This is a genomic window from Sporosarcina sp. NCCP-2716 (assembly GCF_023707985.1).
Lineage (GTDB): Bacteria > Bacillota > Bacilli > Bacillales_A > Planococcaceae > Sporosarcina.
Genome location: NZ_BRCF01000001.1, coordinates 179,638 through 236,009, shown reverse-complemented (window position 1 = coordinate 236,009; position 56,372 = coordinate 179,638). Strand labels below are relative to the sequence as shown.

60 protein-coding genes and 1 other annotated feature (2 of these 61 only partly in view) are annotated in these 56,372 nt (G+C 56.2%); of the genes, 5 read left to right on the top strand and 55 right to left on the bottom strand.

All coding sequences use genetic code 11. The features are described 5' to 3' along the window. From NFU03_RS01220 to gmk, 8 genes are all read right to left on the bottom strand, one after another. Positions 1–372, bottom strand: partial view of a Stp1/IreP family PP2C-type Ser/Thr phosphatase gene (locus NFU03_RS01220; protein ID WP_251635398.1) — the start only. Its footprint begins 387 nt before the window's first position; the window shows 372 of its 759 coding nt (coding positions 1–372); its start codon is at positions 370–372; the stop codon falls past the left edge of the window. A gap of 17 nt (positions 373–389) precedes the next feature. Beyond that, complete coding sequence (gene rsmB / locus NFU03_RS01215) at positions 390–1,757, bottom strand: 16S rRNA (cytosine(967)-C(5))-methyltransferase RsmB (protein WP_251635396.1); 1,368 nt, start codon at positions 1,755–1,757, stop codon at positions 390–392. Further along, complete coding sequence (gene fmt / locus NFU03_RS01210; protein ID WP_251635395.1) at positions 1,754–2,695, bottom strand: methionyl-tRNA formyltransferase; 942 nt, start codon at positions 2,693–2,695, stop codon at positions 1,754–1,756. Before fmt ends, rsmB begins: the two co-directional genes overlap by 4 nt. Beyond that, entirely contained in the window at positions 2,688–3,209 is a 522-nt protein-coding gene (gene def, locus NFU03_RS01205; protein ID WP_251635394.1) for a peptide deformylase, read from the bottom strand. The genes fmt and def overlap by 8 nt, the downstream gene beginning before the upstream one ends. A gap of 25 nt (positions 3,210–3,234) precedes the next feature. Then, complete coding sequence (gene priA, locus NFU03_RS01200; RefSeq protein ID WP_251635393.1) at positions 3,235–5,646, bottom strand: primosomal protein N'; 2,412 nt, start codon at positions 5,644–5,646, stop codon at positions 3,235–3,237. After that, the gene (gene coaBC, locus NFU03_RS01195; RefSeq protein ID WP_251635392.1) at positions 5,643–6,851 is read right to left on the bottom strand and encodes a bifunctional phosphopantothenoylcysteine decarboxylase/phosphopantothenate--cysteine ligase CoaBC; all 1,209 of its coding nucleotides are present in this window, start codon (positions 6,849–6,851) and stop codon (positions 5,643–5,645) included. The genes priA and coaBC overlap by 4 nt, the downstream gene beginning before the upstream one ends. Before the next feature lie 87 nt (positions 6,852–6,938). After that, on the bottom strand, positions 6,939–7,163 hold the full coding sequence (gene rpoZ / locus NFU03_RS01190; RefSeq protein ID WP_251635391.1) for a DNA-directed RNA polymerase subunit omega: 225 nt from the start codon (positions 7,161–7,163) through the stop codon (positions 6,939–6,941). Positions 7,164–7,167: 4 nt separating this feature from the next. After that, positions 7,168–7,785: a guanylate kinase gene (gmk, locus tag NFU03_RS01185; RefSeq protein WP_251635390.1), complete on the bottom strand. Its 618-nt coding sequence runs from the start codon at positions 7,783–7,785 to the stop codon at positions 7,168–7,170. 137 nt (positions 7,786–7,922) lie between these two features. Here gmk and NFU03_RS01180 point away from each other — a divergent pair, with 137 nt between their 5' ends. Next, positions 7,923–9,614: an Rqc2 family fibronectin-binding protein gene (locus NFU03_RS01180; protein WP_251635388.1), complete on the top strand. Its 1,692-nt coding sequence runs from the start codon at positions 7,923–7,925 to the stop codon at positions 9,612–9,614. A 427-nt stretch (positions 9,615–10,041) separates the two neighbouring features. On the opposite strand, the gene pyrE is transcribed toward NFU03_RS01180, so the two are convergent. The 42 genes from pyrE to NFU03_RS00970 all read right to left on the bottom strand — a co-directional run bounded on the left by pyrE (position 10,042) and on the right by NFU03_RS00970 (position 49,589). Continuing rightward, on the bottom strand, positions 10,042–10,668 hold the full coding sequence (gene pyrE, locus NFU03_RS01175; protein ID WP_251635386.1) for an orotate phosphoribosyltransferase: 627 nt from the start codon (positions 10,666–10,668) through the stop codon (positions 10,042–10,044). After that, entirely contained in the window at positions 10,665–11,381 is a 717-nt protein-coding gene (pyrF, locus tag NFU03_RS01170) for an orotidine-5'-phosphate decarboxylase (RefSeq protein WP_251635384.1), read from the bottom strand. Before pyrF ends, pyrE begins: the two co-directional genes overlap by 4 nt. Continuing rightward, positions 11,378–12,292: a dihydroorotate dehydrogenase gene (locus NFU03_RS01165; RefSeq protein ID WP_251635383.1), complete on the bottom strand. Its 915-nt coding sequence runs from the start codon at positions 12,290–12,292 to the stop codon at positions 11,378–11,380. Before NFU03_RS01165 ends, pyrF begins: the two co-directional genes overlap by 4 nt. Further along, positions 12,289–13,065 (bottom strand): dihydroorotate dehydrogenase electron transfer subunit, encoded by a 777-nt coding sequence (locus tag NFU03_RS01160; protein WP_251635382.1) that lies wholly within the window; start codon positions 13,063–13,065, stop codon positions 12,289–12,291. The genes NFU03_RS01165 and NFU03_RS01160 overlap by 4 nt, the downstream gene beginning before the upstream one ends. 42 nt (positions 13,066–13,107) lie before the next feature. After that, positions 13,108–14,382 carry a dihydroorotase gene (locus NFU03_RS01155; protein WP_251635381.1) on the bottom strand — a complete coding sequence of 425 codons (1,275 nt, stop codon included), beginning with the start codon at positions 14,380–14,382 and terminating at the stop codon, positions 13,108–13,110. Continuing rightward, entirely contained in the window at positions 14,348–15,259 is a 912-nt protein-coding gene (locus tag NFU03_RS01150) for an aspartate carbamoyltransferase catalytic subunit (RefSeq protein ID WP_251635380.1), read from the bottom strand. The genes NFU03_RS01155 and NFU03_RS01150 overlap by 35 nt, the downstream gene beginning before the upstream one ends. A gap of 154 nt (positions 15,260–15,413) precedes the next feature. After that, positions 15,414–16,727 (bottom strand): solute carrier family 23 protein, encoded by a 1,314-nt coding sequence (locus NFU03_RS01145; protein ID WP_251635379.1) that lies wholly within the window; start codon positions 16,725–16,727, stop codon positions 15,414–15,416. Between the two features lie 30 nt (positions 16,728–16,757). Continuing rightward, positions 16,758–17,300, bottom strand: a complete 543-nt coding sequence (pyrR, locus tag NFU03_RS01140) for a bifunctional pyr operon transcriptional regulator/uracil phosphoribosyltransferase PyrR (RefSeq protein ID WP_251635378.1) — start codon at positions 17,298–17,300, stop codon at positions 16,758–16,760. A 266-nt stretch (positions 17,301–17,566) separates the two neighbouring features. Beyond that, entirely contained in the window at positions 17,567–18,475 is a 909-nt protein-coding gene (locus NFU03_RS01135) for an RluA family pseudouridine synthase (protein WP_251635376.1), read from the bottom strand. Beyond that, complete coding sequence (gene lspA, locus NFU03_RS01130; protein WP_285835397.1) at positions 18,475–18,954, bottom strand: signal peptidase II; 480 nt, start codon at positions 18,952–18,954, stop codon at positions 18,475–18,477. Before lspA ends, NFU03_RS01135 begins: the two co-directional genes overlap by 1 nt. A 137-nt stretch (positions 18,955–19,091) precedes the next feature. Further along, complete coding sequence (gene ileS / locus NFU03_RS01125) at positions 19,092–21,848, bottom strand: isoleucine--tRNA ligase (protein WP_251635375.1); 2,757 nt, start codon at positions 21,846–21,848, stop codon at positions 19,092–19,094. A 77-nt stretch (positions 21,849–21,925) separates the two neighbouring features. Further along, positions 21,926–22,140: a binding site (T-box leader), on the bottom strand. Between the two features lie 52 nt (positions 22,141–22,192). After that, entirely contained in the window at positions 22,193–22,699 is a 507-nt protein-coding gene (locus NFU03_RS01120) for a DivIVA domain-containing protein (RefSeq protein WP_251635373.1), read from the bottom strand. An 88-nt stretch (positions 22,700–22,787) separates the two neighbouring features. Further along, positions 22,788–23,564, bottom strand: coding sequence for a YlmH family RNA-binding protein (locus NFU03_RS01115; protein WP_251635371.1), 777 nt, complete (start codon positions 23,562–23,564; stop codon positions 22,788–22,790). A gap of 74 nt (positions 23,565–23,638) precedes the next feature. Further along, positions 23,639–23,923, bottom strand: coding sequence for a YggT family protein (locus NFU03_RS01110; RefSeq protein WP_251635369.1), 285 nt, complete (start codon positions 23,921–23,923; stop codon positions 23,639–23,641). Between the two features lie 19 nt (positions 23,924–23,942). Beyond that, positions 23,943–24,413 carry a cell division protein SepF gene (locus NFU03_RS01105; RefSeq protein WP_251635367.1) on the bottom strand — a complete coding sequence of 157 codons (471 nt, stop codon included), beginning with the start codon at positions 24,411–24,413 and terminating at the stop codon, positions 23,943–23,945. Beyond that, entirely contained in the window at positions 24,410–25,102 is a 693-nt protein-coding gene (locus NFU03_RS01100) for a YggS family pyridoxal phosphate-dependent enzyme (RefSeq protein ID WP_251635365.1), read from the bottom strand. The genes NFU03_RS01105 and NFU03_RS01100 overlap by 4 nt, the downstream gene beginning before the upstream one ends. Positions 25,103–25,170: 68 nt before the next feature. Continuing rightward, positions 25,171–25,416 (bottom strand): PRC-barrel domain-containing protein, encoded by a 246-nt coding sequence (locus NFU03_RS01095; protein ID WP_251635363.1) that lies wholly within the window; start codon positions 25,414–25,416, stop codon positions 25,171–25,173. A gap of 76 nt (positions 25,417–25,492) precedes the next feature. Next, entirely contained in the window at positions 25,493–26,278 is a 786-nt protein-coding gene (gene sigG / locus NFU03_RS01090) for an RNA polymerase sporulation sigma factor SigG (protein ID WP_251635362.1), read from the bottom strand. A 93-nt stretch (positions 26,279–26,371) separates the two neighbouring features. Beyond that, positions 26,372–27,082, bottom strand: a complete 711-nt coding sequence (sigE, locus tag NFU03_RS01085; RefSeq protein ID WP_251635361.1) for an RNA polymerase sporulation sigma factor SigE — start codon at positions 27,080–27,082, stop codon at positions 26,372–26,374. Then, on the bottom strand, positions 27,072–27,923 hold the full coding sequence (locus NFU03_RS01080; protein ID WP_251635360.1) for a sigma-E processing peptidase SpoIIGA: 852 nt from the start codon (positions 27,921–27,923) through the stop codon (positions 27,072–27,074). The genes sigE and NFU03_RS01080 overlap by 11 nt, the downstream gene beginning before the upstream one ends. A 151-nt stretch (positions 27,924–28,074) precedes the next feature. Next, positions 28,075–29,262, bottom strand: coding sequence for a cell division protein FtsZ (gene ftsZ / locus NFU03_RS01075; RefSeq protein ID WP_251635359.1), 1,188 nt, complete (start codon positions 29,260–29,262; stop codon positions 28,075–28,077). A gap of 48 nt (positions 29,263–29,310) precedes the next feature. Further along, complete coding sequence (ftsA, locus tag NFU03_RS01070; RefSeq protein ID WP_251635358.1) at positions 29,311–30,588, bottom strand: cell division protein FtsA; 1,278 nt, start codon at positions 30,586–30,588, stop codon at positions 29,311–29,313. 94 nt (positions 30,589–30,682) lie between these two features. Beyond that, positions 30,683–31,051 carry a small basic family protein gene (locus NFU03_RS01065; RefSeq protein ID WP_251635355.1) on the bottom strand — a complete coding sequence of 123 codons (369 nt, stop codon included), beginning with the start codon at positions 31,049–31,051 and terminating at the stop codon, positions 30,683–30,685. A gap of 2 nt (positions 31,052–31,053) precedes the next feature. Beyond that, positions 31,054–31,767 carry a DUF881 domain-containing protein gene (locus NFU03_RS01060; protein ID WP_251635353.1) on the bottom strand — a complete coding sequence of 238 codons (714 nt, stop codon included), beginning with the start codon at positions 31,765–31,767 and terminating at the stop codon, positions 31,054–31,056. Positions 31,768–31,792: 25 nt separating this feature from the next. After that, positions 31,793–32,542, bottom strand: a complete 750-nt coding sequence (locus tag NFU03_RS01055) for a DUF881 domain-containing protein (protein ID WP_251635351.1) — start codon at positions 32,540–32,542, stop codon at positions 31,793–31,795. Continuing rightward, positions 32,493–33,305: a cell division protein FtsQ/DivIB gene (locus NFU03_RS01050; RefSeq protein WP_251635349.1), complete on the bottom strand. Its 813-nt coding sequence runs from the start codon at positions 33,303–33,305 to the stop codon at positions 32,493–32,495. The genes NFU03_RS01055 and NFU03_RS01050 overlap by 50 nt, the downstream gene beginning before the upstream one ends. 20 nt (positions 33,306–33,325) lie before the next feature. After that, positions 33,326–34,414, bottom strand: coding sequence for a putative lipid II flippase FtsW (gene ftsW, locus NFU03_RS01045; protein WP_251635347.1), 1,089 nt, complete (start codon positions 34,412–34,414; stop codon positions 33,326–33,328). 43 nt (positions 34,415–34,457) lie between these two features. After that, entirely contained in the window at positions 34,458–35,813 is a 1,356-nt protein-coding gene (murD, locus tag NFU03_RS01040; protein WP_251635345.1) for a UDP-N-acetylmuramoyl-L-alanine--D-glutamate ligase, read from the bottom strand. Beyond that, positions 35,814–36,785 carry a phospho-N-acetylmuramoyl-pentapeptide-transferase gene (mraY, locus tag NFU03_RS01035; RefSeq protein WP_251635343.1) on the bottom strand — a complete coding sequence of 324 codons (972 nt, stop codon included), beginning with the start codon at positions 36,783–36,785 and terminating at the stop codon, positions 35,814–35,816. Between the two features lie 57 nt (positions 36,786–36,842). After that, entirely contained in the window at positions 36,843–38,756 is a 1,914-nt protein-coding gene (locus NFU03_RS01030) for a penicillin-binding transpeptidase domain-containing protein (RefSeq protein WP_483882472.1), read from the bottom strand. A gap of 55 nt (positions 38,757–38,811) precedes the next feature. Further along, the gene (locus tag NFU03_RS01025; RefSeq protein WP_251635341.1) at positions 38,812–41,007 is read right to left on the bottom strand and encodes a penicillin-binding transpeptidase domain-containing protein; all 2,196 of its coding nucleotides are present in this window, start codon (positions 41,005–41,007) and stop codon (positions 38,812–38,814) included. A 38-nt stretch (positions 41,008–41,045) separates the two neighbouring features. Further along, complete coding sequence (gene ftsL / locus NFU03_RS01020) at positions 41,046–41,414, bottom strand: cell division protein FtsL (RefSeq protein ID WP_251635338.1); 369 nt, start codon at positions 41,412–41,414, stop codon at positions 41,046–41,048. A gap of 16 nt (positions 41,415–41,430) precedes the next feature. Continuing rightward, the gene (rsmH, locus tag NFU03_RS01015) at positions 41,431–42,363 is read right to left on the bottom strand and encodes a 16S rRNA (cytosine(1402)-N(4))-methyltransferase RsmH (protein ID WP_251635337.1); all 933 of its coding nucleotides are present in this window, start codon (positions 42,361–42,363) and stop codon (positions 41,431–41,433) included. Between the two features lie 35 nt (positions 42,364–42,398). Then, positions 42,399–42,830 carry a division/cell wall cluster transcriptional repressor MraZ gene (gene mraZ, locus NFU03_RS01010; protein ID WP_251635335.1) on the bottom strand — a complete coding sequence of 144 codons (432 nt, stop codon included), beginning with the start codon at positions 42,828–42,830 and terminating at the stop codon, positions 42,399–42,401. Between the two features lie 182 nt (positions 42,831–43,012). Beyond that, the gene (gene bshC / locus NFU03_RS01005) at positions 43,013–44,620 is read right to left on the bottom strand and encodes a bacillithiol biosynthesis cysteine-adding enzyme BshC (protein WP_251635333.1); all 1,608 of its coding nucleotides are present in this window, start codon (positions 44,618–44,620) and stop codon (positions 43,013–43,015) included. Positions 44,621–44,710: 90 nt separating this feature from the next. Next, on the bottom strand, positions 44,711–45,100 hold the full coding sequence (locus tag NFU03_RS01000) for a DUF3397 family protein (protein WP_251635332.1): 390 nt from the start codon (positions 45,098–45,100) through the stop codon (positions 44,711–44,713). Next, entirely contained in the window at positions 45,097–45,987 is an 891-nt protein-coding gene (locus NFU03_RS00995; RefSeq protein ID WP_251635330.1) for a ketopantoate reductase family protein, read from the bottom strand. The genes NFU03_RS01000 and NFU03_RS00995 overlap by 4 nt, the downstream gene beginning before the upstream one ends. Before the next feature lie 76 nt (positions 45,988–46,063). Beyond that, on the bottom strand, positions 46,064–47,617 hold the full coding sequence (locus NFU03_RS00990; RefSeq protein WP_398289505.1) for an acyl-CoA carboxylase subunit beta: 1,554 nt from the start codon (positions 47,615–47,617) through the stop codon (positions 46,064–46,066). 25 nt (positions 47,618–47,642) lie between these two features. Next, on the bottom strand, positions 47,643–47,858 hold the full coding sequence (locus tag NFU03_RS00985) for a biotin/lipoyl-binding carrier protein (RefSeq protein ID WP_251635328.1): 216 nt from the start codon (positions 47,856–47,858) through the stop codon (positions 47,643–47,645). A 115-nt stretch (positions 47,859–47,973) separates the two neighbouring features. After that, positions 47,974–48,747 (bottom strand): enoyl-CoA hydratase/isomerase family protein, encoded by a 774-nt coding sequence (locus tag NFU03_RS00980; RefSeq protein ID WP_251635327.1) that lies wholly within the window; start codon positions 48,745–48,747, stop codon positions 47,974–47,976. A 112-nt stretch (positions 48,748–48,859) separates the two neighbouring features. Then, positions 48,860–49,033, bottom strand: coding sequence for a 50S ribosomal protein L32 (gene rpmF / locus NFU03_RS00975; RefSeq protein WP_251635325.1), 174 nt, complete (start codon positions 49,031–49,033; stop codon positions 48,860–48,862). A 22-nt stretch (positions 49,034–49,055) separates the two neighbouring features. Beyond that, positions 49,056–49,589, bottom strand: coding sequence for a YceD family protein (locus NFU03_RS00970; RefSeq protein WP_251635323.1), 534 nt, complete (start codon positions 49,587–49,589; stop codon positions 49,056–49,058). A 135-nt stretch (positions 49,590–49,724) separates the two neighbouring features. On the opposite strand from NFU03_RS00970, the gene NFU03_RS00965 reads away from it, so the two are divergent. Then, entirely contained in the window at positions 49,725–50,951 is a 1,227-nt protein-coding gene (locus tag NFU03_RS00965) for a nucleotidyltransferase (RefSeq protein ID WP_251635321.1), read from the top strand. Between the two features lie 13 nt (positions 50,952–50,964). Here NFU03_RS00965 and NFU03_RS00960 read toward each other — a convergent pair whose 3' ends face one another. Then, a complete protein-coding gene (locus NFU03_RS00960) occupies positions 50,965–51,993 on the bottom strand; it encodes a SepM family pheromone-processing serine protease (RefSeq protein ID WP_309296243.1) in 1,029 nt (342 codons plus the stop codon). A 181-nt stretch (positions 51,994–52,174) separates the two neighbouring features. Here NFU03_RS00960 and NFU03_RS00955 point away from each other — a divergent pair, with 181 nt between their 5' ends. Further along, positions 52,175–53,065: a hypothetical protein gene (locus tag NFU03_RS00955; protein WP_251635318.1), complete on the top strand. Its 891-nt coding sequence runs from the start codon at positions 52,175–52,177 to the stop codon at positions 53,063–53,065. 78 nt (positions 53,066–53,143) lie between these two features. Here NFU03_RS00955 and coaD read toward each other — a convergent pair whose 3' ends face one another. Both coaD and rsmD read right to left on the bottom strand, forming a co-directional pair. Beyond that, complete coding sequence (gene coaD, locus NFU03_RS00950; RefSeq protein WP_251635316.1) at positions 53,144–53,626, bottom strand: pantetheine-phosphate adenylyltransferase; 483 nt, start codon at positions 53,624–53,626, stop codon at positions 53,144–53,146. Positions 53,627–53,632: 6 nt separating this feature from the next. Then, positions 53,633–54,181: a 16S rRNA (guanine(966)-N(2))-methyltransferase RsmD gene (gene rsmD, locus NFU03_RS00945; protein ID WP_251635314.1), complete on the bottom strand. Its 549-nt coding sequence runs from the start codon at positions 54,179–54,181 to the stop codon at positions 53,633–53,635. Between the two features lie 99 nt (positions 54,182–54,280). Between rsmD and NFU03_RS00940 the strand changes: the two genes are divergently transcribed. After that, a complete protein-coding gene (locus NFU03_RS00940) occupies positions 54,281–54,673 on the top strand; it encodes a DUF7147 family protein (RefSeq protein WP_251635312.1) in 393 nt (130 codons plus the stop codon). Between the two features lie 2 nt (positions 54,674–54,675). Here NFU03_RS00940 and NFU03_RS00935 read toward each other — a convergent pair whose 3' ends face one another. Next, positions 54,676–54,948, bottom strand: a complete 273-nt coding sequence (locus tag NFU03_RS00935) for a YlbG family protein (RefSeq protein WP_251635310.1) — start codon at positions 54,946–54,948, stop codon at positions 54,676–54,678. Positions 54,949–55,077: 129 nt separating this feature from the next. Here NFU03_RS00935 and NFU03_RS00930 point away from each other — a divergent pair, with 129 nt between their 5' ends. After that, positions 55,078–55,857, top strand: coding sequence for a PI-PLC domain-containing protein (locus NFU03_RS00930; protein WP_251635308.1), 780 nt, complete (start codon positions 55,078–55,080; stop codon positions 55,855–55,857). A gap of 91 nt (positions 55,858–55,948) precedes the next feature. Here the strand turns inward: NFU03_RS00930 and NFU03_RS00925 are convergent, their stop codons facing one another. Beyond that, positions 55,949–56,372: the 3' portion of a YlbF/YmcA family competence regulator gene (locus NFU03_RS00925; RefSeq protein WP_251635306.1), read on the bottom strand. The gene runs 20 nt beyond the window's last position; only the last 424 of its 444 coding nucleotides appear in the window; its start codon lies beyond the right edge, outside the window — the gene reads right to left on this strand; it ends in the stop codon at positions 55,949–55,951.

Here is a 56,372-nt window from a genome sequence, read left to right as displayed (position 1 = left end):
CCGGCTGTCCCCTACGTGCGCGATATGGCAGTCACCGCCCTGGATGACGGCCGCTTCGAGTGTCGTGCCCATCCCGTCATGCTCCGGGGCGGACTGTGCTTTTTCATAGATCAGCCGATTGACTTTGCGGACACTCTCATCGAGCCACTCCGCCCACATATCAGCGCTCCTCGGAACCCCATCCCGGAGTCCGTCAAAGTGCTCCCCCATCAGTCTGACCGCCATGGCGCTGGCGACATCGCCGCTCCGGTGGCCGCCCATACCGTCCGCAATGACTGCAAGGACCGTCCCGTCATCCAGTTCAAAACAGGCGGCCTGATCTTCGTTGAACGTCCGTTTCCGGCCTATGTCCGTCCGAATACTGAACAGCATCTCTCTTCCCCCATTCGTTACTCGCTTTTCTGTGCAGTTTCCGGCTTCACGATAGCAGCGGCAAAGAATCCGTCACTGCCGAAATGCTGCGGCAGCACTTGCAGCATCCCGTTCGGCGTCGACAGGCCGGCTTCCCGGAAAAATTCCGGCACTTCCTTCACTGCTTCCGGATGCTTCTCAAGGAAGTTCAGGACGACACCGTCATTTTCGGTCTTATCCACCGTGCATGTGCTATAGACGATCTTGCCGCCCGGTTTCACGAGTGTCCATGCGGTTTCCAGCAGCTGCGCCTGGATTTCCGACAGCGATTCCACGTCCGCTTCCGTCTTGTTGTACTTGATCTCCGGTTTCCGGCGGATGACGCCGAGTCCGCTGCACGGAGCGTCGACGAGGATACGGTCGAATGTCTCCGGCTCGTATTCGTCGCCGAGTTCCCGGCTGTCCCCGCTTGACGTCCAGATCGATTTCAGTCCGAGACGGTCGGCGTTCTCTTCGATGAGCGCAAGCTTATGGTCATGAAGATCATGAGCATGAACTTCACCGGTGTCCGCCAGATGCTCTGCGATCTGGGTAGTCTTCCCGCCCGGCGCAGCACACATGTCGAGCACTTTCATGCCCGGCTGGACGTCGAGCGCGTAGACCGGCAGCATGGAGCTTTCGTCCTGCACGGTCAGCCAGCCTTTCGTGTACGTGTAAGTGCTTGCGATATTGCCGCTGTGGCAGTAGATCGCTTCCGGCACCACTTTGCCGATCTCCACTTTCGCCCCTTCGCTTTTCAGCTGATGAAGCGCTTTTTCAACACTCGTCTGCACTGTGTTGACCCGTGCGGTATTGATCGGCGGGATGTTATTGGCAATTGCCATCTCCCGCGTGTCAATCATCCCGTACTGGTCGATCCATCGGCGGATGAGCCATTCAGGATGGCTCGTCTCGAGGGCAATCTTCTTGATTTCATCCGTCTCTTCCTCGATGGAGCGCACGCCCTGCCGCAAGACGGACCGCAGCACGCCATTGACGAGGCTCGCCGTCCCTTTGTGTCCGCGGCGTTTCGCGATTTCGACCGCTTCATTCACCGCGGCATGCGGCGGGATCTTCGTCAGATAGACGATCTGGTAGAGCGACAGGCGAAGCAGTTCCCGCACCCAGTCATCGAGTTTCCCTTTAATGAATGGCTCGAGGTAATAGTCGAGCGTCAGCCGGTGCTGGAGTGTCCCGTATGCAAGCGTTGTCAGGAGGCCTTTATCCTGGCTTTTGATGCCGTATGTGTCGATCGTCCTTGTCAGCAATAGGTTGCTGTATGCCTGGTTGCGGCTCACTTCGAGCAGGATGGAAAGGGCGGCGTCCCGGACGTTCCCTTTCCAGATCGGTTTCTTTTTCGCTGTCATTGGAAACGGTCCCCTTCTTTCCATTGGCTTCCTGACCCATTCAGGAAGACATCTGCTGTCATCCGTTTCTTGCCGGCAGGCTGCAGTTCGGTGATGGCGACGGCGTGACCGTCCCCTGCCTGTACAAGGATCCGGTCTTTTGTGAGTCCTATGATTTCACCCGGAGTTCCGTCCGATGAACCGTCCGCGGGCTCCGTCTTCCATACTTTCACGTTTTCCCCGCCGAATACCGTATAGGCGGTCGGCCACGGGGAGAGCCCCCGCACTTGGTTATGGATGCTGCGTGCCGGGCGTGTCCAGTCGATCCGTTCTTTCTCGCGTGAAATGTTGCGGGCGAACGTCACGAGCGACTCGTCCTGAGGGATGCGGTCATTCGTACCGTCCAATATGGAAGGGAGCGTCTCCTTCAGCAGCTGTTCACCGGCCTTCGACAGTTTCTCGAACATGCTGCCGGTATCATCCGTCTCCAGGATCGGCACGGTGACTTGGGAAATCATGTCGCCGGCGTCGAGTTTCTGTACCATGTACATGATCGTCACGCCTGTTTCGCTGCAGCCGTCCATGACCGCCTGGTGGATCGGAGCTCCGCCGCGGTAGGCCGGCAGCAGTGAGGCGTGAACGTTGATGCATCCGAGTTTCGGTGATTCGAGCAGTTCGTTCGGCAGCAGCTGGCCGAATGCCGCTGTGACGAGCAGATCCGGCTGGAGCGCGATGATCTCCTGCAGCTCGGCGGACCCCTTCAATTTCTCCGGCTGGATGACCGGCAGCCCGAGGCGCAGCGCTTCCGCTTTGACAGGGGGCGGCGTCAGGACACGTTTGCGGCCGACCGGTCGATCCGGCTGCGTGACGACAGCGAGGATCGTGTGGCCTTCCTCGTGCAGCATGCGCAGGATCGGCACTGAAAAGTCAGGTGTTCCCATGAATACTAGTTTACTCAATATCGTTCCCGTCCTCTCCAAGTTCCACTAAGGTTTCATCGAGCTCCTCGAATTCCGAAGCGTCCACGATCCGGCTTATCTTCGTATTGAACAGGATGCCGTCCAGGTGATCGATCTCATGCATGATCGCCCGTGCTTCATAGCCTTCCGCTTCCAGCTCATAGAGCGAGCCGTCGCGTTCCTGCGCTTCGACGCGCACGAAGAACGGCCGCTTCACTTCGCCGTACAAGTCCGGAAAGCTGAGGCATCCTTCCAAGTCGACATCCTCGCCGCCGACCGCTGTGATAACAGGGTTGATCAGTTCGATCGGCGCGTCGCCTTCTCCTATGTCGACGATCGCCGCACGGATCGACTGTCCGACTTGCGGTGCTGCAATGCCGACACCGTCCGCTGCAATCATCGTTTCCATCATATCGTCGAGCAGCTTATGCAGCCTGCGGTCGAATTTCGTGACCTGTGCAGTTTTCGTTTCAAGGATTTCATCCGGATATTTCACGATTTCCAATACAGTCAAACGGATTCCTCTTTTCTTGCCCCGGTCAGTAGATGACGACCGGGGATTTGTCGACCGACAGCAGCAGCCCGTCCTTGATCCACCCGGTGCGGTAATGGCGGATGAGGGCCTGCAGCGTTTCTGTCAGTTTCGGTTCTTTTTTGTATTTTATCAGACATTGATAGCGATATCTATTATTCACCCGGCTGATGGCCGACGCGGTCGGACCGATCAGCACACTGTCCGGGCCGAGATGCTCCGTCAGGAAACGGGCCGCTTTCTCGGCGTATTCGACGACCTTCAGCAAGTTCTCGTGGCTGAATTGGATATTGACGATATAGTAGAACGGCGGATAGCCGAACTGCTTCCGCGTCCTCATCTCCATATCGTAGAACGGCTCGTACAGCTGCGCTTTCGCGAGTTCGATGGCGTAATGTTCAGGCGTATACGTCTGGATGAACACTTCGCCCTCCAGATCATGCCGGCCCGCACGCCCGCTCACCTGAGTGAGCAGCTGGAACGTCTTCTCGGCAGCCCGGAAGTCGGCCAGATGGAGCGTCGTGTCGGCCGCGAGCACCCCGACGAGCGTGATGTTCGGGAAGTCCAGTCCCTTCGCGATCATCTGCGTGCCGAGGAGGATATCCGCCTGGCCTTCGCCGAATTTCTGCAGGAGGCGTGCATGTGATCCTTTTTGGCGTGTCGTATCGACGTCCATCCGGAGAACGCGCGCCTCCGGGAACAGCCTCGCGACTTCCTCTTCCGCTTTTTGCGTGCCTGTCCCGAAGAATCGGATATGCTCGCTTTCACACTCCGGGCAGCTGTGCGGCACTTGTTCTTCATGCCCGCAATAATGGCACTTCAAGTTTTCGGTCGCCCGGTGGTATGTCAGCGAAATGTCGCAGTTCGGGCATTGGATCGTCGTTCCGCAGTCGCGGCACAGGACGAATGATGAAAACCCGCGTTTGTTCAGGAACAGGACGATCTGTTCGTGCTTCGCGAGCCTGGCGCGGATCGCTTCCGCGAGCGGCACGGAGAACATGGAACGGTTGCCGTCCTTCAGCTCATTCCGCATATCGACGACGGTCACGGACGGCAGTGCCTGCTCCTTCACTCGCGTCGGCAGCTCAAGCAGTTCGTAAACTCCTTTTGACGCGCGGGCGTATGATTCAAGCGCCGGTGTCGCACTCCCTAATATGACCGGGCAGCGGTTGTACGCGGCACGCCAGATGGCGACGTCCCGTGCATGGTAGCGCGGGTTATCCTCCTGTTTGTACGTCGATTCGTGCTCTTCATCCAGGATGAGGATGCCGAGGTTCTCGAACGGGGCGAATACGGCAGAACGTGCGCCGACGACGACTTTCACTTCTTTCCGGTGGATCTTCCTCCACTCGTCGTACTTCTCACCCGCTGACAGTGCACTATGCATGACGGCGACCTGATCGCCGAACCGTTCCTTGAAACGGGATGTCATCTGCGGGGTCAATGAGATTTCCGGGACGAGTACGATCGCTTCCCTGCCGTTTTTGAGCACTTCCTCGATCGACCGCAAATAGACTTCAGTTTTGCCGCTGCCGGTGATGCCGTGCAGCAGGAAGACGCTGTCCCGCTCTTCATGGAATGCATCCGTCACTTGGCGGACGGCTTCCCCCTGATTGGCCGTCAGTTCAGCCGGCGCTGAACTGTTCTTCATGTGGACGGTTTCCGGTTCGCGGTACACTTCCGTCTTCCGTTCCGTGGCCGCCCCTTTGTCGATGACGGCTTTCAGGACGGTCGCGGACATACCCGCCTCTTTCATCAGCCGGCCCGCTTCCATCGATTCACCGGCATGCGTGAGCATCCATTCGAGCAGATCCCGCTGTTTGGCCGCTTGCTTGTTCAACCCTGCAAGCATCGTTTCGATCGTCCGTTTGTCCTGCATGTGGATCATCCGGACCTTCTTGACGGCGGTCTGCTGTTTCACGAGTGTTTCCACCCGGACAGCGCCATCCGTCGTGTAGGCTTTCAGCAGTTTCAGCAGTCCCGGTGTATCGGCTGCTTTCAGCGGCACCCGCTCCCTGCCGTTCAACATGCTTAAAAACGCCTCGTCCGTGACAGCTTCCGGCCGGATGATGACGATGAACTTTTCGTATTTGGCGCGCATCGCCGCCGGCAGCATCACTTGGAGTGCTTCGATCCGGTAGGCGAGCGTGTCCTCCGCAAGCCACTCCGATAACTCGAGCAGTTCCGGTGAAAGGACCGGCTCGAAGTCGATGAGCTGTTCGACGGGTTTCAGTTTCGTTTCATCCAGCCCGCTCGTTTCCTTGACATCGATGACGTAGCCGACGACTTTGCGGGGGCCGAATGGCACTTTCACCCGCATGCCCGGCTCGATAAAACCTTGAAACAGCGCAGGGATCGTATAATCGAACGGACGGTCGATCGGATAGGCCGCGACGTCCACGATCACTTCAGCAATCATTGCGCATCAGATCCCTTGGCTGCGATCAATGCCAGCAGTTCGCCGGCGAGCCGTTTTTTCTCCATTGCCGGGAAGGTGCGCTCCGTCCCGTCTTTTCCGATCAGGGTGACGACGTTGGAATCACTGCCGAACCCGCCGCCCGGATCCGTGACGTCGTTGACGACGATCCAGTCAAGGTTCTTTGACTGCAGCTTCCCTTTCCCATACGCAACAGCATCGTTCGTTTCAGCAGCGAAGCCGATAAGGCACTGATGCGTCTTTTGCTCCCCGAGTGTCTTCAGTATATCAGTGGTGCGTTCAAGTTCGAGAACCGAATCGCCTTCTTTTTTCTTCATTTTGTGAGGATGCGCCGCTTTTGGACGGTAATCCGCCACTGCCGCGGATTTCACGACATAATCAGCGGATCCATAATGCGCAAGCACCGCATCGAGCATCTGTGCCGCACTTTCGACGTGTTCGATATGGACACCCGCAGGCGGATCGATTGCGACCGGGCCGGAGATGAGCACGACGTCAGCGCCGAGCGCGGCGGCTGCCTCCGCCATGGCATAGCCCATCTTGCCGCTTGAGAAGTTGGAGATGTACCGGACCGGGTCGATCCGTTCGAGCGTCGGTCCCGCGGTGACGATGACCTTTTTCCCGAGAAGCGGCCGGTCGTCGTGCTGTCCGAAGAACCGTCCGACGAGTTCCGTTATCCGTTCGGGCTCTTCGAGACGCCCTTTGCCGACGTAGCCGCACGCAAGGAACCCTTCCGACGGCTCGATGAACCGGTATCCGTCCCGGCTGAGCCGGTCGATATTGCGCAGGACAGCAGGGTGTTCATACATATGGACATTCATGGCAGGCGCGATCCAGACAGGGGACGTCGCAGCGAGCAGCAGCGTCGTCACCATGTCATCGGCGATCCCGTTCGCGAGTTTGCCGATCACGTTCGCCGTAGCAGGCGCCACGATGATCAGATCAGCCCAGTCGGCAAGATCGATATGGGCGATGACAGCGGAATCCTTTTCGTCGAATGTATCGGTATAGACATCGTTGTGCGACATGACCTGGAAGGACAGCGGCTGCACGAATTCACGTGCGGATTCCGTCATGACCACCTTGACGTCCGCCCCTGCCTGGCTCAGCTTACTCACCAGGGCCACGGCTTTATAGACGGCAATTCCTCCCGTCACACAGAGCAAAATCTTTTTGTTCGCCAGCATCGTGTTCATTCCTTTCCAAAAATAGCAAACTCCCAAAGAAATTCGTTTTCTAAGGGAGCTTCCATTTCTTATTCAGCTGAGGCTTACTTAAATTTCGTCTTCGTAGACAATGGAGTCATCCGTCTTTTGCTTATTCAGCAGACCGGCGGACACTTCTTCCAGTGCTTTGCCGACATTTTTGTGGGATACGTATTTCATCGACTGCTCGTTATGCTTTTCCTGCAGTTCGCGTGCGCGTTTCGCGGCGAGCGAGACGAGCGTATATTTGGAGTCGATCTTCTCTTTCAGTGAATCTACGGATGGATATAACATGGATTCATTCCCCTTCCAGCATCGCTAAATAGCGTTCTTCGACACGTTCTCTTCTGCAGTGCTCCGCTGTGACGATTGCGTTGATGCGGTCGCATGCTTTGGACACTTCGTCGTTTTCGACAACATAATCGTATAAGTCCATCATTTCCAGCTCGTCCCGGGCTTTGGCGACACGGGTGGCGATGACTTCCAGCACTTCCGTACCGCGGCCGACGAGCCGCTGCTCGAGATCGGACAGACTCGGGGGTGCGAGGAAGATGAACAGTCCGTCCGGCATCTTTTCACGGACCTGTGCGGCGCCGACCACCTCGATCTCGAGGAACACATCTCTTCCGGAGTCGAGTGTTTCGTTCACGTAGTCGAGCGGGGTGCCATAATAGTTGCCGACGTATTCGGCATGCTCCAGCAGTTTTCCTTCAGCGATCAGCCGTTCAAACTCCTCTCGCGGGCGGAAGTAATAATCGACACCGTCCACTTCCCCTTCGCGCGGAGAGCGTGTCGTCATCGAAATCGAATATTCATAATTCGTATCAGGCTGTGTAAACAGCTCTTTTCGAACGGTCCCTTTTCCGACACCGGAAGGGCCGGACAGGACGATCAGAAGTCCTCGTTGTTTAAACATGCAATCCCTCTTCTAACTATAGTCTCTCAATTCAAATCAGCCCTGGACGGGATCGATCCGAAGAATGTATTCGTATTATACCATATGTCTGCCGTCTAGTGCTAAAATGGAGAAAACGAACGGAAAGAGGAATTCACATGGCATTTGACGGATTGTTCACAACCGCGATGAGACGCGAACTGCAGACGATCGAAAACGGCAGGATCACGAAAATCCATCAGCCGAACGCACAGGAAACCGTCCTGATCATCCGGGCGGGCGGCCAGAACCGGAAGCTGCTGTTCTCCGTCCACCCTTCCTACGCGCGCGTCCAGTTTACAGAAGAAACGATCCAGAACCCGGCAGAGCCGCCGATGTTCTGCATGACGCTCAGGAAGCACCTGGAAGGCGGCACGGTCAGAGCGGTCGAACAGGTCGGCACGGACCGGATCCTGAAGTTTTCGATCCGTGCGAAAAACGAAATCGGTGACGATATTGAACGGGAGATCATTTTTGAAATCATGGGGCGCCACAGCAACTTCCTGCTCATCGACCCGGAACGCGGCATGATCATCGACAGCCTCAAGCATTTACCGCCGTCGGTCAACAGTTATCGGACAATCATGCCCGGCCAGCCATACATACCGGCACCTCCCCAGGACAAGGCGGATCCGTTTGGACTTTCGGAACACGATTTCGAAACCTTACTCCCCTCCTTCGATTCGCCGAAGTCGGTCGTCCGGGAACTATCCGGATTCTCACCGATCCATGCAGAGGAACTGCTTTATCGGATGCGCGGCTTGGAAGGGTCGGATGCGTTTGGCACCTATCGCGCTTACGTACAGACGTTCTCTGAAGGCCCGTTCCACCCGAACCTAGTCGAGAAGGACGGAAAACTGCTGTTTTCAGCTGCGGAATTGACTCATGTCGATGCACGGGCGACCGTGTTCCCGACACTCGGCGATCTGCTGGACAAAGTCTACTTTGCCCGGGCGGTCCGCGAACGGGTGAAGGCGCAGGCCGCCGATCTCGAGCGCTGGCTCGACAATGAAATCGCGAAGCTCAAGCTGAAAGTGCAGAAACTCGAGAAGGAGCGGAAAGACGCGGGACGGCTCGATACGTTCCAGCTGTATGGTGAACTGTTGACCGCAAACAGTTACGCGATTGAAAAAGGGCAGAAGGAAGCAACTGTGGATAACTATTACGAACAGGGCACGACGGTCACCATTCCGCTCGATCCGCGGAAGTCGCCCATCGACAACGCACAGCGGTATTTCTCCAAGTATTCGAAAGCGAAGAACGCCCTCGTGCAGATTGCGGGACAGCTGGAGAAGGCCGCGGAGGACATCAGTTATTTCGAGATGGTGAAGCAGCAGGTGATGCAGGCATCGACCGATGATATCGATGAGATCCGGGATGAACTGGCGGATCTCGGGCTCATGAAAGCTCGGAAAGGCAAGAAGAAAGCGAAGCCGAAGAAGCCGAAACCGGAATCATACGTGTCTTCGTCGGGCATCACGATTTCCGTCGGGAAGAATAACCGGCAGAATGACTGGCTGACATCGAAGCTTGCAGCTCGCAATCATATTTGGCTCCATACGAAGGACATCCCGGGGTCCCACGTCGTCATCCATGATGACGCGCCGGACGACGAGACGATCCAGGAAGCTGCGGCGCTTGCAGCGTACTTCAGCAAAGCACGCGGCTCCGCATCCGTCCCCGTCGATTACACGGAAGTGCGCCACGTCAAGAAACCGAACGGCTCGAAACCCGGTTTCGTCATCTATTTCGAACAGCAGACCGTCTTCGTCACTCCAGATGAAGAGATCGTGCGTCAGCTGAAAGCATAATGTTCCCGGCAAGGCTCAAGCCTTGCCGGTTTTTTGTCGTTTGGGTGATGTGCTCATAAATTGATGGAAACGCTCATAAATTGCCGGAAACGCTCATAAAACGCTTGGAACGCTCATAAATTCTCGAAAGCGCTCATAAAACGCAGGAAACGCTCATAAACTCCAGAAAGCGCTCATAAAACGCAGGAAACGCTCATAAAACGCAGGAAACGCTCATAAACTCCAGAAAACGCTCATAAAACGCAAGAAACGCTCATAAATCTCAAAAACCGCTCATAAATCCAAAAAAGCGCTCATAACCCGCAAATTCCGCTCATAATCCCCCAGCACGCGGTCTGCCGCTCCGCCAATAACCGACCAATACCGCGCAGTAGATCACTTCCACCATTCAAAAAGGCCGGGCATCATCGCCCGGCCTCCACTTGCCTTATAAAACCCCTGTTTTCAGCTTCTCGTGCCAGTCCAGCAGCGGACCTACGGATTCTTTGCGGATCGCACCTGTGCGGGTGGCGACTTCCGCCAATGCATGGAAATCCGTCAAGCTCGTATACGTCAGCCCGGCTTCCTCGAATGCACGGTCGGCGCTCTCGAGTCCGTACGTGAAGATCGAGACGACCCCTTCGACATGCACGCCTTCTTCCCGCAGTGCTGCCGCCGCGGTCAGGCTGCTGCCGCCTGTCGAGATCAGATCTTCGACGATGATTGCGCGGTCTCCCGGCTTCGCTTTCCCTTCGATCTGCTTGCTCCGTCCGTGGCCTTTCGCCTTTGAACGGATGTAGACCATCGGCAGTCCGAGGATGTCGGCGATCCAGGCAGCATGCGGAATTCCGGCTGTTGCCGTTCCGGCGATCAAAGTCGTTTCCGGATACTTCGTGCGGATCACTTCCGACATGCCTTCCGCGACCCGGCGGCGTCCGCCCGGATCCGACATGATCAGACGGTTGTCGCAATAGATCGGGGATTGGATGCCCGATGCCCATGTGAACGGCTCATCCGGGCTCAGTGTCACTGCCCCTGCATGCAGCAGGATCTTCGCTATTTCGTGTTTATTCATCTTCCATCGAGTCCTTTCCATTGCTGCGTGATTTCATGGTAAGCGGCGATCGGATCGGCCGCCTGTGTGATCGACCGGCCGACGACGATATGGGTCGAGCCGCGCCGAGCCGCTTCCGCGGGAGTCGCAATCCGCTTCTGGTCGTGTGCTTCGTCGGAAGCGAGCCGTATGCCGGGTGTCACTTTCAGGAACCCATCCCCGCAGGCAGCCGCGATACCCGCCGCTTCCCAGACGGAACAGACGACGCCGTCCATCCGAGAGGCCTGTGCGAGCCGGGCATAGTGCAGCACCGATTCATCGAGCGCCTTCGGTATCAGCTGTTCCTGCTGCATCTGCTCTTCAGTCGTTGACGTCAGCTGGGTCACCGCGATGATCTTCGGGCGTTCCTTACCGGCGGCCGTCCCTTTATCCAGCCCTTCGACAGCCGCTTCCATCATGGCGGAGCCTCCTGCTGCGTGGACATTCACGAGATCGGCGCCGACCAGCGCAAGCGACGTCATCGCCGATTTCACGGTATTCGGGATGTCATGCAGCTTCAGATCGAGGAAGACGTCGAATCCCCGCTCTTTCAGCTGATGGACGATGGCCGGGCCTTCTTTGTAGAACAGCTGCATGCCGACCTTGACGAACGTTCCTTGTCCGAACGGCTGCAGGAACGACAGCGCGGTGTCCCGGTCCTCAAAATCGAGTGCGATGATCGGGGATGTATTCATAGCGCATGGCTCCTTCCGATGAGTTCTGTAATGTGGTCAACGCCGAGCTCATCCAGCACAGCCGGCAGTTCCCGGATGATTTCCGGACAGACGAACGGATTGACGAAATTGGCGGTTCCGACAGCGACGGCGCTTGCCCCCGCTGACAGGAAATCGATGACGTCTCCTGTATCCGATACGCCGCCCATTCCGATGATCGGGATATCGACTGCACGGCTCACTTCATAGATCATCCGGATGGCGACCGGTTTGACGGCCGGGCCGGACAGGCCGCCCGTCTTGTTCGCGATGACAGGCCGGCCGGTTTTCCGGTCGAGCCGCATGCCGACGAGTGTGTTGATCATCGTGATCCCGTCCGCGCCGGCAGCTTCCACCGCTTTTGCGATTACAGTGATATCAGCGACGTTCGGCGACAGTTTGACGTAGACCGGGACGCTCGACACCGCCTTGACAGCAGCTGTCAGTTCCCCTGCGAGCACCGGATCCGTCCCGAAGGCGATCCCCCCGCACTTGACGTTCGGACAGGAAATGTTCAGTTCAAGTGCATGGACATTCCGTGCTTTCGAAATATGTTCCGCCACCTGCACATAGTCTTCCACTTCCGATCCCGCGACATTCGCGATGATCGGGACATCATATTGTTCCAGACGCGGCAGTTCCTCAGCCAGCACTTTATCGAGACCGGGATTCTGCAGGCCGATCGCATTCAGCATCCCTGCCGCCGTCTCTGCGACGCGCGGTGTCGGATTGCCGAAGCGTGACTTGAGCGTTGTCGCTTTGATCATGATTGCGCCGAGTTCGGATAGATCATACAGATTGCCGTATTCCTTGCCGAACCCGAAACAGCCGGATGCCGGCATGATCGGATTCTTCAAAGACAGACCTGGAAGTTCCACTGCTAACCGGTTCATATTGCCACCACCCCTGCAGGGAATACCGGACCGTCCGAGCACACTTTGACATAGGGCCGTGTGTCACTGTCCTGCGTTTTGCAGACGCACGCGAAGCAGGCGCCGATCCCGCACCCCATCCGCTGTTCGAACGACAGGAACCCCTGTTTGTCCGGGTAAGCTGCCTGGATCGCCTGGAGCATCGGTGTCGGACCGCATGTGTAGTATGCGGAGAAATCGACAGGATTGCGGCGGAGGGAATCGGTCACGAAGCCCTGTTCTCCGGCAGTTCCGTCCGCTGTCACGATCCTAGTCTCTCCGAGTGCAGCGAATTCCTTCTCATAGAATACGGCGGATGCACTCTGGAAACCGAGTACGTGGATGCAGTGGACGCCGCGCGCGGTCAGTTCCTTCGACAACTGGTACAGCGGCGGGACTCCGATGCCGCCGCCGATGAGCAGCGCCGTACTGCCCGGTTCCGATTGATCCGGTGAAAAACCGTTGCCGAGAGGGCCGAGCACATTCACTGCGGAACCCGGGGCTTTCTGTGCGAGCAGCCCGGTCCCTCTTCCTTCCGCACGGAACAGGAGCGTCATGCGCCCGCTGTCCCGGTCAAAGGAGGCGATGGAAATCGGCCGGCGGAGCAGCGGCTCATATGTATCGTTCACCCGGATATGGACGAACTGGCCGGGTGCTGAAATCTCGTTCACCAAGTTCCCTTCCAGCACCATTTCGTAAATCCGGTCAGCCACTTCGCGTATGCTCTGTATGGTCATCTGTTCCTGCAGTATCATGTGTGTGCCTCCTCAAGTTGTGTTGGACCGTCCGTGCCGCGCTCAGTCCTGTCCGGAATAGACGACTTCCCCTCCGAACAGCGTCATCACCGGCCAGCCTGTACATGTGCTGCCTGTGAACGGCGTATTCTTTCCTTTTGACACGAACTGTGCTGGATCGATCGTTTTTTCTGTCGACAGATCGAGAAGCACGAGATCCGCCGGTGCCTGTTCTTCGATTTTCCCGTACGGCAGTCCGAACACATCCGCCGGCTTTTCGGCGAACCAGTCCACAAGCTGTTCCAATGTCCACTCGCCGTTTTTCACGAAGTGCGTATACAGCAGTGGGAAAGCAGTTTCGAAACCGGTGATGCCGAACGGCGCCTTCTTGAAACCGGCCGCTTTCTCTTCCGCCGTATGCGGTGCATGGTCCGTCGCGATGAAATCGAGCGTTCCGTCAAGCAGTCCTTCCCGCAGCGCCGCGAGGTCCTCCGTTCCGCGGAGCGGCGGATTCATCTTCCACATCGCGTCGTCACCCGGGATGTCATGCTCCGTCAGCAATAAATGATGGGGGGTCACTTCGGCTGTCACATGCACTCCTGCCCGTTTCGCGTCACGGATGACCCGGACGGATTCCTTCGTACTGACGTGGCACACGTGATAATGGGCGCCTGCTGCTTCCGCCAGCAGGATGTCCCGTGCAATATGGACCGATTCCGCTACGGACGGGATGCCCGGCAGGCCGAGTTCCTTGTTACGGATGCCTTCATGCATTGCACCACCGTAGATGAGTGTATTGTCTTCACAGTGGGCGACGACCGCCATATCCAATTTCGCGGCATCCTGCATCGTCTCGAACATCATGCCCGCTTCCTGGATCCCGACTCCGTCGTCCGTGAACGCAAACGCACCGTGTTCTTTCAGTTCTGCGAGATTCGTCCGCTCTTTGCCGGCTTCCCGGATCGTGATCGACGCATACGGGAGCACACGGATGACCGCATTGTTGCGGATCAGCCCGTTCACATACTCGAGATTTTCAGCTGTGTCCGGTACAGGACGGGTGTTCGGCATGGCGCAGATCGTCGTATAGCCTCCTTTTGCTGCGGCCTGTGTTCCGCTCGCAATCGTCTCTTTCCGCTCACCGCCCGGTTCGCGCAAGTGGACATGGACGTCGACGAATCCGGGTGCCAGGCAGTATCCGTTTCCTTCAATGACGTCCGCCTCACTAGAATCCAAATTACTACCAATTTCTGTTATCCGACCATCCTCGATCCGGACGTCTTTCCTGCTTTCAGGTGATTCATCATATAGCCAAATATTTCGGAGCAGCTTGTGCATGGACATTTCCTCCTCGTAAGATAATTTCCATTGCAGCCGCACGGATATATACGCCGTTTTCGACCGCTTCGTAGACGCGCAGTTTCGGGTGGGACGTCAGGCTTTCTGCAATCTCCACTCCCCAGTTGATCGGCGCGGGGTGCATGATGATGGCGTCTTTCTTCATCATCGCCGCCCGTTGTTCCGTCAGCCCATATTGAGCATGGTACTGTTCTTTCGTATAGCTCATCTTCTCGTCGTGGCGCTCGTGCTGAACACGCAGCAGCATGACGACGTCGGCCTGTTCGATCACTCCGTTCCAGCCGGACAGCGTTTCGTAGTCCCCCGACCATTCCGGCGGGCAGACGAACTGGACGTTCGCCCCGAGCTTCTTCAGGGCTTCCGCGTTCGAAGCGGCGACACGGCTGTGCGAAAGATCGCCTGCGATGACGATGTTCAGACCTTCGAACCGTCCGAATTCTTCCTTGATGGTGAACAGGTCGAGCAGCGACTGGCTCGGGTGCTGCCCTGTTCCGTCCCCTCCGTTGAACACAGGAATCTTGATGCCTTCTAGCTGCTTGTAATATTCCTTCTCCGGATGGCGGATGACGACTGCGTTGACACCGAGCGCTTCCAGTGTCTTCACCGTATCGAACAGTGTTTCCCCTTTCGTCGTGCTTGAATGCCCCGGATCGAACTGGATGATCTCAAGCCCCAGTTTCCGCTCGGCGATTTCGAAACTGAGCTTCGTCCGTGTGCTCGGCTCGAAGAACAGGTTGCTCACCAAATATTTCCCGGGCAATTCCCGGATGCCGTGGCGCTTCAAGTACTCCGCATAATTCAGGATCTCCATAATGTTCTCTTCGTTGAATTGGGTCATTGTCAGTAGGTTATCCATGCTGTCATCCTCCTTTAGTTGGGGGAAGGGTTTGAAAAAGCCTTCCCGGCAGGCAGGAAGGCTATTTATGTATACACGGGTCCTGCAAGTGCAGGACTCCATCCACATAAACCTTTCCTTGTCTCTCAGTACAATGTTAAAAGGTCACGCGTATTCAGTTGTCTTTCTTACCGAGGATCGGGTCTTCCGGATGATCCTCCAATGTCTGTTTCTCCCGTCCGGGCAGAAGCAGATTGAGCAGGACACCGACGATCGCGGCGAGTGCCATCCCTTCGATGTGGAACGTTTCGCTGAAGTTGAGAGACGCCCCGCCGATCCCGATGACGAGGATGACCGATGTGATGACCAGGTTGCGCTGGTTATCGAAGTCGACATGGTTGTCGACGAGCATCCGCAGGCCGGATGAAGCGATGATCCCGAACAGCAGGATCGAGATACCGCCGAGCACAGCTGTCGGAATCGTCGCGATGAGCGCCATCACTTTCCCGAGGAAGGAGAAGACGATCGCGAACACCGCAGCCCCGACAATGACGTACACGCTGTAGACGCGGGTGATCGCCATGACGCCGATGTTTTCCCCGTAGGTCGTTTTCGGAGGACCGCCGAGCAGACCGCTGATCAGCGTGCCGACACCGTCACCGAGCAGCGAACGGTTCAGCCCCGGATCCCGGATGAAATCCCGGTCGACGACTTTGCCGAGCACAAGCTGATGGCCGATATGTTCGGAAATGGTGACAATCGCAATCGGCACCATGATGAACAGCAAGGTCGGTGTGACGACGAAGTCATACGTGACGCCGGGTATCAGGAAGTCCGGCAGTGCCACCCATTTCGCAGCCAGGACAGGACCGAAGTCTATGATCCCGATGAGCGCAGAGTAGATGTACCCGATGATAATCCCGATCAGCACCGGCATGAGGCTGACAACGCCCCGGAAGAACATCATGCAGATGACTGCAGCGGCCAATGTGACGATTGCTGCTGAGAAATGCAGGAGGCTGTAAGTCGAAACACCGTCGATGTCTATCCGGCTCGCCATTCCGACAGCGGTCGGAGCGACAGCCAGGCCGATGACCATGATGACCGGGCCGACGACGACCGGCGGCAGGATGTTCATGATCCACTTATGTCCGGTCTTCCAGATGATCAGGGAGACGATCGCGTAGACGAGGGCGACGAACATGCTGCCGATCATCGCGCTGCCGATGCCGCCTGTTTTCGTCGCGACCTGGATCGGTACGATGAAGGCGAACGAGGATCCGAGGTACGCCGGTACTTTCCCCTGGGTGATGACGATGAAGACGAGTGTGGCGATCCCGCTCGTCAGGAGTGCGATCGCCGGGCTCAGGCCGACCAGCTGCGGGACGAGGATCGTCGCGCCGAACATCGCGAACATATGCTGAAGACTGAGTGCGAGCCATCGTGCCGGCTGCGGTTTTTCGTGTACATCCAATACTTTTTCTGCCATTTTTCTCTAGCCTCCAAGAAGTTCGTTCAATTAGCGGGCATGGATCGTGACGCTGTCTTCGTTGTCCGATTCGACCAGGTTGACGACAACGCGTTCTTCGCTCGATGTCGGGATATTCTTGCCGACGAAATCCGGACGGATCGGCAGTTCCCGGTGTCCGCGGTCGACGAGTACCGCAAGCTGGATGGCTGCCGGTCGTCCGAGATCCATGACGGCATCCATTGCGGCGCGCACGGTGCGGCCTGTGTAGAGCACATCGTCGATCAGGACGACTTTCTCATCCGCCAGGCTGTAATCGATATCCACCTGTTTGACGAGCGGTTCCTTGTTTTCGTATTTCAGTCCGAGATCGTCGCGGTAGAGCGAGATGTCGAGTTCCCCGATGCGGATCGGGTGCCCTTCGATCTTTTCGATCTTCTCGGCGAGACGGTTTGCGAGGAATGCTCCCCGTGTCTTGATACCGACGAGTATGCAGCGGTCGATGCCTTTGTTCCGCTCGATGATTTCGTGGGCGATCCGTGTGAGCGCCCGGTTAATTGCGTTTTCATCTAGAATATTCGCTTTTTCCGTCATAGGTAGTGCCTCCTTTGGATGATGGATGGCGGACAGGCGGTGATCTGTACCTGACCGGCCGGAAAGAGATGCTGCCAAACAAAAAACCTTCCGGCCGTCGTTCAGGCAGGAAGGTTTGCGTGCGTAAGCAGATCCGGGGAGATCCATGTCCGCAGACAGGTCCCCTGGAATACCGTGCATCCTTCCCAACCTCTCTGGATTGGCGTTAAAGGTTCGCTATTCGATTTCTTTCTTCAGCATACCGCGTAAAACGGCACACGTCAACCTTATTTTGAGCGCATTTCGTTCAGCAGCTGTTCATAATTTTCCGGCAGCGGCGCAGTGAACTCCATGTATTCCCCTGTCACAGGGTGCACGAAGCCGAGTGTACCTGCATGGAGCGCCTGACCGCCAAAGTCGATTGTCTTTTTCGGTCCGTATTTCGGATCCCCGGCCAGCGGGTGGCCGATATACTTCAAGTGGACACGGATCTGGTGGGTCCGGCCTGTTTCCAGACGGCATTCGACAAGGGTGAAATCGCCGAACCGTTCGAGCACTTTGAAATGCGTCACGGCATTTTTTCCATTGTTTTCAACAGCCATGCTCTGCCGGTCCTTCTTGTCCCTGCCGATCGGTGCGTCGATCGTCCCGTTATCGTGCGGGATATGTCCGTGGACAAGCGCCGTATAGACACGCGTCACCGATTTCTTCACAAGCTGGTCGACAAGCGACGTGTGGGCGTTATCATTTTTCGCCACCATCAGCAGTCCCGATGTATCCTTGTCGATGCGGTGGACGATCCCCGGCCGCATGACACCGTTGATCCCTGACAGATCCGTGCAGTGGTGCATGAGCCCGTTAACGAGCGTGCCTGTCGTATGGCCCGGCGCCGGATGGACGACCATGCCGCTCGGCTTGTTGACGACGAGCACATCCTTGTCTTCATAGACGATCTCCAGGTTCAGATCTTCTGCCGGGATATCCAATTCTTCAGGTTCCGGTTCGTCGACCGTCAGGACATCTCCCTGCTTCACTTTGTAATTCACTTTGACCGTGCTGCCGTTGACGAGTACGATCCCGTCTTTCACCCATTGCTGGATGAGGGTCCGTGACCAATCGGGATGCGCGGATGCCAGTGCTTTGTCGATCCGTTCCCCGGCTGTTTCTGTATCGATGATGTATTCAACTTGTTCCATTAGTCCACCTTAGCTTTCTTCTCTTTTTTCTCTTCTGTCAGCAAGTAGATGATGACGAGGATGACCCCTGCAGTCAGTGCCGAATCCGCCACGTTGAAAATGGGGAAATCATAATTGACGACGGGAATGAGGACACTGACGAAGTCGACCACTTCTCCCCTTACCATCCGGTCGATGAAGTTCCCGACTGCCCCGCCGAGCAGCAGCATGAGACTCCACGCAAACAGCGGGCTGTCCTTCCCTTCTTTCCGGAAGAAGTAGATGATCCCTGCCACGACAGCGATTGTGACGATGGCGAACAGCCACATCTGCCCTTCCAGCATGCCCCATGCCGCTCCGCGGTTCCGATGGGACAGCAGGCTGAGATAGGGATCCCATATCGCGATCCGCTCCCCGATTTCCATGTTCGTTGCGACTGCCCATTTTGTCAGCTGGTCCAGCAAAATGACAATCACCGCAATTCCGTAATAGATCAGCAACCCGTTCCCTCCGTCCTGCAGTGTTGTTCTTAGTTTAGCATACCCCGCCCTGCGGCGTACAAGTCAATCGGTTCATCATGCAAAAGACACTGCAGCTGCCGGTTCGGCGGCATGGCTGCAGTGTCGCAAGTTCCCTGTTATGCGTAATGGTGTGCAACGACGTCTGCACAGCGTGCGCAAAGTTCCGGGTACTCTTTGTTGTCCCCGACCGTTTCGGAGATGGTCCAGCACCGTTCGCATTTCTCGCCGGAAGCTTTTCCGACGGCGATCTTGCCGGAAGCATACGTCCCTGCACCGGTCGGAAGAGCTGCCTCATCCGAGAGGCTGAATTCGGAAACGATGAAGAACTGGGCGAAGTTGATGTCTTCCGTATCGAACAGCGCTTTCAGGTCATCGCTCACCGCCATAGAAACGTGCGCTTCGAGCGACTTCCCGATCACTTTGCTGTTGCGTGCTTCTTCAAGTGCCTTCAGTACATCGTCCCGCACGAGCATCAGCTGGTCGAACGTCTTGCGGAGTTCTTCTGCGTCCACGTCCTGTGCGTCCGGCATGTCGGTGAGCTGGATGCTTTCCGCTGTCTCGTGTTCGAGGTATGCCCACATTTCGTCCGCTGTATGCGGCAGGATCGGCGCTGCCAGTTTCAGCAGCGTGATCAGTGCGTCATACATGACGGTCTGCATCGCACGGCGGTGCGGATGATCGGCAGCTTCGATGTAGACGACGTCTTTAGCGATATCGAGATAGAACGAGCTCAACGTGTTCGTACAGAACGAGTTGATCGCATGATAGACGACTGCGAACTCGTAATTTTCATACGCAGAGCGCACTTCGCGGATCAGGTCCTGCAATTTCACGTAAACATACTGGTCGACCGGACGGAGCTGGTCGAACGTTATTGTATCAGTGCCCGGCGTGAAGTCGGACGTGTTCCCGTGAAGGAAACGGACCGTGTTGCGGATCTTCCGGTACACTTCGGACACTTGCTTGAAGTTCGAATCGGAGACGCGCACGTCAGCTGTATAGTCGACGGATGACACCCAGAGACGCAGGATGTCGGCGCCGAACTGGTTCATCACTTTCGACGGCAGGATGACGTTGCCGATCGATTTACTCATCTTGCGGCCTTCGCCGTCGAGCGTGAACCCGTGGCTCAGCAGCCCTTTATAAGGCGCGATGCCGTTGATGGCGACGCTTGTCGTCAGCGACGAGTTGAACCAGCCGCGGTATTGGTCGGACCCTTCAAGATATAGATCTGCCGGATACGACAGCTCTTTCCGTTCGACAAGGACACCTTGGTGTGTCGAACCGGAATCGAACCAGACGTCCATGATATCCGTCTCTTTCGTGAACGTGCCATTCGGACTGCCCGGATGTGTGAAGCCTTCCGGGAGCAGGTCTTTCGTGTCCCATTCAAACCAGATGTTCGAGCCGTGTTCCCGGAACAGTTCGGAAACGTGGTCGATCGTTTCATCCGTGATGATCGGTTCGTCGTTTTCCGTGTAGAACACAGGGATCGGAACACCCCAGACGCGCTGGCGGGAAATACACCAGTCGCCGCGGTCGCGGACCATGTTGAACAGCCGTGTTTCGCCCCAAGACGGCGTGAATTTTGTATTGCGGATCGCTTCGAGCAGCTCGCCGCGGAACGATTCGATCGATGCAAACCATTGGGACGTCGCCCGGAAGATGACCGGTTTCTTCGTACGCCAGTCATGCGGATACGAGTGCGTGAAGAACGACAGCTTTTCAAGCGCACCGACTTCCTTCAGTTTCTCAGTGATCGCTTTGTTCGCGTCTTCGTAGAAGAGGCCTTCGAACAGCGGTGCTTCCGCCGTCATGACACCGCGGTCATTGACCGGTGACAGGACGCCGAGCCCGTATTTTTTGCCGACATGGAAGTCGTCCTCTCCGTGGCCCGGTGCCGTATGGACACATCCTGTACCTGCATCGGCAGTGACGTGTTCGCCGAGCATGACGAGCGATTCACGGTCATAGATCGGATGGCTCGCTGTGATCATTTCCAGCTCGCGCCCTTTGTATTCGCCGGCTGTCGAATAGTCTTCCCATCCAAGCTCGGAAGCGAGATGGTCGACCAGGTCTTTCGCTACGAGGAACTTCTTGCCGTCCGCCTCGACGACCGTGTACGTGAAGTCAGGGTGCACGGAGATACCGAGGTTCGCAGGGATCGTCCATGGTGTCGTCGTCCAGATCAGGATGTTGACATCATCACCGAGGACTCCTTTGCCGTCCCGCACTGGGAAGCTGACATAGATGGACGGCGATTTCTTATCCTGGTACTCGATTTCCGCTTCTGCCAGCGCAGTTTCGGAAGACGGGGACCAATAGACCGGCTTCAGCCCTTTATAGATATATCCTTTTTTCGCCATATCACCGAACACCTTGATCTGCCGGGCTTCGAATGCAGGGTTCAGCGTAATATACGGATCGTTCCAGTCCCCGCGGACTCCGAGACGCTTGAATTGCGAACGCTGGTTATCGATCTGCTGAAGTGCATATTCCGCACACATCTGCCGGAACTCGGCAATGCTGTGCTCTTTCCGTTTGACCCCTTTGTTGACCAGTGCCTGCTCGATCGGCAGACCGTGTGTATCCCAGCCCGGGACGTACGGGGCATGGTAGCCTGTCATCGACTTATGACGGACGATAATGTCCTTCAGCACCTTATTGAGCGCGTGGCCCATATGGAGATCGCCGTTCGCGTACGGCGGTCCGTCATGCAGGATGAACGTCGGGCGTCCTTCCGTGCGTGCAAGCACTTTTCCATACATGTCTTCCTGATCCCATTGTTCCTGAAGCTGCGGTTCTTTCGCCGGCAGACCGCCCCTCATCGGGAAGTCCGTTTTCGGCATCAGCAGCGTGTCTTTATAATCCATTCCAATTCCTCCTCGTGTCGTCCGTGTATTCGGCAGGTGACAAGTGCGCCTGAAAATAGAAAAATCCCCGTCCCTAAAAAAGGGACGAGGAGTGAGCTCGCGATACCACCCTAGTTGCAGCTGCGTTCAGCAGCTGCCTCTCGAACACCGTAACGGGGTGTGACCGGGACTGCACAGGGCAGTCCGGCTCCAGAGTGATCTTCGTCTCCATGTGCCTGGCCGGGCTTCCACCGCCCCCGGCTCGCTGTTCTGCACCTGACTTGGAAAGTACTGTCTCTTTCAGCGCCTGTCATGTAATATGAACCATATTATAATCGTGCGGCATACTGTTCGTCAAGCAGCGGTCATTCGCTGTCTGCGGCAGTCTCCAGCTTCTTTGATGTCGTTTCGTATTCCAGGAGTGCATCCCAGTCATCCATCTTCACAAGATCCAGCTGTGCTTCGATTAGCATACGGAAGCGGTTGCGGAAGATTTTCGACTGCTTTTTCAAGTCTTCGATCTCCATCGTGATTTCACGGGAGCGGGAAAGGGCTTCATTGACGATACGGTCTGCGTTCTTTTCCGCTTCTTTGATGATCAGTTTCGCTTCCTGTGTGGAATTGCGGCGGACATCTTCAGCGGCTTCCTGCGCAATCATGATGGACTTCTGGAGCGTGTCTTCGATGGCATTGAAATGTGCGACCTGTTCTTCGGTCTCTTTCAGCCGGCGTGCCAGCTCCTTGTTTTCGTCAAGCATGTTCTCATAGTCCTTCATGAGCTGTTCGAGGAACTCGTTCACTTCGTCCTCGTCATACCCCCGCCATCTGCTGCCGAACGTCTTATTATGTATATCAATTGGTGTAAGCGCCATTCAAGTCTCTCCCCTTTTAGATGAACTTATTGCGTCTATCGTTGACTATAACAGAAAACAGGCTTTTTCTAAAGTCCGCCCGGCAAATTCATTCCAACTTCCCAGTGACGAGCCGGATCTTGTCCTTCTTCGTGCGCCCTTCGATGGCGATCACTTTGAATCGTCCGTGTCCGCGGATCGACAGGATGTCGGATTCGTTCAGTTCGAAAGCCGGCTGATCGATGACGCGCCAGTTCACTTTCACTTTCCCGCCATGGATGAGGGCGGCGGATTTCTGCCTCGCACTATTCAGCAGAGATGCGATGACCGTGTCGAGCCGCAGGGAACTGACGATCTGTGTCTCTTCCGTCCATACGTCGTCCGTCTCAATCCAGTCAGCGGCATCCTGCAGTTCGGCGAGGTGCACTTTCGCCTTGCCAGCGGACGTGAAATTCGTCTCGAGATAAGTGGTGAGCTCGGCGGCGGCTGCAAACTGGGCGTTTTCCTCCTGCAGCCGGATATCGCCGAATTTAGATCGATCGAGTCCGAGCGCCATAAGCGAGCCGAGGATGGCGGGATGTTCCAGCGTCACAAACTTGGACGCATACCGAATTCCGAAGACTGCGATCTGGAAGTCATCCGCGGCCGGTTCATAATAGTCCGGATACAGCAGCAGCCGTTTCCGCTCCGCTTCGCTGAAACCGCCGTCTTCCGCAGTGAGCAGGCCGCTCCCCCGGACGATCGACTGGACGATGAACCGCTCACGCGGGTCGAGGAAGCCGGTCAGTTTAGGGGAATAGAGATCCTCCACCTCGCGCACCCAGTCCTGCACGAGCTCGACGAAGGGCTGTTCTTCTTTTCTGAAATGCTGCATGATGCCGTCCATGGGATTCTCTCCTTATAGAAAAATCCCCACAAAGTGAGGATGTGATTTTTCGTTCAGACTGGCAGCGGTGACACTTATAGAACGGTAAGCAGCCAGATGAAAATCGATCTGAGTCCGCGCTCGATGAGTCGCAATGCCAGCAAACCGACAATCGGTGAAATATCGATCATGCCGAGCGGCGGGATGAATCTGCGGAAGAAACCTAAATACGGTTCCGCTATCTTTTCAAGGATCCTTCCGAAAGCAGTATCACGAGAAGCCGGAACCCACGACATTAGGATATAAATGACTAACGCAAACGAGTATGCCGTCAGAGCCAGGCTGATAATTTTATAAATCTGAACCAATAGTAAATCCATTACGGTCAGTACACCTCATTCAGTTTCTTTCGTTCAAATAATCGGAGATGGAGCCGTTCACTTCGACGTTCTCCGGCACACAGAGGAAAATGTCCGTGCCGATCCGCTGGATATCCCCGTTGAGCGCATAGACGGAGCCGCTCAGGAAGTCGACGATCCGGATTCCCTGCTCGCGGTCGATGCGCTGCAGGTTGACGATGACTGCACGTTTGTTCGTCAAATGTTCAGAGATGTCCTGCGCTTCTGCATAGACACGCGGTTCGACAAGGACGACCTTCGATGATTTCTGGACGCTCTGCAGGCTCACAATGTTCCCGGCCGGCACATTTTCACGGGGCTGTTTCGGCATCGGTGCATTTTTCATAGGAGCCGGTTTGCCTGTTTTGCGCTCCTGCTTCACCGGAGCAGGCTGCCGGACTTCGGCTTCCCGGGCTGCGGCTTCTTCTTCATCCAGGTAGAACCACTTCTCGAATTTGTTTTTGATGCTCATTCGTCTCCCTCGCTCTCCGAACCGACGAGCGCCGTCCCGATCCTGACATGGGTTGCGCCCTCTTCGATTGCAATGCTGTAATCATTCGACATCCCCATTGACAATTTCGTGACTGGCGCATGCGGCATGTGTTTCGCGGCAAGTTCATCCCGCAGGTCGCGGAGCTGCTTGAACACGCTGCGGATCAGCTGTTCGTCTTCCGTGTTCGGTGCCATCGTCATCAGTCCGATGACGCGGATTTTATCGTAATCCTGCAGTGAATCGATGAAGTCCGCCGTCTCATCCGGGGACAGTCCTGATTTCGAAGCCTCTCCGGAGACATTGACTTGTACAAAGCAGTCGACCGGTTCGACGGCCCGCTTCTGGATCTCTTTTGCAAGACTGAGACGATCCAGTGAATGCAAGTAGTCGATGCGCTCTATGATCTCCTTCACCTTGCGGCTCTGGACGCTGCCGATGAAATGCCACACCGCCCCCTGGGGGATCGCTTCCTGTTTCGCAAGGAGCCCTTCCGGCCGGTTTTCACCCAGATGGATGATGCCTGCATCCAGCACTTCGCGTGTGCGCTGTGCGGATACTTGCTTTGTCACGGCGACGACGGTGATATCATGTCGGTCACGGCCGGCACGTTCACATGCACGGCAGATCGTCTCTTCGATTGTTTCGATACGCTGTTGTAAAGGTGTCATCATCTTCACTACTTTTCTCGATACTTTGTTCCATTGTACCAAGCGGCGGCGCAACTATCAATGTTTTGTCATTCAATAGGCGGTTTCTTTTGGATCAGCACGATATCTTTGCCGATCGTGACCACCTCTTCGTAGCGGAACTGTTTTTGGTCTTTCACACGTGTTTCCAGGAACAGCGACCGTTCCGTATCCCCGACGTGGAGCGTCTGGATTTTGCCGTCCGTCACGTCGATCGAAGCATCTTGGATGAAGCCGAGAAACTTGCCGCGGTGGAGATCGATCACTTCTTTCTTCTGGATTTCCGAGAACCGCATAGAACCCCTCCTTTGTCACATTCTATGCGGAAACGTAAAGAAAAAACGCAATGTGCCGTGCACATTGCGCTGGTGTCTATTTACTTTGTTCCATCCCTGCCCGGATCTGGGCGATCGCCTGTTTCTCGAGGCGGGATATCTGGGCCTGCGAAATGCCGAGCTCCCGTGCGATTTCGGTTTGTGTCTGGCCGAGGTAGAAGCGCTTGGACAGGATCAGCTGCTGGCGGCCGTCCAGTTCCGTCATCGTCTCCTTCATGGACACATAGGTGAGCCAGCGTTCTTCGGATACCGTTTTGTCGTGCAGCTGATCCATCATGTAGACCGGATCGCCGCCGTCACCGTTCATCGGCTCATGCAGCGACATCGGGTCCTGGATGGCGTCGAGTGCGAGCAGGATGTCCTCTTCGGGGATTTCGGTCAGCGCGGCCAGATCCGAGATCCGGGGCTCCCGCTGATGCTCGTTGATGAACGCTTCTTTGGCACGGATCGCTTTGTAGGCGATGTCCCGCAAAGAGCGGGATACGCGGACGGAATGATGATCGCGCAGATGCCGCTTGATCTCCCCGACAATCATCGGGACAGCGTATGTTGAAAACCGGACGTTATGTTTTAAATCGAAGTTGTCGATCGACTTCAGTAATCCTACGCAGCCGACCTGGAACAGATCGTCTGCCGGTTCCCCGCGATAGGCGAACCGCTGTACCAGGCTAAGTACGAGCCGGAGATTGGCGGTCACCAATTCGTCCCTCGCAGACTCATCTCCGCTTTGCAGACGGATGAATGTCTCTTTCATGGCCTCACTCGACAGAAGCGGCAAAGTAGATGTATCGATACCGCAAATTTCCACTCTTGTACGTACCATCTGAATTCCTCCGTATTCTGTAGATGACTGTACAGGATAGCTTATCCTCCGAGTGGGGTTCTATGCGGTTTCACGAAACGCCAATTTCAACCATCAGACGATCGGCTGGTTCAGACGCTCACGCAGATCAGCGATGATTTTCTTTTCGAGACGGGAGATATAGGACTGGGAAATGCCGAGCAGATCGGCCACTTCCTTCTGCGTCATCTCCACCTTGCCCGTCAGGCCGAACCGGCATTCCATGATGTGCCGTTCACGTTCGCTCAAGGTCGTGACGGCTTCGATCATATGCTGCCGCTCCATCTTCTTTTCGACGTCGTCTGTAATGATATCTTCATCCGTGCCGAGGATGTCCGACAAAAGCAGTTCGTTGCCGTCCGCATCCGAATTGAGCGGCTCATCGAACGAGATTTCCGAACGGAGCCTGTTCGTTTTCCGAAGGTGCATGAGGATTTCGTTCTCGATGCAGCGGGAAGCATATGTGGCGAGCTTGATGTTCTTGTCGCTTTTGAACGTCTCGATCGCTTTGATCAGCCCGATCGCCCCGATGCTGATCAGGTCCTCGATATGCGTATTCGTATTATCGAACCGCCGTGCGATATAGACGACCAGCCGCAGGTTCTTTTCGATCAGCCGGTCGCGTGCCTGCTGGTCGCCTGCCATGTAGGCGGCGATCGTTTCCGCTTCCTCTTCCCGTGTCAGCGGCTTCGGCAGCGATTCGTGACCGCCGATGTAGTACGTCCCATTCTTCTTTTTGAAGAACCCCGCAAGGACCGCCATCCATTTCTTCAATTCATGTAGCATGCGCCATTCCCCTTTCTTCTGTCGTTTCCAAGGCAGAGACATGTAAGATTGCGGATGCCTGATGCGGATACCGGGCATCATCCGCTGTCAGGACGATGAAGCCGGGATCGAGCAGCCGGTTCCCTTCCAGTTCCCAGGCACCGAACCGGATCCCTGCCGCCCAGCCGGCACCGTCCACTGTCTGGATCCGGATAAGGCGCAGGAGACTGCGGAACTCTTCCGGGAACTCCTTCAAATTCGGGATGCCCGAAGAATCAGTCTTTTGCAGGCAGGCGAGCAGGTCGTCAGGAATGATGGATCTCACGGCTCTCAGGGAGACGAAATGGACAGCCTCCCCCGACAGCGGTTCCGTGCAGCTGTTCCCCGTATCGATGAATACATCCAGCGGGACATGGCTGCCGAACAGCTCCAGGCGGGATGTGCACCGGAACTCCGACAGCCTGCTCAGCTGGCGGACGGACAGCCATTTCCCCTTTACGAGCTGCAGGACGGTGAATGCCAGTCCCGCACAGAGCACGAGCCGGAACTGTCCGCCTCTGCCCCATTCGCCCACCGGAAGAGCGGTGAGCAGACCGCCGGCAAGCAGCGCGCCCATCAGCACATATCCCGCACCTCCTGCCATGCGCTTCCGCGAGAAGCCGAATGCCGTGCCGACCATGGCGAACAGCGCTATGCAGGAAGCGGTGATCGATCCGGGATATACTGCGGCAGGCAGCGCACCGGTGAGCGAAGCAAGCAGCAGGCGTTTCCTGCTGATGCGTGTCCGTCCGGCTGCGTTTGCGAACGCCAGCACCGCGTAGTTGAACATGAGATTGACCAGGATCATGATTTCTCCATACATAGGCTGTCCTCCTTGCTTGCAAGGGTATCACGGCAGATCCGAAAGTTTTGTCACTTCGCGTACCGATCCCGCAGAAAAGTTCGACAGGAAACGAATGGGAAACGTGAAAAAACCCCCGACATCTTAGTCGGGGGCTGTTCTTGTTCAAGAGTTATTTACGGCGGCGGTTGCGCAGGAAGGTCGGAATGTCCAGACCTTCGTCCTGCGGCTGCTGCTGCTGGCTTCTGACAGGTTCCTGCTGGGCAGGCTGATGGTGCTGTGGCTCCTCATGACGCGGGGCCTGATGCTGCTGCTGTTGCGGTGCGTGCGTCTGCGGTGCCTGCTGTTCACGCTGGCGGATGCCGCCGTATCCGGATGTCCGGCTGCTCCGTGTTGCCGTTATCTGATCATCCGTGAAACCGGTCGCGATGACCGTCACGATGATTTCGTCTTTCAAGTCGTCGTTGATGACCGATCCGAAGATCATGTTGACATCTTCATCGGAAGCCGACGCTACGATGTCGGCCGCTTCCTGCACTTCGAACAGGCTGAGGTTCGAGCCGCCGGTGATATTCATGAGCACACCTTTCGCTCCGTCGATCGACGTTTCGAGCAGCGGGCTGGAAATGGCTTTCTTCGCTGCTTCCGACGCCCGGTTCTCCCCTGTCGACATGCCGATCCCCATCAGGGCGGATCCTTTGTTCGACATGATCGTCTTCACATCGGCGAAGTCGAGGTTGATGAGCCCAGGGACGGCGATCAGGTCGGAAATACCCTGGACACCCTGACGGAGCACGTTGTCCGCTTCCCGGAATGCTTCGAGCATCGGTGTGTTCTTATCGACGATCTCAAGCAGCTTATCGTTCGGGATGACGATCAGCGTATCGACGGATTCTTTCATCGCCGTAATACCGCCGATGGCCTGTGTAGAACGTTTGCGTCCTTCGAACGTGAACGGGCGTGTGACGACACCGACCGTCAGTGCGCCAAGATCCTTCGCGACCTGCGCGATGACAGGAGCGGCACCTGTGCCTGTCCCGCCGCCCATGCCGGCAGTGACGAACACCATGTCGGCTCCGCGAAGCGCTTCTTCGAGCTGTTCGCGGCTTTCTTCGGCAGCCTTCTTGCCGACTTCCGGATTGGCGCCTGCACCAAGTCCGCGTGTCAGCTTGCCACCGATCTGCAATTTCACTTCAGCCTGCGACAGGTTGAGCGCCTGTGCATCCGTATTGACGGCGATGAACTCGACGCCCTGCACACCATGCTCAATCATCCGGTTGACCGCGTTGTTTCCGCCGCCACCTACCCCGATAACTTTGATGACTGCGAGCGCTTCGATATTCGTATCAAACTCTAGCATCTTTTTTTCCTCCTAATCATTCAACTTCTCCAGTGGGATTCATCATCATTATTCAAAAAAGCTGTCGAAAAAGCGTTTTGTTTTGCCGAGGATCGACTCTTTCGGCTCTTTCGGTTCCTGGTTCTTCCTCGCAGGAGCGGCGACAGCCGTCTCCTCGCTAGCGTGTCCGACAGAGCCGGATCCGGCATAGCCGAAGAATGCGTCTTCCATGCTCGCGTACCTGATCAGGCCGACCGCCGTCGAATACATCGGCTCCCGCACGCCGATATACTCAGGCGTGTAGATGCGGACGCGTGTATTCAGGACGTGGCGCGCCAGCTGGAGGATGCCGTCCATTTTAGTTGTACCGCCTGTCAGCACAACACCACCGGGAAGATCGCGAATGCCCATCCGGTACAGTTCTTCAAGAACGAGGTCGAACAGCTCTTCAAGACGGACACCGATGATCTCCGATATGTATTTTTGGCTGTACTGGTCTTTTGTATCTGCGCCGATCACCGGGACTTCGAACAGCTCGTCGTCTGAAGCGTCGTCGTAATACGCGTGACCGTACTGATGCTTGATCTTCCTTGCCTGTTCCGTCGGTGTTTTCAGGATGATGGACAGGTCTTTCGTAATATGATCACCGCCGACCGGCACGACTGCCGTTGCTGCGAAGCGGTTTTCCCAGAAGACGGAAACCGTGGTCGAGCCGCCGCCGATGTCGATGAACGCCGTACCATGGTTCATCTCATCTTCGGTCAGCGCGAATGTGCCTGCCGCAAGCGGCTGCAGGTAGATTTCCCGGATGGACAGCCCCGCCCGTTCCACGCAGCGTAAAATATTGTGCACGAGCGTCTTGGAAGTCGTGATCATCGTGCCGTCCATTTCGAGACGGACTCCGATCATGCCGCGCGGGTCTTTTATTTCGTCGTAATCATCGACGATGAATTGTTTCGGAATGATATTGACAATTTCGCGTTCCGGTGCAACCGACATGACTTGAGCGGACTCCATGACCCGGTCCAGCTCATCATCGGTGATTTCACGGTTGTCCGAGTTGACGGCGACGACCCCTTTGACGTCGTGGAGTGTCACGCCGTTCGACGGGATGCCGACGACGACTTCGTGGACGCTCAGACCAGTCATGCGCTCCGCCTGATCCACCGCTTTGCGGATCGACTGGACCGTGGCATCGATATCCACGATTGAGCCTTTCCGGATGCCGGCGGATTGGACGTTGCCCACCCCGATCACGTGGAGGGATCCGCCATCCACCTCACCAATTAGGACTTTGATAGTGGAGGACCCGATGTCGAGTGATACATATATAGTTGACTGACTCATCTTTGGCACCTCCCATTATGGCTCTTCTTCCATTCTATTGTATTGTGACTGCGTTGTCTAAATATTTTCGCCATCTCCTCTCGAAATCCTCTCATTATGAATTATTTGTCTCAGAAACTTTCCGGATCTCCGACCATTTCGTCAGGAGCACCCGCCGGATGACAGCTAAGTTCTGGAATAACCGGACACCGAATGCAAAGATGGCAGCCAAGTATAAGTCGACACCCAAATGGACACCGAGGAATGCAAGCGCTGCTGCCAGCAGGATGTTGAAGAAGAACCCGGTGATGAAGACGAGGTCGTCATACACACGCTGCAAGTGCGCGCGGATCCCTCCTAACAGCGTGTCCAATGCAGCGAGAACTGCGATGGATAAGTAGTTTCCATATTCTTGCGGTATTTGGATATCCGAAAGGAATCCGAGTGATACGCCGAGAATCAGTCCGAGTATCGGCAGCCACATGGTCAGCCCCCCTTTGGCAGTTCTTTCAAAAATCGGTTACCCGGCTGGTCCGTCCGCCCGCTGATCGAAATCCCGTCAGCAGGCTCGCTGATCTCCAGCACGAAATCATCCAGGTAGAAGTCATCCAGTATGGAGGATGACTGCAGGAAGTTGTAAAGTTTCTCACTGTTCTTCAAGTCGGAGGAGATGATCTTGATCTGGAATGGCGGCAGTTCGACCGGCAGTCCATTGACCGTCGTCTCTCCGTTGATATCCCGGATGGCGCTCAGCGCGGTGATCCGTTTCCCGTCGATTTCCATATCGATATCCTTGAAACGGTTCGCTTCATTGACGAAGCGGGTCAGCAGTTCAGGGCTCACCTCGTGGAGCGGGGTGCCGAGAGCGATGCTTTCGTCGGACGGGATGACGTCGATGACGATGCCGGGTCCGGTCTTATCGGACATGCCGGCCTGTTCATGGAGATCCCTCACCGTGTCCGCCAGGGCCTGTCCCGCTTCCCCTTCTTCCGAGGTTTCGTACTTGGCGAGCGTATCATCCAGCCCCCGCACTTCAGTCAGCAGGTCGTTATGGAGTTTCCGCTCTTTCGCCAGTTCGTTGCGGATGGCCCAAATGTCCCGTGTATCCCGCTCTGCCGGCTGCTGTACCGTATTGTACTGGACGGCCACCATGAAGCCGACAATCAGCAGGATGATACTGAACATCCATTTACGTCTCATACCCGCCCCTCTCCTTTCGCCGCCTTCAACTTTGTGCATCCTCCCGGAGTGCCGGCATGATGATCTCCTTCTTCTTCTCAATCGTCATTACAATGTTGTCGAGCATCAGCGTGTCCATCACGCCGCCTTTAAGCGTCAAAGAGGAATTGAGCGCATCCACGTCGCCGACCGCTTCGATGACGAACGGTGCCGGAAAGGTCTGTCCATCCACCGCAATGACCGGCCCTGTGCATTTGATGCTCGAATTGGCATTCAACCGCTGGCCGTTGATCGACAGCGCCTGGGCTCCGGCGATCTTCAGTTCGTTCACGACCGTCAGCACCTGACTTTCGTGAACGATATAGTCGTTCGGATTCTGCTGTGCAGGATCGTAGTCCCCGTCTTCAAGCGACACGCGCACCCCTTGTCCCGCTGCAGGCACGACGCCGAGCAGCAGCCGGAGGCTTTTCGCTTCCTTGACGAGCGTGTCGTGGTTTTCTTCCGAATCACTCAGTCCCTGTTCGACTTCGGCAATCCGTTTCTGCTTCGACGCTATTTCCTCTGTCAGCTGTTTGTTCCGTTCCTTCTGTTCGATCAGCTCCGCCCGGTACGTCTCTTCACGGGCATCGGCTTCCGATTGGATCTGCTGGGCCTCGGATCCGGGGCCGAGCGTACGGTAGGAAAACGCGAGGATGAAACCGAGTACGAGAAAGACGAGCGCATACCACATCCGGTTATTCCTTTTCTTACGACTCGGAGTCTGCAGTGCCGTCTGCCGCTCCGTCTGTTCCGTCATCTTCCTCACCTGCTTTTCTATCCCCGTACACTTTGCTGTACGGCGTAAAATAAGTGCCCACTTCTACATCGATGACCCCTTTTTCAGAACCGGTCAGTTCGTTCACGATATCCGGGTAGTACGACAGCTTGTCCGCGAGTGTCGCAAGCGACGCGTGGACCTCATAGCCGTCGTCCATGTACAGGACGACACTGTCGGACTTGTCCTTGCCTGCCAGCCTCACTTCCGAGATGAGCTCATAGACGGTATCATTCAGCCCGAGCAGCTGGGAAGCGAGCTGCTTCCTCATCGTCTCATCGCTGAAGCCGATGGCGATCGGGATATCCGCCGCTGCTCCTGCAGCCGGGACGAACAGTCCCCCGTCCTCGAGGATGAATTCATAGGTGCCTTTCGTTTCCGCCCAGGCGACCGGTTTCCATTCCTCGATGTCGACCGTCACAGTGCGGAGCCACTTCCGTCTGACGGATGCCTTCTCCACGCCTTCCGTATCCGTCAGCCGGCCGGCCGCTTCCGCTGCGGAGAACCCCCAGAGGGAATCCCCTTCCCGGAGCCCTGCCTGCTTCAAATAATAGTCACGGTCATGGAGAGCTGTATTATTCAGTTCCACGCTGTCGATCTTGCTCATTTGAGATTGAAAGTAAAGGAGGACGAGGAGTGCGGCCACGAACACGAGTAAGACAAAGATGAATTTCCGATTGGTCTTCTTGCGGCGTTTCTTCCGCATGGACGGAATCCGGTCTTCGATGTCGATTACTTTTTCCAATTCCTCCCCCTCCTTTTCACTCAATCTGTTGTTCTCCTTGAAAAATGCAAGATGGTCCCTACGGCAAGCCACGTCGTCAGCATGGAGGAACCCCCGTAGCTGATGAACGGCAGCGTCACCCCGGTCACCGGCAGAAGCCCTGATACGACCCCGACATTCAGGAACGTCTGGAAGATGATGATGGACACCATGCCCGAGACGACGAGGCATTCACGCCAGCCCGTCGTCCGCACAGCGATACCGAAGCCGCCGATCAGCAGACAGACGAACAGGGCGAGAACCGCCGCAGCTCCGAGGAATCCGGTTTCTTCCGCGATGATGGAAAAGATGAAGTCGTTCTGCGGTTCCGGCAAGTACAGGTACTTCTGCCGGCTGTTGCCGAATCCGTGTCCGAGCAGGCCGCCCGGCGCGATGGCGAACAGCGACTGGATCCCCTGGAACCCTTTGCCGAGCGGGTCGCTCCACGGATCGATATAGGACTTGATGCGGTCCAGCCGATAAGGGGCTGCCAGGATGAGGGCAGCGAATGATCCGGCTCCTGCAAACCCGAGAAAGGCGAAAAAGGAAAGCGGATAGCCAGCCGCAAACAGAACGACGAAAGCGGCGACGATCATTATGACGGCTGATCCCAAGTCAGGTTGCATCATGATGAGCGCGAACGGCAGGAGGATCAGTGCGAAATGCCGCCAGTCCCAGATCCGTCTGCCGGGTTTCTGCTTCATGCCCATGGCGAGTTTTCCGATCAGCGCCACCTTCACGAACTCGGCGGGCTGGATGCTTACGGGACCGAGTGCAATCCAGCTCTGCGACCCGTTGCGCACCGCCCCGATGCCCGGCACGAGCACCGCCGCCAGCATCACGACAGCCGCAACGTAGAAGACTGTCCAAAACTTCCCGTTCGACAGATGAGGCGTTCTCATCATGAAATAAGCCACCGTAATGGAAACGCCTATGTAGATGAGCTGCTTGAAGGCAAATGGCGCCGTATCGGCATAACGGATCTGTCCCCAATACGCTGCAGCCGAATGGACGAAGAGAACGCCGACCGCAGTCAGGCTGATTGCTGCAAAGATGAATAGGTTCCGGTACGTGAAATGCAGGACATGCATCCTTTCGCTGTAGGGATTTGCTAAACAGGACCTCTTGTACAGGTCACACTTTCAGTTGCTGGACCGCGTCGATGAATTCATCGCCCCGCGCTTCGAAGCTCGGGTACTGATCCCAGCTTGCACAGGCAGGCGACAGCAGGATCGTATCTCCTTTGGACGACACCCGGAACGCTTCCTGCACGGCTGCTGTCAGCGTCTGCTGTTCACTGAGCGCTGTGACGCCGCATGATTCGGCGAACTGAAGCAGCCGGTCAGCTGTCTCCCCGATTCCGATGACAGCCTTGACGTTCACCATGTACGGTCGGAGTTCTTCGAACGAATGACCGCGGTCAAGCCCTCCCGCGATGAGGAGTGTCGGTGTGCTGAACGATGACAGGGCGCTCTTCGTCGCGAGTGTATTCGTCGCTTTCGAATCGTTGTAGAACTTCCGGCCGTCGACTTCCTTGACGAACTGCATCCGGTGGCGGACACCGGTGAACGAACTGAGCACACTTTCGATGGCACTCCGATCACAGCCGGCAAGGATGGCAGCTGCCGTGGCGGACAGGATATTCTCCAGATTGTGGGCGCCCGGCAGCATGATCTTGCTGCGGGGGATGATCGGTTCGCCTAGCCAGTAGATCTGTTCATCGTCCGCTGAAATACCTGTCTCCGCCCTGCCTTTTGTCGTGAACGGGATGAGGCGGGCTTCCGTGCCGGCGATATAGCGTTCCAGTTCCGGCTGATCCGCGTTATAGATCAGGAAATCCCCGGCTGTCTGGTTTTTCGTGATCCGCGCCTTCGCCTCGCCGTATGCTTCCCGGCTTCCGTGATAATCGAGGTGCGCTTCATACAGATTTGTCCAAATGGCTATGTGCGGCCTGAACCGGCCGGTCCCCATGAGCTGGAACGAAGACGCTTCGAGGACGATCAGTTCATCCGCTTTCGCTTTAGAAGCGACAGTGCTAGCTACGGTGCCGATATTGCCCGCGATGAGCGGATGGCGGTCGCCGATGTTGAGCATATGGAACAGCAGTGTCGTCGTAGTCGTCTTGCCGTTCGAGCCGGTGATGGCGATGATCGGTGCTTCACTTATCAAATATGCGAGTTCGATTTCCGTCCAGACCGGGATCCCGAGCTGCTCCGCCTTCAAGATGACGGGATTCTGATACGGGATACCGGGATTCTTGACGATGAAATCGAAACCGCCGTCCAGTATAGTTTCCGGATGGCCGCCGCATATGACGGTCACGCCGAGCTCCCTCAATTCAGCAGCTAGCGGATTTCCGTCGTCGGGTGCGGCATCGTTCAGCGTGACTTCCGCGCCGCATGCAGCGAGCAGGCTGGCTGCGGCATGCCCGCTTTTCGCGAGGCCGAGGACGAGTGCTTTCTTCCCTTCGAATTGTGTTTCGTTTTTCATTTACATTACCTCCATAAGAACCGGGAGAACAGCTGCCAGGAAGGCGACTCCCCAAAAGACGAGGACAACTTTCCACTCGGACCATCCTGATAATTCGAAATGATGGTGAATCGGACTCATCTTGAATACCCGCTTGCCTGTTGTTTTAAAACTGATCACTTGGATGATGACCGACAATGTCTCGATTACATAGACGATCCCGATGATCAGCAGCAGGAATTCCTGCTTGATGAGCATGGAGATCATCGCCAATGCGCCGCCGAGCGCAAGTGAACCGGTATCCCCCATGAACACACGCGCCGGCTTCATGTTGAACAGCAGGAAGCCGAGCATGGCGCCGGAGACGACGAATGAGAACATCGCGATATCCTGCTGGTTGAAGGACACCGCCAAGATCCCGAATGCTGCGAAAGCGATGGACGACGTTCCCGATACGAGGCCATCCAGCCCATCCGTCAAGTTGACGGCATTCGAGAAGCCGACGAGCCAGAAGATGAGGAAGACGATGTAGAAGATCCCCATATCGATTTCGACGGAGGTGAATGGAATGGAAATGACCGTATCGAACGGTCCGAGTTTCAATAGGAAGAATGCGAAAATCGCAATGATGATCTGTCCGATCAGTTTCTGCAGGGAGGTCAGCCCCAGGTTGCGTTTCATCACGACGATGATGAAGTCATCCAGGAAGCCGATGATCCCGAAGCCGATGAGGACGAGGAGCAGGACGATCGTCTGTGTCGTCAGCACGCCGTATATGTATGACAGGATCGGCGTGGCGATCAGTATTGCAATCAGAAAGATCAGCCCGCCCATCGTCGGGGTTCCTGCTTTTTTCAAATGGGCTTCCGGGCCTTCTTCCCGGATGCTCTGGCCGAACTTCATGCGCCGGAGCAGCGGGATGATGGCATAGCCTAGGATTGCCGTGAGGCCGAACGTTACGGCGATTGCCGTAATGGTGGTGACGAGCGTCATGTGTAGATCTCCTTCTATGTTCCCAAACGAGTCGTTGGTTCACTGATGATGATGGTGTTATTCGGTATAGACGTGGATCACGTCTTCTTCGCTGATTTCCGTATCTGGAAGGGGCAGCTGTTTTTTCACTTTCGAGCCTTTCCCATGCCATTCGATGCGGAGTGTATGCTGCTGCTCCGCCACTTGGTTCTTCGTCAGGCCGACCAAGTCCGGTGTGCGCTGTGTGAGGGGATCTCCCCAGCGGTATTCCTTTTCAAGCTGGCCTTTCTGCGGTTTGATGCCGGCCAGCGGGGCGATTTCCTCGATGATCCGGCCGACGATCGGTGCCGAGATGACGCCGCCGAACTGGACGGAGTTCTTCGGGCTGTCGATTGCGACGTAGACGACGAGTTCCGGATCGTTCGAAGGCGCGATGCCGATGAACGAAACGATATAGTCTCCGTCTTTGTAGACACCGTCCTGCACTTTCTGGGCAGTTCCGGTTTTTCCGCCGACCCGGATCTCATCGACGAAGGCATTCCGTCCCGATCCTTTTGCAACGACCGATTCCAGTGCTTTGCGGACTTCCGCAGATGTCTCTTCACTGATGACACGCCGTTTCAGCTCAGGTACGTAAGACACTTTCGCCTTTCCGTCAGGCCCGAGTATTTCCTTGACAATATACGGTTTGTACAGCATCCCGCCATTGACGGCGGCCGCAACCGCCTGCACCTGCTGGATCGGCGTGACGGAGATTCCCTGGCCGAACGCGGTGGTCGCCTGTTCGACAGGTCCGAATGCATCCTTGGCGAACAGGATGCCTTTCGCTTCGCCAGCGATACCTGATCCGGTGGACTCACCGAAGCCGAAGCTGCGGATGTAGTTGGAGAGCCGTTCCTCGCCTAAACGCCGTCCGATTTCGATGAACCCCGGGTTGCAGGAGTTCTCGACGACTTCCAGGAACGTCTGGTGGCCGTGCCCTTCCCGCTTCCAGCAGCGAAGCCGCGCACCGCCTACCATAGTATACCCCGGATCGTTGAACGTTTCATGGTCCAAGTCGATGAGTTTTTCTTCCAGTCCGGCAGCGAGCGTCATGATTTTGAATGTAGACCCCGGCTCGAATGTCATCCAGACGGGCAGGTTGCGGTTGTAGATATTCGGGTCTGCTTTCTGGTAATCGGCCGGATCGAATGACGGTGCCGACGCGAGCGACAGCAGTTCCCCGGTTTTCGGGTTCATGACAATGGCGAGCGCCTGGGCGGCATCGTATTTCTCCATCGCCTGCGACAGTTCCCTCTCGACGATGCGCTGCATTTCCGCGTCGATCGTCAGGACGACGGAGGAACCTGCCTCCCCGTCCTTGAAATCATCATCCACGTGAGGGAGCGGCACCCCTCTTGCATCGGTATACATGCGGATCTTATCCCCGCTGCCGCTCAGGAAATCATTGTACTCGTATTCGATGCCTGCCAGCCCCTGGCCGTCATAGCCGGTGAAACCGAGCAGGCGCGACAGCATCTCCCCGTTCGGATAACTTCTCATGAAGTCGACACCCGTGTAGAGGCCCGGGATCTTGAGTGCGGTGATTTCGTCCGCCTGGGCTTTTGTGATGTTCTTCGCTTCCGGTGCGAGCTTCACCATATATTCCTTTTTGCTCATCTTGTCAGCGAGTTTCTTTTCATCCGTCTTCAGGATGGCTGCGATCTTGGCAGCTGCTTCCGGAGGGTCCGGATGCTGGGAAGGCATGAAATACAGCGTCGGGGCAAGCTGGTTGCCGACGATCAGCTGTTTATTGCGGTCGACGATATCCCCGCGCACCCCGCCGAACGGGATTTCCCTGTCCCAGTTCGCCTGCGCCCGTTCTTTCAGCCATTCGTGCTTAATGATCTGTGCATGGAATAGTTTTCCGACAGTCGCTCCGATCATCAGGAGGAAAATAATGAAGACGGCACGCAGCCGCTTCTTCGACTGAGCTCCGATCAGCTGCTTCAACAGCACTCACACCTCTCGTTTTACTGCTAATTTATGAGAGGGAGTGCGCTGCTATTCATCCACCGAGAATATCGTCTTCCGTTTCCCCATCGTCCGGAGCCATTTCTTCCTCTGTTCCTGGATCATCGGCAGGGACAGTTGTCTGTTCGGGCTCTTCCAGCGTGATGACGATCGGATCGCGCTCGGAGACCGAAGCGCCGGGTGTCAGGCTCTGTTTTACGACATAGCCTTCCCCGTTCACACGGATGTCCAAGTTCGAGAAACTCCTGAATGCCATCACCTGCCGTTTGGACCAGCCTGTGAAGTCCGGCAGGGTGGTGCTACCGGATGTTTTCAGCAGCACGAGTGAGTGCGGGGCAAGTTTCGTACCTGCCGCCGGAGACTGTGCAGTGACTTCACCCGGCTCCCCGACGACGACAGCTGTCAGTCCCTGTTCCTTCAGTCCGGCCGCAATCTGGTCCGATGACTTCCCGGTCACGTCCTCCAGCTCAACCGATTTATCGGGCTGCTCGCTGTCTGGGGCGATATTCAAGTATTTGAGGCTGCTTTCCATGATCGACGTGAAGATTTCCGAAGTCGGGTCGGAACCGAACTTCCCTTCTTTCAGCTTCGGCTGCTGGACGAGGACGTATGTCAGCAGCTGCGGGTCATCGATCGGCGCCATTCCGAGGAACGAATACAAATAGTTGCCGTCACCGGATCTGTAGCCGCTGCCGGATGTCCTCGGAATCTGTGCTGTACCGGTCTTCCCGCCCGCTTCATAGCCGTCGAGAGCGAACTTTTTGCCGGTCCCGTGCTCTGACGTGATTGTCGAGGCCAGCACTTCACGCACACGTTTCGCGGTTTCTGCGGAGATCGGGCTCTCTTTCGCTTCCGGTTCGTGTTTTTCGATGACTTTATCGGTGTTCGGATCGATGATCTGGTCGATGACATAAGGGGTCATCATTTTGCCGTCATTCGCGATTGCGGTCGCGGCCTGGATCATCTGCATCGGCGTCACGGTCGACCCCTGTCCGTAGGAAGTCGTCAGCCGCTCACTCGGATAGTTGTCGAGCACGATGCCCGGCGCTTCGTTCGGAAGGTCGATGCCGACTTTCTTGCCGAATCCGAACTTCTTCAGATAGTCGATGAATGTCTGGTCTCCCATCCGCTCGAGCAGATAGGCCATCGAGACGTTCGACGACCGCTGGAACCCTTCCAGGTAGGTGATCGTCCCCCAGCCGGTCCTGTTGACGTCCCGGATCGTTCGGTCGTAGATCTTGTATTCACCTGACTTGTAGAAAGCGTTCGGTTCCCATTTGTTCTCCTCGATGGCAGCTGCCAGCGTGAACATTTTCATCGTCGAGCCGGGTTCGAACGTTTCTTCGACCGCTTCGTTGAGCCAGTTTCCGGTCAGTCCTTCACGCGTGCCGGGATGGAACGACGGCCGCTGGCTCATGGAGAGGATCTCCCCTGTTTTCGGGTTGACGACGACCGCGAGCATCTTTTCAGGTCCATATTCCTTCTCCGCGCGGTTCAGTGCGTCTTCCGTGAAGTTCTCGATCGTCTTGTCGAGGGTCAGCTGGATCGTCTGCCCGTTCTTCGGCGGCTCGATCTGTTTTTCGTTATCGCGCAGCTGGATGCCCCATCGGTCCGTCTTGAAGTTCAGTTTCCCGTCTGTTCCGGTCAGCTGTTTGTTGTACGTCTTCTCGAGCCCCATCTTGCCGACGGTCTGGACGGATTTGTCTTTCATCTCCTCAGGCATGGCGAAACCGACCAGGTAGGAGGCGAATTTGCCGTTCGGGTAGAGCCGCTTCTTATCTTCGAAGAACCGGATGCCGGGCAGGTCCTCTTCTTTGATGGCATTTGCGGTTTCGTTCGAAATGGAACGGCCCGCTTTGCCGAATTCGATCTGATAGGCTGTGTCCGGGGCGTCGGTGAACCGTTTCAGAATATCCGCTTCATCCATTTCGAGGTAGCGGCTCAGCACTTCTGCCGTCTTCTTGAAATCCGTCACATGCTGGGGCTTTTTCGAGCCTTTGCTCGCATTCGGGCTCAGGACGGCCACAAGGCGGTAGCTTAGCGTATCGGCTGCGATGACTTCCCCTGTGCGGTCGACGATCTTGCCGCGGTCCGCGCGCAGGATCGATTCCTTCAGGTACTTCTGGTCGGCCATCGCAGCGAGCGCCCGACCATCGATCTGGCCGGTGATCTGGATCTGGAGCATTCTTCCGAACAAAAGGAAAAAGAGCCCTCCAAATAATACAAGCATCAGAAAGGCTCCACCTTGAAATCGAAATTTCTTTTTCCTCATCGTCCAGGCACGACCTTTACGTTACTTTCATTCAGATTCAAGCCGAGTTCCTTTGCTTTTTCCCAAATGCGCTCATACGTCGATTTTTCACTAACTTGGTTGGACAATTCGATATTTTGTTTTGATGTTTCCTCGATTTTGTTGGATAGGTAGTGCATGTCTTTGTTGGTATCGTTGATCTGTGCCTGTGTATGCAGGACAGATGTCGAGAACATGACAACCGCGGCGAGGAAGACGACAGCGAGGAACTTCTCCCCCGGCGAAAACAGCCTCCGCGGCTTTGGAGCAGGGGCAGCGGCCGGAGTATGCTGCGTCTCCTGTTCCGGTATGTAATTAGGTTCAAATTTCCTTTGCTCTAATGCCATTCCACTTTTTCCCCTTTCACTTGCGCTCGGCGATTCTCAGTTTCGCGGAGCGTGCCCGTTTATTCGCTTCTATTTCTGTATCACTTGGCACAATCGGTTTCCGTGTAATCAGTTTCAGTTTCACTTCGAGCCCTTCAGGGATGACGGGCAGGTTCGGCGGCAGTTCCGGAAGCGTCGATGCTTCTTTGAAGATCGTCTTGCACAGCCGGTCTTCCAATGAATGGAACGTAATGACGCTGATCCGGCCTCCCGGATTCAGCAGGTCGATTGCATCGGTCAGTGACTTCTCAGCAGCGCCGAGTTCGTCATTAACCGCGATACGGATCGCCTGGAACACCCGTTTCGCAGGATGGCCGCCAGTCCGGCGTGCCGCTGCAGGGATGCCTGTTTTGATAAGTTCCGCCAGTTCCGCAGTCGTTTCAATCGGCTTTTCCGCACGTGCCTCTTCGATCTTGCGTGCAATGCTTTTCGAGAATTTCTCCTCGCCATACCGGAAGAAGATCCGGATGAGATCCTGGTAGCTCCATTCGTTGACCACTTCGAAAGCTGTCAGGGGCGCGGTCGTATCCATGCGCATGTCAAGCGGGGCATCATGGTTGTAACTGAACCCGCGTTCCGGTGTATCGAGCTGGGGCGAAGAAACACCAAGGTCATAAAGAATCCCGTCGACGGAATGGACACCTATCTTTTCCAGCTCCTCTTTCAGCCTGCTGAAGTTCGAATGGATGAATGTTACGCGGTCCAGGCAGTCATGCAGCGTCTCTTTTGCAGCTTCGATCGCCGTCATGTCCTGATCGAAGCAGATCAGCCTGCCCTTGTCCGACAGCTGTTTTGCAATCTCTTTACTGTGGCCGGCGCCGCCGAGCGTACAGTCGACGTAAATGCCATCAGGCTGGATCGCCAGCCCTTCCACCGCTTCGTGAAGTAATACTGTTGTATGATCGAACACGGGTACCGCCTGCTTTCCGAGTCATCAGTCTCTAGTTAGAAGTCAAAGTCCATAATGTTTTCCGCAATGTCGTTGAAGGAGTCAGCCGACTCTTCATAGTAGGAGTTCCATAGTTCTTCCGACCAGATTTCAAAGCGGCCGGAGACCCCGATCACCATACAGTCTTTCGCGATTTTCGCGTAGCCGATCAGGGAGGCGGGGATATTGACACGGCCCTGCTTGTCGAGTTCCACTTCCGTGGCGCCCGAGAAGAAGAACCGGGTGAAGGCGCGCGCGTCTTTTTTCGTGACGGGCAGCGCTTTCAGTTTCTCTTCGAGTTTCTTCCATTCCTGCATGGGGTAGCCGAAGAGGCAGTTATCGAGTCCGCGGGTGATGACGAAGCCGTCGGAAAGATGCTCCCTGAATTTCGAAGGGATGATCAGACGGCCTTTCGTATCGATTGAATGCTGGTATTCACCCATGAACATACCCTTCACCCCACTATGTAAGTTTAATGTACCACATCCCCCCACTTTCCTCCACCCATTTTTGGTTTTGAAATGAAAATGTATCAATTGTACTTCATTCATTGAGATTATTACATTTGTGACAGCAAAAAAGCATCCCGGATCATGCGTTTGAGCACGATCCAGGATGCTTTTCTGGAAATTTACAGCGTAATGATGACATGACTTCCGTCCATTGGTATATTCTGCCCGAGTAGATCGTCGATCAGCCCAGGTCCGTATTCATTCAAATACCTGAACGGTGTGTACACTCGCTCCTGAAGATTGCGTTCCGGATACAGATCGCCTTCCAGCAGATGATAGCTGCGGAGAGCTGCCGCATACTTGCGGAAGAGGGCGTCCTCCGCTTTATCGGAAAGGAACTTGACCTGCCGGAGGTGATAGCCCAGGTTTTTGTCTGCGAGCGACTTCAGATCAGGATCTTCGATATGATCCATGATTGTTCCGTATTGGGAACGCAGCAGCCCTGCCGTTTCCTCAAGAAGCCTGTCCAGTTCCGCATCCCGCTGTTCGTCGAGGAACTCTTCCCGTTTCACGATCGTTTCGCCGTTGAAGACATCCTCGATCGTGAGTCCGGTTTTCGCCATGGCGTGCTGGACATTCCGGCTCACGAGCGTCATCGAGATCCGCGGCACGACGACCGGCATGCGGATGCCGATCTGATGGAAGGCGTCTTTCAGCAGCGACCAGTACGCGATTTCACCGGGTCCGCCGACGAATGCCAGGACCGGAAGTGTAAGATCCTGCATGATCGGCCGGGTCACGACATTGTTGCTGAGGAGCCAAGGCGTTTCGGCCGCCACTGCGAGCAGTTCCTCCTCAGTGAACCGGAGCCCCGCCGCTTCGCTGACGAACAGGCCGTCCTGACGGCTCAGCAGCACCCGGCCTGTCTCATGGTTGTAGAACAGATTGGCAGCGCCGGCATCCGTTTCGATCGGCATGCCGAAGCCTTCATCGCTGAATTTCCTTTCCGTATCAGCGACCGCCTGTGCGACCGCAGCCGATTCACGGATGAACTGTTTGAAGTACTCTTTCTCGAGCTCCCTGAACGACCGGTCTGCCGCGTCGATCATCAGGAGTCCGTGGTGGCGGAACAGCCCGTTCATGAGACGGACGAAAAAACCTGTGAATGTCCGTTCCGCCTTCACCGCTTCCAGCGTATCGCCGAGAAGCTGTTTCGTGAACTCCGTTTCTTCGTGATCCCGGAACACGAGGCGGATGAACGACTCCATCTGTTCCGGATCGTAGACGGTTTCGGACGCCATCTTCTTCAGGACGAACCGTTCCGGATACTGGCGCTTCACCGGACGGCCGTCCTGTTCGGTGAATACGTGATTGATTTCGTCCAGATCGTGATCCTCCCCGGCGATCCAGAAGACCGGGATGACCGGCACGGACAATTGCCGCCGTTTCTCCTGTGCCAGCAAGATGACGGTGATCGCCTTATGCACGGAGTAGAGAGGACCCGTCAAAAGCCCGGCCTGCTGCCCTCCGACCACGGCGACCCCGTCACTCGCGAGTTCGTCGAGATGCGCGGCCTGGCTGTCCGACAGTCCGTGTGGTTCAAGGAATGAACGGATGGCGCCGGCCAGTTCCTCCCGCTGGTACGTCCGCCCCTGTACTTCTTTCAGCCGCTCTTCGAAGTCCGTATCGGTACGTCCGTAGTCGAAATACGTCCCCGTGAATTCCGGACTGTTCTCGAAAGCGTCCATGACTTCGTTTCTATGTAAGTGTCGTGATGCGATTTTCATCGTTCAAGCCCCTTTTTTCACCAACTGTGTACTTTGTATGGACTGAGTATATCACTTTTGCCCGAGACATCTAACAGATACGCTCGCCGCCTAGCCCGAAGTGAAGCTCACTACGCCCATCACGAGGCCGGCCAGCACAAGCAGAATATAGATGAGGGAAAAACCGATGAACAGCATCCGCCACAAGTTGCGCAGCATGAGCCGCGTCCTGAATTCCTTGCTGCGCAGCCGCTCGGCCACCGCACAGCTGATACCGGCAGCCAGGATGCCGATCAGAAGCACGGCTCCGGCTTTCGGGATCATCCCGTTCATCATGACCCGTGCAGCGAGGATCAGGAAAGGGACAGTGCAGTCAGCAGCAATCCGGAACGATTTGACCGGTGTGCGGCCCGTCAGTCTGCTGACTGCGAACACTGCAGCTGTCAGGACATATGGCACCGCAATGAAAAGCGTAAGGATGCGCTGGAATACGTCGATCATAGGCTTTCTTCCCTTTCGTCAATCGCTTTCAGGAGCGATTCGAGAAGACCGAGCATAGGCATTTCATCCCGGCGCCTGCCGATCACTGCCGTCACGATCGTATCGGTCTCCATCGGCACGCCCTTTCTCCGGTCCGTCAGCATGGAGGATTCATTCCCGGCCGTATTGGAGCAGACCGCTTCCACGTCGCTGAACGCAATCTGTCCAGCGATGTCCGGATACGCTGCAGCCAGTTCCCCATATACCGCTTCCATCATTCCACGTGCAGCCGGTCTTTTCAGGAGTTCCCCGTTTTTGACGCCGAGCAGCGCTGTCAGCGGATTGACGCAGCAGTTGACGAACACTTTCCGGTACAGCATCGATTCCGCATCCGCCTGCCGGACGATCGGAAACACCGGGGAAGCGCTGTGCAGCAAAGTATCCAGCAGTCCCGCATCCCCCTGCCAGTGTGCAGCTTCGATATGCCCCCTGCCGAGACAGCGGACCGTCCAGTCGTTTTCACGCCTGGCTCCGAAGGTCACCGATGCGAATCCGAACGACGGGAGATCCAGGCGGTCCGCTTCCTCGAAGTGGCGGATGCCGTTTTGGATGAACAGCACATATCCCGGCGGCTCCGCAGTCCCGAGCCGGCTGATGAGCGCCGGCAGCCCGCTGGATTTCACGGCCGCGATCCACATCGCTCCGGCGGGCGCCTCGCAGACCGAAGTGAATGCCCCGACAGCGAAACGCTCCGTATATCCGCCCTCGATCCTGACGAGTCCGTTTTCCCGGAGCGCCTGTGCCTGCTCCGGCCGCCGCGTCCAGAATGAAACGGAATGCCCGGCTTCCGCGAGGCAGGAGCCGATCAGCAGTCCAATGGCGCCAGCTCCTCCGATTACAATATCCATGCTACCTCCCCTTCCATATGAAAAAGCCGCCCGGTCCGTCCACTTCAGGGAACGGGCCGGGCAGCGGTACGACGGATTATACAGGATAGACCGGATGTTTGCGAGGCGGCTGCGGGACCACCTTCGTGCTGTACAGTGCGAAACGGTCTGCAAGGACGGCACGCAGATCGGAAGGTTTGACGATTTCGTCGATGATCATCTCGGACGCAAGCCGGTAGATGTCGATCTCTTCCTTGTATTCCTGCTGTTTCGCCTGCACGAATGCACGGCGCTCTTTCGGATCCTCGATCGCCTCGATCTTATTGGAATAGACGGCGTTGACCGCCGCTTCCGGCCCCATCACTGCGATCTGCGCTGTCGGCAGGGCGATGCAGACATCCGGCTCGAACGCCGGACCCGCCATTGCATACAGCCCGGCACCGTACGCCTTCCGGACGACGACCGAGATCTTCGGCACCGTCGCGGAACTCATCGCCATGATCAGCTTCGCGCCGTGGCGGATGATCCCTTCCCGTTCCACTTTCGTCCCGATCATGAAGCCCGGGACGTCGGCAAGGAACAGCAGCGGAATCGAGAACGCGTCACACAGGTTGATGAACTTCGCCCCTTTATCCGCCGAATCGCCGAACAGCACCCCGCCTTTCGCTTTCGGCTGGTTCGCGATGATCCCGACAGGCCGGCCGTCGATCCGGGCAAGCCCCGTGATCAGTTCCGGTGCGAACTTCTTCTTCACTTCGAAGAAACTGTCCGCATCGATCAGCGTGTCGATCGCCTCATGCATATTGAACGGCGCGTTCTGGTTCTCAGGGATGATCTCCTCGAGCGTCCGGCCGGCTTTCGCCTGCACAGCTTCTTTCAGCGGAGCAGCCTCTGTGAAGTTGGCCGGGAAGAACGCGAGATACCGCTGCGCTTCCGCGATGGCTTCCTCTTCAGTCTCAGCAAGCACATCGCCGCAGCCGCTCACCGAACAGTGCATTTCCGCGCCGCCCATCTCTTCGAGCGACACTTTCTGACCGATGACCTTTTCCGCCATCCGCGGGGAACCGAGGTACATCGAAGCGTTCCCTTTCACCATGATGACGATGTCGCAGAACGCCGGGATGTACGCACCGCCCGCCGCGGACGGTCCGAACAGCAGGCAGATCTGGGGGATGAACCCCGACAGCCGCACTTGGTTATGGAAGATCCGGCCGGCCCCCCGCCGGTTCGGGAACATGTCCAGCTGATCCGTGATCCGCGCGCCCGCGGAATCGACCAGGTAGAGCATCGGAACGCGGTGCATTTCAGCGGTTTCCTGGATCCGGATGATCTTCTCGACCGTGCGGGATCCCCACGACCCGGCTTTGATCGTCGAGTCGTTCGCCATGACACAGACCGTCTGCCCGCCGACTTTCCCCATCGCCGTCACGACACCGTCCGCCGGCAGTCCGTCCGCTTCACAATTGGCGAAACGGCCGTCTTCCGTATATTTCCCGTTATCGAAGAGCAGTTCAAGCCGCTTTCGGACAAACAGCTTGCCCTGTTCCGCTGCTTTGTCGTGATATTTCGGCTGACCGCCCGCAAAGATCGTTTCCAGATGCTCGTCCAGTTTGACGTTATACCCCTTTTGTTCTTCTGTGCTGTTCGTCACGCCAATTCCCCCTTCTGTGATCTGCTTATCCTTCGAATGTCAGGATGACGTCCCCTTCATCCACAAAGTCCTCTTCCTTCACTGCGATGGAAGCGACTTTGCCGTCCATTTCAGCTTCAACCGGGATTTCCATCTTCATCGATTCGAGGATGACGACGACATCCCCCTTCTTCACTTCCTGGCCTACTTCCACTTCGATCGTGAATACCGTGCCTGTCATAGATGAACGTACTTCTGCCATTTCTTTCTCCTCCTCAACATTCGCTTCCTCATCAGATAGATAGATTTCAAATATCTTTCTCTAGTTTATCTGATAATTGAAATCGTTTTCAACTATTCTTGCGTCTTTTGAAAATTCAATCTTCACTGGGCTGCTTCTTTTCCCTGAATCGCCTCACGGCTTCATGGTGCGCTTCGCTCTCCCACAGGACCGCGCACTGTTCGGATTCGGCCAGCATCCGCCCCTGCAGATCCGCGGATTCGAACTTGCGGACAGCCACCGCTTTGTAGGCACGCAGCACGCCCGGAGCGATTGCCGCATACTGCTTGAGGAACCGGTCAAGCGCAGCTTCCTTGCTGCCGCTGTACACTTCGGTCACCCATCCGAGTCCTTCAAGCGTTTCGGCGGTGTGCACGCCGGCCCCCATTAGCAGCTGCAGAGTGCGGCTGTGGTTCCCGTCCTTCTCATACAGCAGTGACGCCCCGCCCCAGCCTGTCGTGATCGCGAGCGTCCCCTGGATGAACCCCGCTTTCGCATCGGACCGCATCAGCCGGAAATCGCACGCCGCCGCCAGTTCACAGCCGCCGCCGACCGCCGCTCCGTCCATGAGGGCGACGACCGGCACATGCACGCCCGCCAGCCGATAAAGGAGCCGCGTCATGCGGGTGAGCATCGGACGGGCGTCTTCCGCTGTCCGGAACGAATGGAACTCTTCCAGGTCCCCTCCTGAACAGAACGCTTTCCCGCCTTCCGAAGTGATGACTCCCCACTTGACGTCCGGATCTTCCTCCAGTTTACCGATGAAGCGTTCCAGCCCGTCCATCACGTCATGATTGACCGCATTGCGTACTTCCGGACGGTCGATCGAAAACGTCAGGACCCCGTCATTTTCCGTCAATGTATATGCCATTCGAACCCCTCCTGAATATTTTTCTGCATAGAAAAAGGCTGCCGGGAACCATGGTTTCCCGGCAGCCTTCAGGACAGCGCAGCGCTATCCGGACATTGCGGCAGAATCTGAATTATTCGCCTACAACAACTTTCCCTTTGTATTGACCGCATGACTTACAGATGCGGTGTGCCAATTTCAACTCACCGCAATTTTCACAAGTTGTCATACCTGGAACTTGCAATTTGTAATGGGTACGGCGCATGTTCTTTTTGGTTTTAGATGTTCTTCTCTTTGGTACTGCCATTAGAGGCACCTCCTTATTTCGACTAGTCGTTATCGGATTCAAAAAATCTTGCTAAGTCCGCAAGTCTCGGGTCCGTTTTGGTTTCCTGCTCCTCAGCCTGCTGCTTCTCGTACTCATCGTCCGTCGTATATGACCAGCCGGCTCCGGATGCTTCCGTCATCGAGTCTGCGTCATCACAATAGACTTGCATCGGCACTTCAAGAAGAACCAGTTCCTCGAACAGCGGCATCGGATCGATCATCTCCCCCGTAAGCGGATGGATCTCATCGTCCTGAGCCAAGACGTGTTCGTCCCAGCTGAACTGTTCGTCCGTTTCGATGAGAAACGGATAATGGACATCCTGCCACGTGCGTGCACACGGCAGTGTCATCGAACCTTCGAGCCGGAAATGGAAGGATATCTTCTTGGAACCGACTGTACAATAACCAGTCAGCTGAACAGGCGGAATATCCCGAATTTCGGGGTTCCGTTCCTTAACAGCTCCAAGATCAACCACTTCGTCAAGCGGTATGGCTCCCTGCTTGAACTTTCGCAACTGATGAATTGACCATTTCATGCCTATCACCTCAAGACAACACTTTTGATTATATAGCGGATAAAAAAAGATGTCAAGATATTTTCTTGTCACTTCTTTTCTTGTTTCATTATACTTAACTTCTGACAGTAATCAAAGAAAGGAACGTGGAGTGATATGAAAGCAGTCGGAATTGTCGCCGAATACAACCCATTCCATAACGGCCACCGCTATCAAGCGGAACAGGCAAAACTGGAATCCGGCGCGGATGCCGTGGTCGCCGTCATGAGCGGCGATTTCCTGCAGCGCGGCGAGCCTGCGCTCGTCGATAAATGGACGCGGACCAGGATGGCGCTCGCAAACGGAGTCGACCTGGTCATCGAGCTCCCGTATGCGAACGCAACGGCGAATGCACCTGCCTTTTCGGAAGGCGCCATCCGGCTCCTGGATGCGGCGGGCTGCTCAGGCTTCTGCTTCGGCAGTGAGAACGGCAGCATCGGACCGTTCCGGGAGACGATGGAACGTCTGCGCGCGGTGCGTCCTAAATACGAAGAGGCTGTCCGGGCAGCCGTCAGGACCGGCATCAGTTATCCGAAAGCGCTCAACGAAGCGTATGAATCACTTGTCCGGAAGCATCAGGACGAGACATCCACGGTCGATCTGTCGAAACCCAACAACATTCTGGGCTTTCATTATATGGAGGCGGCAGCCGCAATCGGGTCTGCCATGACGCCCTTCACCGTACAGCGACTCGGCGCCGGTTACTATGACGACATTTCCGTCCACTCCCGCATTGCAAGCGCAACGGGCATCCGGAAAGAGATATTCAGCCGGCCGGCAGCAGGCAGCCCGCTGGAAAGCATCCGGCCGTTCGTGCCGGACGCGACATACGGAGCGTTAAGCACCTGGCTCGGCAGCCGCAATCATTTCGGCAGCTGGGAACGGTTCTATCCCCAGCTGCGTTTCCAGATCCTCCGCAGCGGACCGGTGGAACTCGCCCGCATTGCGGACGTGGCGGAAGGGCTCGAGAATGCATTCTTCAAGGCAGCCAAGACTTCCGGGGACTTTCCGTCGTTCATGGCCAGGGTAAAGTCGAAACGGTATACGTGGACGCGCCTGCAGAGGATGCTGACCCATATCTATACCGGCGTCACGAAGGACATGCGTGACGAAGCAGCTGCCCCCGATCACCTGAGGATCCTCGGGGCGACACCTGCAGGGCGGCGCTATCTGAAGCTCCATAAGGAAGACATGACGCTGCCTGCAGTCAGCCGGCTCGCTTCGCACGACAGTGCAGCGGCCAGGCTCTCCGCCCGTGTCTCCGACAGTTATGCTTTCGGGATCGACCCGCTGGAGCCGCTCATCGGCCTGGACTACAGGACGCCGCCGATCATGGAAGGCTGATTCCGGTTCCCTGTCACTTTTTCGGTTCCAGTCTGTCCAGATAATCCAATGCGTCATCGACCGTTTTCACCGGCACGATCTTCATCTTCGTGCCGATTTTTTTTGCGGTCTCCGCGGCTTCTTCATAGTTGCTGCGGATTCCCGGGTTGGCTGCTTTCACTTCGTCAGGCAGCTCATCGTCGGGGGCGAAGAAGATCTCCATGCCGTCCCTGTCCGCTGCCATCACTTTGAAGTCGATGCCGCCGATCCGGCCGACCGTGCCGCCCGGCAGCATTTCACCGGTCCCGGCGACCGTATAGCCTTTCGTGATGTCCCGCTCATCCAGCTGGTTGATGATTTCAAGCGTGAACATCAGTCCTGCTGACGGACCGCCGATCTCGGATGTGTTGAACGTGACTTTCGGGATCGTTTTCAGCGACCGGTCTTCCTGGTACTGGATGCCGAGGCCGACTTTCCCTTTCGCTTCAGGGATCTCTTTCAGGGTGATATCCGTCTTGAACGGTTTCCCTTCCCGCTCCCCTTCCACTTCGAGCGTGTCACCTTTGCGCTGATCGGTCACATACGCGGCGAATTGATCGGGTTCGACTAATCTTTTGCCGTCCACCCCTGTGATCCGGTCGCCGGCCTCCAGCTTGCCGTCCGATGCGCTGCCGTCCACGACGTGCTGGATATAAATGCCGGCGAAGTCGATTTCGACAGGTTTGCCCGCTCTCTCGAAGGCGACAGTGATCGCATTGAATTGCGAGTCCGTCATGAGACGCAGCTGGCGGATATTGTATTCCCGGTCGTCCTCCCCGTGCCGGCGCACTGTGCTCGCAGGCAGCAGTTTCATCTTATCGGAGATTTTGGACCACACGTACGTGGCAGGTGTCGCTTTTCCGACCGAGATCGTCATTAAGCTGAACGTCCCCGTGTCTTTTTCATCGCCGCCTTCGACATGGACGAGCGGCGACAGTTCGTATGCGCCTCCCGGCTGGGAAACGTAACTGTCCATCGGGTATACCATGAAAATCGTGACCAGGACGGCCAGCAGGGCAGTGATGCCAATTCGTTTAAAAGTGATTTTACCTGCACCTCCGTTAATAGCCTGTACTTGGCTGACATATGGTTAAGTGTACCACCGGAAAAATACACAGCACAACGATTTGAAACTGTGCTGTCCAGACTGTCACGAAAGGAGCCGCATCCGTGAAATCACTCCCGTCCCCCTGCGCAGAAAACGCATGGTGAATGTCATCATGATCTGGGCGCTGATCGCGCTGTTCATCCTCCAGCCGGGCATCGCCCATGACGGCGCTGTTTCAGGGGCATCCCTGTTCGCACAAGCCCTGCTTCCCTATTTGCTCCCCTATATCATTCTTACCCAATGGCTATTGAAATTACCGGCTTCCGGAACAAATTCACACGGCTGGCTCCGATACTTGAAAGCCTATACGCTCGGGAGCTTCGGCGGTTTCCCGGTAGGCGCCGTGACCGTCAGTGAGATGAAGCGGAACGGCCAGCTGTCGGCCTACGAAAGCAGTCTGCTCCTGGCGGCCTGCCATGCCCCGGGTCCGATGTTCATCGTCGGGTATGTCGGGTTGGAACTGTTCGGGGATACGCTGTCCGGCTGGAAGCTGCTGCTGGCCATACACGCGGCGAACATCCTGTTTTTCCTAGCCGTACTCGTGCTGCTGTCGTTCCGCATCCGGGACGGGGACAGACAGCCTTCGGCACCGGAACGCAAGCTGAGCACGGCTCCTCTGCTGGATGCGTTCAAGGAGAGTTCCTCCATCATCATACTGGTCGCAACGACCGTCGTCTTCTTCTCTTCGCTCGGCAGCGTCCTGACGAACGTGATCCAGGCGGCCGCCTCCGTCGAGATGGGAATCGTCAAGACGGCTGTATTGTCATTGTTCGAAATGACGTCCGGTGTCCAGTCGGCGGCGCAGCACTTCTACGGCTCGCCGATCTTCCCGTATCTGATCGCGGCCATCCTTTCCGTCAACGGACTGAGTATCCACATGCAGGTCTTCGTGATCGCCCGGTCGGCAGGGCTCTCCTTGAGACCGTATGTGATCGGCCGGATCTTCAGCGTGGCGGCGGTCCCGATCTTCCTTTATCTGCTCCTCTGACGGACGGTTGAGCCGAATCCTCCTGCACATGGCGGACCATTGAAAAATGGGAAGGGCCGATGCCTTCCCATTCCCTGTTTATGTATACTTCTTCCTCAGTGCCCGCTCCACCGCTTCCGGTACGAGTGCTGACACGTCCCCTCCGTATTTGGCGACTTCCTTGACGATGCTCGAGCTGAGGAACGAGTATTGGTTCTTCGTCATGACGAAGAACGTCTCGATCTCCTCATCCAGGAACCGGTTCATGGAAGTGATCTGCATTTCATATTCGAAATCGGACACTGCCCGCAAACCCCGGACGATTGCATGTGCGTTGATGCTCTTAGCGTAATCGATCAGAAGCCCTGAAGAGGAGTCGATCTTGACGGTCGGATACTCCGCGGTCGCCTGCGCTATGAGCTGCTGCCGCTCCTCCACCGAGAAGAGCGGTTTTTTCGATGAATTGTGCATGACCGCGACGTGCACTTCATCGAAGATTTTGATCGCCCGTTTTATAATATCGAGATGGCCGTTCGTCAATGGATCGAAACTCCCCGGCACTACTGCAACTTTCCCCATCATACACCCTCATTTCCTGTAAATAGATAGTGCGCTGCCCCCGTAGACGGTCGGACCGTCCGTTGTGAATTCCCCGAATGCACGGGGCAGTTCCAGCTGTTTGTCGTGTTCGCAGACGATGACGGCCTGATCCGAGAGAAGCCCGTTTTCCGCGAACTGCTGCGCGATATCGTAGAATTCCTGTTTTGCATACGGCGGATCGAGGAAAAGCAAGTCCGCCTTCACCCCTTCTTTTTTGAGGCGGCCGGCTGCACTCCGGGCGTCCCCGCGGACAATGTGCAGCTCTTCAGTGAAGTGGCACTTGGCTGCATTCTCTTCCATGACAGCGCACGCTTTCGGATTTTTCTCGAACGCCCACGCTTCCTCCGCTCCGCGGGATAGCGCTTCCAGCGACAGCGAACCGCTGCCGCCGAACAGCTCGACTGCCGTTCCTCCGTCGAAGAACCCGCCCAGTTTGCTGAACAGCGCTTCCTTCACTTTGTCGGATGTCGGCCGTGTCGCTGTACCGTTTATCGTCTTCAGCGGGATGCCTCTCCGTGTTCCTGCGATCACTCTCATCGGTGGTGCTCCTTCCGTACGCCCCTGCAAGTCCTGACTGCAAAGAACCGGCCGGCATGCTATCATAGGGGGGATACTTCCTGAAAGGTGTGCTCCCTTATGAAACAGCAGCGATTCATTGAACTTGGCGAAGGGTACTCTGATATCTTCGAACTATGTGAACTCATCAAGACGAATGCCGGCCGTCTGCAGCGGACATTCGTGTTCACATCTGAAATTGCGGGCAAGAAGGTCGTGTCCCTCGCGGCTTCTTTCTCCCCTGCCGGTGAGGGCGGGTTCTATCCGATCTATATTTGCCGGGAAGGGATCCCGTTCCGCACAGAACCGGTCTCCAAGCGGCAGCTTGTCTTCGAGGAAGCTGCATCTGCAGCGGGCAGCCGCCCTGTTACCGTCGGACTGAAGCATTCATCGGAATTCCCGGAGACGAACCTTTTTTACCAATACGTCACAGGTGTCCTGCGGCTCAACCATCTGCTGCCGCCTCTCGACTGACCTTACAGTCCGGTCTTGTAATCGTATTCCTTCGCTTTGTCCGGACGTGCGTTTTCATACTCCGTCCGGACGAACGGCCGGTAGGAAGGGATCGCTTTCTTCACGGAAGACAGTTTCTCCACTCTGCGGATGACATCATCGACTTCTTCCTGCCGGCAGTAGAGCACGACGTACTTCATGCGCCTTGAGATATAGTGGACGTGGCCATATTTACGAAACGATTTTGCCTGTTTCAAATGGTGCAGGTAAATGATGACTCCTTGACGTTCAACCAATAGTATCCCTCTTTTCTTACCTTTTACAATACCATAGACGTGAAAAAAGCCGCAACCGGACTTTACTGACACATTGACGTTTCTGTCATATAATGGACCCAACGCATTGCATAAGAGGAGGAATGGGACATGGGAAAGAAAACGAAAGTCGCCCTTTCTGTCGGCGCTGCCGGAGCAGCCGCCTGGGCTGCCTCCAAGGCACTTATCAGACCAGCGGCACGGGATGACAAGCAAGCGCTTCAATTCGAGGGGCCGGTCGTCCTCCAGCAGCTCAATGGCCCCGAGGAGAGCCTGCGCCTGGCGGAGAGTGCCGCGGCAAGCGGCGCACATGGCCTCGCCATGGATATCCGGCTGACTCCCGAGGAGGAGATCGTCCTCGGACCCGAACATAATGCAGACAGCCATGATCCTCTTCTGCTGCGCGATCTGCTTCAGGCTTATCCTCATCTGCTGTTCGTCGTCAGACTGGTCGATTCCCCCGATACGTACGAGGGCAGCCTGATGCCTTCGAAGCTGTGGAAGCTGCTGGAAGAATGCAGTGCACAAGATCATGTCGCAGTCATCAGTGCGTATGACGAACAGGTCGACCGCTTCAATCTCTATACGCAGAACCGGGCTGCCGCCGGGGCGGGCCGGGAAGAGCTCAAACAGGCATATGCAGCGTACACGAGCCGGTTCGGCCATCTGTACAAGCCGAGGAGCGACTTCTTCGTCCTGTCCGGGAAGCTGGGTCCTTTCCAGCCCGCAAACGAAGGCTTCATCCAATTCCTGCAGAAGCTGAACATCGCGGTCTATCTCGACAACGCACCGCCTGAAACGGTCGTCAGACTTGCCAGGGCCGGTGTGTCGGGTTTCCTGACTGCGGATGCAGCTGGAGTGATCGGACTGCTTGAGCCGCTCACTGAATAGAAGGTACCGAAAAAAGGCTGTCACAGCTCCTGCGGACGCAGGGATGCTGGACAGCCTTTTCTCTATGCCTGATGCTGTTTTTTGCCGGTCGTCAGGCGGAACACGAACACCCGCCGCCCGTTCCGCAGCTGCCTCCGCAGCCTGTATCCGTCACGAACGAGTTATCGGACGGCAGTTTCACCGACAGGGAAACCGAGTGTGCGATCATCGCGCTGATTTCGTCCAGCAAGTGCTGGACATCGTTTTCCGCAAGCCGCAGGGCTGCGATCTTTTCGTTCATATCTAACGCCCGCTTGTCGAGGCGGATCGATTTCATCACTCTATTATAATCCGGATGGTACCGTCCGAACCGCTGCACTTCCTCGTATCGCTCTTTCATTTCGGAGAAATCCCGGATCTGCCGGACCAATCCGGGATCCCCGTAAACAGCCCGATGAGCGGAGCGGTAGTCGGACAGGACGTCGGATGACAGTATCCATTCAGCCAGTTCGTCTGTCTGTTCGATGATGTCGAGC

Bases quoted from the DNA above. Each gene is read 5' to 3' on its own strand.
- rsmB (WP_251635396.1), bottom strand. From the start codon at position 1,757: ATGACAGCGAAAAAGAAACCGATCTGGAAAGGGAACGTCCGGGACGCC.
- priA (WP_251635393.1), bottom strand. From the start codon at position 5,646: ATGATTGCTGAAGTGATCGTGGACGTCGCGGCCTATCCGATCGACCGT.
- coaBC (WP_251635392.1), bottom strand. From the start codon at position 6,851: ATGCTGGCGAACAAAAAGATTTTGCTCTGTGTGACGGGAGGAATTGCC.
- rpoZ (WP_251635391.1), bottom strand. From the start codon at position 7,163: ATGTTATATCCATCCGTAGATTCACTGAAAGAGAAGATCGACTCCAAA.
- gmk (WP_251635390.1), bottom strand. From the start codon at position 7,785: ATGTTTAAACAACGAGGACTTCTGATCGTCCTGTCCGGCCCTTCCGGT.
- NFU03_RS01180 (WP_251635388.1), top strand. From the start codon at position 7,923: ATGGCATTTGACGGATTGTTCACAACCGCGATGAGACGCGAACTGCAG.
- pyrE (WP_251635386.1), bottom strand. From the start codon at position 10,668: ATGAATAAACACGAAATAGCGAAGATCCTGCTGCATGCAGGGGCAGTG.
- pyrF (WP_251635384.1), bottom strand. From the start codon at position 11,381: ATGAATACATCCCCGATCATCGCACTCGATTTTGAGGACCGGGACACC.
- NFU03_RS01165 (WP_251635383.1), bottom strand. From the start codon at position 12,292: ATGAACCGGTTAGCAGTGGAACTTCCAGGTCTGTCTTTGAAGAATCCG.
- NFU03_RS01160 (WP_251635382.1), bottom strand. From the start codon at position 13,065: ATGATACTGCAGGAACAGATGACCATACAGAGCATACGCGAAGTGGCT.
- NFU03_RS01155 (WP_251635381.1), bottom strand. From the start codon at position 14,382: ATGCACAAGCTGCTCCGAAATATTTGGCTATATGATGAATCACCTGAA.
- NFU03_RS01150 (WP_251635380.1), bottom strand. From the start codon at position 15,259: ATGGATAACCTACTGACAATGACCCAATTCAACGAAGAGAACATTATG.
- NFU03_RS01145 (WP_251635379.1), bottom strand. From the start codon at position 16,727: ATGGCAGAAAAAGTATTGGATGTACACGAAAAACCGCAGCCGGCACGA.
- pyrR (WP_251635378.1), bottom strand. From the start codon at position 17,300: ATGACGGAAAAAGCGAATATTCTAGATGAAAACGCAATTAACCGGGCG.
- NFU03_RS01135 (WP_251635376.1), bottom strand. From the start codon at position 18,475: ATGGAACAAGTTGAATACATCATCGATACAGAAACAGCCGGGGAACGG.
- ileS (WP_251635375.1), bottom strand. From the start codon at position 21,848: ATGGATTATAAAGACACGCTGCTGATGCCGAAAACGGACTTCCCGATG.
- NFU03_RS01120 (WP_251635373.1), bottom strand. From the start codon at position 22,699: ATGGCGCTTACACCAATTGATATACATAATAAGACGTTCGGCAGCAGA.
- NFU03_RS01115 (WP_251635371.1), bottom strand. From the start codon at position 23,564: ATGGACGGCATCATGCAGCATTTCAGAAAAGAAGAACAGCCCTTCGTC.
- NFU03_RS01110 (WP_251635369.1), bottom strand. From the start codon at position 23,923: ATGGATTTACTATTGGTTCAGATTTATAAAATTATCAGCCTGGCTCTG.
- NFU03_RS01105 (WP_251635367.1), bottom strand. From the start codon at position 24,413: ATGAGCATCAAAAACAAATTCGAGAAGTGGTTCTACCTGGATGAAGAA.
- NFU03_RS01100 (WP_251635365.1), bottom strand. From the start codon at position 25,102: ATGACACCTTTACAACAGCGTATCGAAACAATCGAAGAGACGATCTGC.
- NFU03_RS01095 (WP_251635363.1), bottom strand. From the start codon at position 25,416: ATGCGGTTCTCGGAAATCCAGAAGAAAGAAGTGATCGATCTCCACCGC.
- sigG (WP_251635362.1), bottom strand. From the start codon at position 26,278: ATGGTACGTACAAGAGTGGAAATTTGCGGTATCGATACATCTACTTTG.
- sigE (WP_251635361.1), bottom strand. From the start codon at position 27,082: ATGCTACATGAATTGAAGAAATGGATGGCGGTCCTTGCGGGGTTCTTC.
- NFU03_RS01080 (WP_251635360.1), bottom strand. From the start codon at position 27,923: ATGTATGGAGAAATCATGATCCTGGTCAATCTCATGTTCAACTACGCG.
- ftsZ (WP_251635359.1), bottom strand. From the start codon at position 29,262: ATGCTAGAGTTTGATACGAATATCGAAGCGCTCGCAGTCATCAAAGTT.
- ftsA (WP_251635358.1), bottom strand. From the start codon at position 30,588: ATGAGTCAGTCAACTATATATGTATCACTCGACATCGGGTCCTCCACT.
- NFU03_RS01065 (WP_251635355.1), bottom strand. From the start codon at position 31,051: ATGTGGCTGCCGATACTCGGACTGATTCTCGGCGTATCACTCGGATTC.
- NFU03_RS01060 (WP_251635353.1), bottom strand. From the start codon at position 31,767: ATGAGACGTAAATGGATGTTCAGTATCATCCTGCTGATTGTCGGCTTC.
- NFU03_RS01055 (WP_251635351.1), bottom strand. From the start codon at position 32,542: ATGACGGAACAGACGGAGCGGCAGACGGCACTGCAGACTCCGAGTCGT.
- ftsW (WP_251635347.1), bottom strand. From the start codon at position 34,414: ATGCATGTCCTGCATTTCACGTACCGGAACCTATTCATCTTTGCAGCA.
- murD (WP_251635345.1), bottom strand. From the start codon at position 35,813: ATGAAAAACGAAACACAATTCGAAGGGAAGAAAGCACTCGTCCTCGGC.
- mraY (WP_251635343.1), bottom strand. From the start codon at position 36,785: ATGACGCTCGTCACCACCATTACGGCAATCGCCGTAACGTTCGGCCTC.
- NFU03_RS01025 (WP_251635341.1), bottom strand. From the start codon at position 41,007: ATGCTTGTATTATTTGGAGGGCTCTTTTTCCTTTTGTTCGGAAGAATG.
- ftsL (WP_251635338.1), bottom strand. From the start codon at position 41,414: ATGGCATTAGAGCAAAGGAAATTTGAACCTAATTACATACCGGAACAG.
- mraZ (WP_251635335.1), bottom strand. From the start codon at position 42,830: ATGTTCATGGGTGAATACCAGCATTCAATCGATACGAAAGGCCGTCTG.
- bshC (WP_251635333.1), bottom strand. From the start codon at position 44,620: ATGAAAATCGCATCACGACACTTACATAGAAACGAAGTCATGGACGCT.
- NFU03_RS01000 (WP_251635332.1), bottom strand. From the start codon at position 45,100: ATGATCGACGTATTCCAGCGCATCCTTACGCTTTTCATTGCGGTGCCA.
- NFU03_RS00995 (WP_251635330.1), bottom strand. From the start codon at position 45,987: ATGGATATTGTAATCGGAGGAGCTGGCGCCATTGGACTGCTGATCGGC.
- NFU03_RS00985 (WP_251635328.1), bottom strand. From the start codon at position 47,858: ATGGCAGAAGTACGTTCATCTATGACAGGCACGGTATTCACGATCGAA.
- NFU03_RS00980 (WP_251635327.1), bottom strand. From the start codon at position 48,747: ATGGCATATACATTGACGGAAAATGACGGGGTCCTGACGTTTTCGATC.
- rpmF (WP_251635325.1), bottom strand. From the start codon at position 49,033: ATGGCAGTACCAAAGAGAAGAACATCTAAAACCAAAAAGAACATGCGC.
- NFU03_RS00970 (WP_251635323.1), bottom strand. From the start codon at position 49,589: ATGAAATGGTCAATTCATCAGTTGCGAAAGTTCAAGCAGGGAGCCATA.
- NFU03_RS00965 (WP_251635321.1), top strand. From the start codon at position 49,725: ATGAAAGCAGTCGGAATTGTCGCCGAATACAACCCATTCCATAACGGC.
- NFU03_RS00955 (WP_251635318.1), top strand. From the start codon at position 52,175: ATGGTGAATGTCATCATGATCTGGGCGCTGATCGCGCTGTTCATCCTC.
- coaD (WP_251635316.1), bottom strand. From the start codon at position 53,626: ATGATGGGGAAAGTTGCAGTAGTGCCGGGGAGTTTCGATCCATTGACG.
- rsmD (WP_251635314.1), bottom strand. From the start codon at position 54,181: ATGAGAGTGATCGCAGGAACACGGAGAGGCATCCCGCTGAAGACGATA.
- NFU03_RS00940 (WP_251635312.1), top strand. From the start codon at position 54,281: ATGAAACAGCAGCGATTCATTGAACTTGGCGAAGGGTACTCTGATATC.
- NFU03_RS00930 (WP_251635308.1), top strand. From the start codon at position 55,078: ATGGGAAAGAAAACGAAAGTCGCCCTTTCTGTCGGCGCTGCCGGAGCA.